Consider the following 55,483-nt stretch of genomic DNA (forward strand, 5'->3'; position numbering starts at 1 on the left):
AACCCACGCCCGAAGTCTACGAGCAGGGCAAGGGCATGGACGCCCACAACCAGGCAATGCGGGAGATCCGCTCGCGCAAGGAGGCGAGTTACGACCCCCACGAGCCGACCCGCGTCTGGCTCGACGAGGACAACACCCCCGACGGTGTCAAACAGAGTCTAACGATCATCCTCAACACTGGCGGTTGTCGCTGGGCCCGCGCCGGCGGCTGTACGATGTGTGGCTACGTCGCCGAGAGCGTCGACGGCGGCAGCGTCTCCCACGAGGCACTGATGGACCAGATCGACGTCTGTCTCGCACACGAGACAGAACACGGCGACGAGCCGGCGGATCTGATCAAGATCTACACCTCCGGATCGTTCCTCGACGAACGCGAGGTCGGCGCAGAGACTCGAAAAGCGATCGGTGAGACCTTCGCGGATCGGGAGCGCATCGTCCTCGAGTCCCTCCCCGACTTCGTCGACCGCGAGAAGATCGGCGACTTCACCCGCCACGGTATCGACACTGACATCGCGATCGGCCTCGAGACGGCCACGGACCGCGTGCGCCACGACTGCGTGAACAAGTACTTCGACTTCGCGGATTTCGAAGACGCCTGCGCGGAGGCCGTCGCGGCCGACGAGGCTTCGGGTGACGCCGAATCCGAAGCCAGTGGCGCAACGGCTGGCATCAAGGCCTACCTCCTGATGAAGCCGCCGTTCCTCACGGAATCCGAAGCCGTCGAAGACATGATCTCCTCCATCGAACGCTGCGCCGACGTCAAGGGCTGTCACACCGTCTCGATGAACCCGTGTAACGTCCAGCGCTACACGATGGTCGACGAACTCTACTTCAACGACGGCTACCGCCCGCCGTGGCTCTGGTCGGTCGCCCACGTACTCGAGGAAACAGCCGATATCGACGCCATCGTCGTCTCGGACCCCGTTGGGCACGGTTCCGACCGCGGCCCGCACAACTGCCAGGAGTGTGACGACCTCGTCCAGAAGGCAATCAAGGACTTCGGCCTCCGACAGGACCCGACCGTCTTCGAGCAGGTCTCCTGTGAGTGTGAGGCGACGTGGGAGGTCGTCATGGAACGCGAACGGAGTTTCAACCAGCCATTGACGCGGTGACGAAGGGGGGTGTTCGACGGAGTAGGCGGTACCACAGCCGGCTATTCGACATGCAAGTAGCGAAACAGTTACGGCGAACTACTGTCTGGTCTCGACAGTGACCACGACAGAACGATACCGTTCTCACCTGAAGACGTCGGTGGCGGCCACCGTCGGCTGTCTCGCCGTCGTCGCGGTCGTGACCACGGTTACGGGCAGGGGCCTCACGTTCGTCGCCGACGCGTTGTTCGTCCTCGCGATGGGGTGTTTTGGGATTACCGTCGTCTTGACCCGGCCGTCCGTCTCGCGGCGGCGGACGATTCAACGAGCGGAAGCGGCCGATGAGTCCACTGGCGACGACCGTGAACCCGACGACGGACGGTCGCGAGCGCGGGATCCGAACGCCCAGTTTCACGCGGGCATCCGACTGGGACTCGTCGCGACGACGTTACTCTGCGTGTCGTTGTTCGTTCAGTACGCACCCCTTCGGTGAACCGCGCTGGCGAACTGTGGCTTCGCCGACCGACTCGCCCCCGAGAGACAAGGTGTGTATTTTGAGAGAGGTGTACTGCGAATGCACGATACAGATAGTGAACGAACAGTATCGTTCACCAATGGATGATTTAGCACTGAGTGTAACTATACTTGTAAAGCTACATTCGTGGAAAGTGTTATGTAATACCACACCAATTGTTGCTCGTGCGATCCGAAAGCAAGTTAACAGGTAACAAGCGGCGAACAGTGCTGAAGTCGATAGCGGCTGGTGGTGTTGCGTTTCTAGCGGGTTGTGTCGGGGACTCTCCAGAGGACTCAGACACGAAGCACTGGATCGGTGCCCAGGGAAGCGAAGCTCCGAACTACAACGTGTTCCGCATCACGGACACGACGTCCGGAGACCGGGTCACTCGCGTCATGGACCCGGCGTACGTGTTCGACGAGAACGACGAGTTCGTGCCTCGATTGATTCGGGACTACGAGGTCAACGACGACTACACCGAGTGGACGTTCACGCTCACCGAGCACGGCGAGTGGTCCGATCCCTACGGAGCGATGACCGCCGAGGACTGGGTATACTCGATCACCGAGATCCTCCAAGGTGAAGACAACTGGGCCAACGCCTCGATGGCCGACGACTGGCGAATGTCCGTCGACGAGGTCCCGGACGGGTTCGAAGCGGCCGACGAAGACGGCGAGCAGGCCTGGTTCAACGTCGAGGAGACCGGCGAATTCGAGTTCACGGTCGAGATGCCGCTGCCATTCCCCGGTTTCCTCGAGGAACCGATTCTCTGGGGCTTCCAGGAGGTCATCCCCAAGGACCTCGCCGAGGAGTTCGTCGAGGACCAGGACGGCGACGCGATGAACGAAGACGACGAGATTCAGGAACTGTCCTACACCGGAAACCTCGGTGCGTTCACCGTCGAGGTGCTCGAGATCGAAGCGCGAATGAATGCCACTCGCAACGACGACTACTACCTGCGAAACTACGACGGCTTCGAGGACGCTCCTTTCATCGAAGAGTGGACGTACCAGGTTATGAGCGAGGAGTCGACCCGACTGTCGGCCCTCCAGTCGGGCGAGATCACCCACTCCGGCGTTCCGCCACGTCGCGCCGAGGAGTTCGATGACGACATAGACGACGTCAACATCTTCGAGAACCCGACAGTCTACTGCCAGAGCATGTTCTACAACATGCGTGACGACGGCTGGGAGGGCCTCCAGGTCCCGGAAGTGCGTCAGGCGCTCACGATGGCCGTCGACCGGGAGGAACTCGTCGAGGAAGTCCAGTACGGGTACGCAACGGTTGCTCACACGCTTTCGCCGGAGTACTCCGATTTCTACGACAACTCCGAGGTCGTCGAGTGGGACTACGACCCGGACGCTGCCCGCCAACAACTCGAGGACAATCTCCCTAGCCCGTACGGCTACTCCGACGGCCGTGTCGTCGACGGCGACGGTGAAGAAGTCGTCCTCAACTTCGTCTTCAGCGACTCCGCGGACGACACCGAACTCACCGCTCGAATCATTCAAGAAGAGATGGACGAAATCGGTCTCGAGGTTGAACTCGACGAGGTTCCGTGGAACACGATGCTGGACGACTACCTGTACAAGGAACCCGGCGAAGCCCAGGAATGGGACTTCATGTCAGGTATCGGCCGAAACGCGTATCCCCGCGCACCCGAGGCGACGGAGGGCTTCTGGCGGCCCGGCGAGTCAGCCAACGGCTACGGCTACGACGACCCACACGGCGTCGCCGATATGCTCTCCGACGCCGCAAGGATGGCGGACGCCGACGAGCGACAGAGCCAACTCGCGGAGGTGTTTGGCATCCTCAGCGAGGACCAGCCGTGGAACTTCCTCTACTTCCCCGAGGATATCGAAGGCTACCGAGACCACGTCGAACCGAGCGAAGACTCGAGCATCGCCTGGGAGTACGACATCAACCGATGGGAGATCGAACAAGAGCAGTAACGCGGGGATCGTCTCGTTCGGTTTGAACGACCACTCTCCCCGACAACGGGGATTTCCGACATAGACATTGATATGCATTCACACGACAAATGAAAGCGTACATCGCAAAGCGCCTCGCGTGGACCGTTTTCGCGACCTGGGTCACGCTGACGATCACGTTCCTGCTTATCGACTTCTCGCCGATCTCGGCCGCTGGTGCCGAGTTCGTCGACCAGCAGGTCCAGTCAGGGATGGACGCGGACGAAGCGAGGGAACTGTACGAAGACCAACTCGGCCACGGCGACACCGTCTGGGAGCGATACACCAACTTCATGATCGGGCTGGTGACGTTCGACTGGGGGCTGTCGACGACGTACAACCAGCCGGTGACCGACGTCATCATGGGCTCTTGGATCTACTCGTTCCAGTTCGTCCTCCCGGCGACGATCATCTCGGTCGTCCTCGGATTCGCGATCGGCCTGTACTCGGCCACCCACCAGTACACGAAAGAAGACTACGCGGCGACGCTGTTCGCGTTCACGGGCGTCAGCCTACCGAACTTCTGGTTCGCGATCATGCTGATCCTGGTCGGCGGCGTCTACCTCGACTGGTTCCCCATATACTACACGACGAACGTTCCCGGGATTCTCTCCTGGGAGAACGCCCATCAGTTGATACTTCCGGTGATCGTCCTCTCGACGTCGGCGATCGCCAGCGAGATGCGCTACGCTCGGGCAGAGTCGCTCGAGTACGTCCACGCGGAGTTCGTCAAGACGGCGCGGGCGAAGGGACTCTCGGAGAACGAGGTGACCGTCAGACACATCTTCCGACCGGCGATGGTGCCGCTGATCACGATCCTCGTCGGCGACATCCTCGGCTTGCTGTTCGCCGGGGCGTACGTCATCGAGTACATCTTCCAGATACCCGGACTCGGTTTGATCAGCTACAACGCGATTATTCAGCAGGACACACCGCTCGTGCTGGCGACAGTGTTGATTCCGGTGTTTATCGCCATCATCGGCAACCTCGTACAGGATATCTGTTATACCATGCTCGATCCACGAATCGAATTCGGTGATCGCTAGTGAGTTCAGACACGCAGACGGATGCCGTTCACGACGACGTCAGCTTCGAGGACATCGACTGGGACGAGTACGGCGGCGGCGTCACGTTGACCCGGGCCCGAATCGCGGCCCTGCTTACGATGGGCGCCATCGTCGTCGGCTGGGTTCTGGACTATCTGTTTGGCCACCACCGACAGCCCCTCGTCGAGTACGATCTGGGGCCGATCGAATTTGCCCCGAATCCGGGGAACGTCGAGTGGTTGTTCGCACTCACCATCGCGGTGTTGTTCTTCTATGGAATCGTCCCCCTGTACCAGAACCCGCGGATGACGAGACACTACTGGACGGAGTTCAAGAAGAACAAAGCCGCCGTCTTGAGCCTGTTCTTCCTCGCGTTCGTCTTCCTGGTCGCGGTGTTCGGCCCGTTCGTGTTCGGACGCCCTGATATCGACGTCACGAACGCCTACGAGCCGCCGGTGTTCTATCAGTACGTCCCGGGCTGGGAGGGTGGCACGTGGGCTCACCCGTTCGGAACCATGCAGTCGGGAGAAGACATCCTGCAGGTCGTCGTCATCGGCGCTCGCGTGAGCATGATGGTCGGCCTCATCGGCTGTCTGATGATCATCGCGCTCGCGAGCGCCGTCGGAACGACGGCCGCCTACTTCGGCGGACTGGTCGACGAGGTGCTGATGCGGTTCGTCGACATCATGCTCACGTTCCCGACGTTCTTCCTCATCCTGTTCGTCGTCTACCTCTACGGCGGCGACCTGTTCACGATCATCGTGATCCTCGGACTGACGACGTGGACGGCAACCTCGAGAATCGTCCGCTCGGAAGCGCTCCAGCGCAACGAGGAGGCGTACATCGACGCGGCGAAGAACGTCGGTGCGAGCGAGCGCTGGATCATCACGCGCCACCTCGTGCCGAACGTCTCGAACACGATCATCACCGCGGCGACGCTCGTCATCCCGTCGCTAATCCTTTACGAGGCGGTGTTGGCGTTCCTCGGCTTCGGCGATCCGAACGTCTGGTCGTGGGGGCGGGCGATCTCCGTCGGTCGGGGCGACCTCCAGAATGCCTGGTGGGTCTCGACGATCCCCGGCGTGTTCTTGTTCCTGACGGTACTGGCGTTCAACTTCCTCGGCGACGCGTTGCGAGACGCGCTCGACCCTCGACACCAATAACGATGACCGACGAACCACTACTGTCCATCCAAGACGTACAAACCTACTTCCACACCGACGACGGTCTCGTCAGAGCGGTCGACGGCGTTAGCTTCGATGTCGACCGCGGCGAGACCGTCTGCGTCGTCGGTGAGAGCGGGTCTGGAAAGTCCGTGACGTGCGAAACGGTGACGCAACTGATCCCGATGCCGCCCGGCGAGATCGCCGGCGGCGAGGTGTACTTCGACGGCGTAGACATGACCGCGCTCCCCGACGACGAGTTGCGCGAACTGCGCGGCGGCCGGATCGGTCACGTCTTCCAGAACCCACAGGGGGCGCTCAACCCCGTCTACACCGTCGGCTACCAGATTCGGGAGGCGATCGACGCCCACCACGACGTCTCGAAGGCGGAGGCTCGCCAGCGGGCGGTCGACCTCCTCGAGGCCGTCGGCATCCCCGAGGCCGCGACTCGCGTCGACGACTACCCCCACGAGTTCTCCGGCGGGATGAAACAGCGCGTCGTGATCGCGATGGCGCTGGTCTGCGAGCCGGATCTGCTGATCGCCGACGAGCCGACGACGGCACTCGACGTGACGATCGAAGCCCAGATCCTCGACCTCTTTCGCGACCTCCAAGACGAGTACGACATGGGCATCGTGTTCGTGACCCACGACCTCGGCGTCGTCGCCGAGATCGCCGACACGGTCGTCGTCATGTATGCGGGGAAAGTGATGGAATCCGGGTCGGTCGAGGACATCTTCGAGAATCCGGCTCACCCCTACACGAAGGCACTACTCGAGTGTCTCCCCGGCCAGTCGAATCTGGAGCCGATTCCCGGGAGCCTCCCAAGCACGACCGATCCGCCGGATGGCTGTCGGTTCCACGACCGGTGTGAGTACGCCACCGAGGAGTGTCGTGTCGGCGAGCAACCGCCGCTGTACGAGATTGGCGACGAACACCAGGTGTCCTGTATCCACTGGCGCGACGATATCGACGAACTCCCCGATCCGGCGGAGGTCCACGATGCGACCGTCAGCTTGGAAGGTGAACTATGAGCCCCGGTCGAGCCCTGCTCGAGGTCGACGGCCTCAAGAAACACTTCCCGATGACTCGAGGTGTGATGAAAGAAGAGATCGGCCGGGTACGGGCCGTCGACGGGATCTCCTTCGAGGTCGAGGCGGGCGAGACGTTCGGTATCGTCGGCGAATCCGGCTGTGGCAAGTCGACGGCAGCCCGATCTATCCTTCGTCTCGACGATCCGACGGACGGCGCCGTTCGGTTCGACGGCCGCGACATTACCGAGTACGGCCGAACGGAGCTCAAGCGCTTCCGTCGGGAAGCGCAGATGATCTTCCAGGACCCCGACTCGAGTTTCGATCCGCGTATGAGCATCGGCGAGTCGATCGCCGAACCGCTGATCGTCCACGGGATGACAGACCGCGAGCTTCGCCGGTCAATCATCGAGAAACTCCTCGTCCGCGTCGGGTTGCAGGCAGACGACATCGACCGGTACCCACACGAGTTCTCCGGCGGGCAGAAACAGCGAATCGGGCTCGCTCGAGCGCTCGTGTTGAATCCGCGGCTGCTCGTCGCGGACGAACCGGTCAGCGCGCTCGACGTCTCGATTCAGGCGGAGATCCTCAAGCTTATGGAGGACCTGCAGGCGGAATTCGGTCTGAGCATCCTGCTCATCAGCCACAATCTCGGCGTCGTTCGACACATCTGCGATCGCGTCGGAGTCATGTACCTCGGGGAACTCGTGGAGGTCGGGCCCACAGAAGATCTCTTCTCGAACCCGGAGCATCCCTACACGCGTGCGCTCATCTCGGCGATTCCCTCGACTGACCTCTCGGAGCGGGGAGAACGGGTTCGACTCAAGGGGTCCGTCCCCGATCCCGCGAATCCACCACGCGGCTGTCGGTTCCACACCCGCTGTCCCGAGGTCGTCCCTCCGGACGAGTACGACGTCGACCAGTCGACCTGGCGATCCCTGCTCGACTTCAAACAACGGGTCGAAGACGGGATGGAGATCGACGGGCTCTACGAATTCCTCTATCCCGAAGAACCACTCGACGAGAACGAGGTTCCCGAGGAACTACCCGTCGATGCGGTCGAGAATGCGCTCCGGTCGGAGTACGAACTCGATGCCCGAATCGAGGACGCCGAGGCCGAGTCAGTCTTCGAACGCACGGCCGAACGGCTCGCGGCCGGCGACGGCGAGGCGGCACGCGAGTTGCTCGACGAGGAGTTTACAACAGTCTGTCAACGGTCGAAGCCAAAACTCCGCACGGAGCAGAACGGTCACCGAGTCGCCTGCCACCTCGTCGGCGAGTCGACGGCCCGCGAGGAACTGGCGGCGGAGACGACGGGAACGACCGACTGAACGAGCCGACCACCGCGAGTGACGGTCGACGATGCTTGTTTCGAACGTTTTCAGTCGACGGCAATGGTCGTGACCGTTCCGACGACTCACGGAGATCACCCGTCCCACGGCGTCGCTCACGTCGGATCCGACGGAGACGAGACGTGTTTCAGATTCCGTGTACCCTCACCTTTGGACTCATCCTCGTCGACGAACCGTCACGCCAGTACTGTTTGAGCCAACGCAGAAACGGAGTGGTCCCGGGAACCGCCACGAGTCGCCACCAAATTCGCCGAGAACTCCCGATAGCGTGCTACTACGCACCAGGTTCGACCGCCTCGAATCCGCGAAGGACACCCTGTCCATCGGTCCGTCCGACGTCGGGCAACGTCGCACGTTCCGGGTGGGGCATCAACACGGCGACCGTCTCTCGATCACCGAGAATGCCCGCGACGTTGTGCTTCGAGCCGTTCGGATTCGCGTCCGCACTCGGCTCGCCGTTCTCGTCGCAGTACCGAAAGAGCACGCGGCCGTCGTCCTCGAGCGCCTCGAGTCGTTCCTCGCTGATCTCGTAGCGACCCTCTCCGTGAGCGATCGGAATCTCGATGACGTCGCCCTCCTCGTAGGCTGCCGTCCACGGCGTATCCGCGCGCTCGACGCGGAGGAAGACGTGTTCACACTGGAAGCGAGCGCGCTCGTTCGTCGTAAACGCGCCGTCGGTGAGTCCGGACTCACAGCCGACTTGTGCGCCGTTACAGACGCCGAGGACGGGCGTGCCGTCGGCCGCCGCTTCGCGCACCTCGTCCATAATGGGCGAACGCGCCGCCATCGCACCCGCGCGCAAGTAATCGCCGTAGGAGAACCCACCCGGCAGGACGATGCCCGACGTGTTCTCCGGAAGCCCATCTTCGTGCCAGACGATGTCGGCCTCGATGTCGAGGTGAGAGAGCGCGCGCTCGGCGTCTCGGTCGCAGTTCGAGCCGCCAAAGCGGATGATCGAAACGGTCATCTACCGCTCGTCGACCTCCACGTCGTAGTCGTGGATGGTCGGGTTCGCGAGCAGGCGTTTCGCCATCTCGCTCGCGCGCTCGCTCGCGTTCTCGGGCGATTCGGCCTCGAGGTCGATCTCGAAGCGATCCGCCGAACGGAGATCCTCGAGGTCGAAATCGAGCCGCTCGAGGGCTTGCTTGGTGGTCTCGGCCTCGGGGTCGAGGACGCCGTGTTTGAGTCGGACGGTCACCGTCGCGGTGTAGGCGCTCATCACGTGAAACCCCGTAACCGTGCTCAAAAACGCTTTCGGGTTTGCTCGGTGATACACGAACGTGGATACTGTCGCCGTGGGCGACTGTTGGCTGCCTCGAGTCCGCCCTCAAACTAACTGCCGAAGGAACGACGAGAGGCGGTAGCCCAGTGACTGATTTCTGTACCCCGTCCAGCCGCGGATGCCACCAGCGAGCGTGAGCGCGTCGTAGCCTTCCGACTCGAGGAGGTCGGTCGCCTTCGTCGCGACGACGCCGGCTTTACAGACCGTGACGACGGGCCGGTCGTCCGGGATCTCCGAAAGCGAGTCGCGAAGGGCGGCCTCGTCGCCGCGTCGCAAATCGTCGTACACGGGGACGTTGTGGCTTCCGTCGATGGACCCGCGCTCGTAGGCATCGCTCGGACGGATATCGAGAACGGACGGCGGGTCGTCGCTCGAGAGTCGCTCCTCGAGTTCCGAGGGACTGATCTTGCTCATGAGTCACACTTGTGAGCACACAGCCAAAACAGTGCGGATAGCGCATAACTCGCCGGCTGGAAACGGGAGTCGATGTGGAGACGCGCGAGACCCGAGTTAGTCGGCCGGGATAGCCTGGTTTCTGACCGCGGCGATCGCAGGTGCCAGCCGATCCGCCGCTCGACGCGCGCCAGCGATGTTGCCCGCCAGCGGGCCGACGGTACCCGCCGCCAGGGCACCAGTGACGAATAGTGACGAGGGCTGGCCGTCGGTTCGAGTCCACGCCAGCGTCTCGTCGTCGAGAACTGGCATCCCTCGATGCCCTCGCTCGAGGGCGAGTTCGTCGGCCACGCGGTCGACGAACGGGTGCTCGAAGACGGGGTCGAATCCGGTCGCCAACACGGCACGATCGGCGGAGAGACAGCCGCCGTCTGCGAGAAAGAGCCGGACGCGGCCGTCGCAGTCGACCGCGCGAGCCGAGCGAACGTCGCCGCGTCGGACCGAGAGCGACTCGTCCTCGCGGGCCGTCTCGAGGCGCTCGAACAGCGTGGGCGGAATCGTCCCATCGTTTCGCGCCTCGCTGACGGTCTCGAGTCGCTCGCGCGATCCCGGCGGGTGTCGGTGGAGGTGTCGGCCGATGTGGTTCCAGTTGATCCAGCGCGGGTCGGCTTCGATCGCTGCGGTCTCGAGTTCGTGTCGTGGACAGAGCGTGACCGATTCCCTGGGGGCGAGACAGGTCGCGAGTTGGGCCGCGGTGATTCCGCCGCCGACGACGACGGTCTCGTCGACGGATCGCTCCGGATCGAAATCGCTCCAAACGTGCGTGATCGAGTCGACGCCCTCGGCCCACTCGGGTTCGCGATAGCGGCCGCCGTGACCGATCGCCAGTACGCAAGAGCGGGTTCGGATTCGGCCATTGAGCCCTGAACCCGCCGCTCGGTCTTCGGCCGTCGTCTCGAGAACGAGGTGCCCATCGCCTCGGTTCGACCGGCGAATTGAGTCGACGGTCGCTCGCCGGTGGAGCGACGAGAGATTCGCGCGTTCGATCACGTAGTCTGCGTAATCCAGGAACAACGACAGCGTCGGTCGACGCGGATAACCCGGCGTCGGCCGGAGTTCGTCCTCGCGGTCGTGGCCTTCGGCGAAGCTCTCGAGGCCGAACGGCTCGGTGCCGACGTGGTGGACGAACGTCGATCGGAGTTCGTCCATGTCGCAAGCTGCTGCCTTCCGGCGAAACGACGCGAGCAGCCGTTCGTTCGGGTCGACGATCAGGAGATCCTCGCGCTCGAGGTCGGTCTCCTCGAGGACCTGTTGACAGCAGTAGGTACCGTGGATGCCACCGCCGACAATGACGCACTCGTACATGGACGCCCGGTACGCCGCGTTATTACTTTAGTTCTTTGTGTTGTTAACTACTGGTATTTGTGAACCCCGAATTCACAGACTGGGCGCTGCGTTCAGTGTGAACCCTCGAGCGATTTCGCGTTTGGTACGCCTGTGGCGAACTCGAGCGGTCCGCCGAGTGACCCACCGACGGCAGAGTTAGAACACCAATTGGCCGCCCCAGGCGATGGCGAGTGCGAATCCGACCGCGGCGGCGGCCTGCCGGGCGAGCATCGTCGCGACGAATCGGATCGAGACCTCCCGTGCGATCGTAATAGCGGTGACGAGACAGGGAAGCAAGACCCCGGCGAGGTAGACGGCGACCAGCACCTCGAGCGCCGAGAGCGAGGCGACCCCCGTCGTGTCCGCGGTGAGCAGCGCGATGCCGTCCTTGCGGATCGCCGCGAAGACGACCGGCAACGCGGTCTCGGCGGGCAGTCCAAACACGGCCATCGCCGGCTCGAGAACGGTCCCGAATCGCTCGAGCGCGCCGACGTACTCTAAGAGCGCGGCGACGACGCAGATTCCCGCGAAGACGGGGAGTGCCGTCGTGAGGAAACTCGCGAGCGACCGACGCGCCTCGCGCCAGATCGCACGAGGTCGGGGCCACTCGAGAAACGTTCGGCGGCTGACGGCGAGATCGGTCGTTCGGGCCTCGAGTGGCGCAATCAGGCGAACGTAGAGGAGCGTCGTCGCGACGAGAATTGCGAGATAGGGGCCGACGAGCCAGGGCATGCCGACGGCGGCGAAGACGGCGAGGGTGGCGGGGAACTGGTAGGAACACGCCGACCCGAACGAGATGGCCGAGATCGTCGTACAGCGCGTGCAGTCCGAGCAGCCGCGGGTACTCGTCACCGCTGGGACGTTACAACCGAATCCCATGACGACTCGAACGAGGTCTCGCCCGGTGAGTCCAATCCGGCGCATAACCGGGTGAAGCGCCGTCGTGACGCGCATCGTCAGCCCACTCGCCGAGTACGCACCCATGAACAGGGCGAAGATGAGCATGGTCGGCAGCGCCCAGACGAACAGGAACGGCCCCATCGCGAGCAGGCCGTACTCACCGCCCAGCACGGCCGCGAGCGGTCCCGGCAGTGACGTCGCGTACGCGATTGGTCCCTCGAGTGCGCTGTCGACGAGCGGGTCGAGTTCTCCAGCGACGGTGTTCGCGAACCAGACGGCGACCAGCGCGGGCAATACGAGGACGAGTGCACCCGCCATCGGGCCGAGGTACGGACGGTCGAAGACCCGTTTTCGTGGGTCGATTTCCCAGTCCGCCCGGACAGCAGTCTCGGCGGGGAACTCACCCGCGTGCTCGAGCGCGGTGATCACGTCGCGACCGTCCGCAGTCCGCCCCGACCCGTCCGTCGTTCCCACACCGCCTCCCGCTCGGACCCCACCGTCCGCCGCGACGCGGCCGAGACGTCGCGCATCGACGGGCATCACGGGAACGCCGAGGTCGGCCTCGAGGGACGCGACGACACCGCTGGCCTCGTCGATCGACTCGACTTTGTCCCAGTGAGTGACGACTACTGCACCCACCCGTCCCTGCACGAGCGGAAGCAAGTCGGCGAGATCCCGGTCGAGATCCGTCGCGGGGACGACGAGAACGACCGTCGCCGCACACTCGAGGGCGGCGAGCGCGTCTCGAGTCGTTTTCGTGTCCGCGTCGAGGGTGATTCCGGGCGTATCGACCACCTCGAGGGAGTCACTTCGATGGCCGTCGCGGCCGGAGCCGCGTCCGTCAACCCAGCCGCGAGCGCCGACTTCCCGACGCTCTCTTTGCCGATCAGGACGACGCGGTCGCGATTCGTTCCAGTCATTCAGCGTCGCTCCTCGTCGTTCTCGGGACCTGTCGTCCTCAGCGACCCTCGTTTCACTCGAGCGGTACAGGCTGTCTCTTGGATCATTCGTGACCGCATCTCAAACGCACACTTAATAATTCTACTGCTATAGATAATAACTACTATTAGTACAGAGTCAATATTGTTAATCGAATGCCCGATAACTCGATTCCCGTCACGGTACTATCCGGGATACTCGGTGCGGGGAAAACGACCGTTCTGAACCACGTCCTCCGCGAGAGCGGCGAGAGAGAGCTCGCCGTTCTCGTCAACGACATGGGTGAGGTGAACGTGGACGCCGAACTCGTCGCCGAGTCTTCGGATATCGCGGACGAAGACGAAGAGCTCGTCGAACTTTCGAACGGCTGTATCTGCTGTGAACTCCGCGGCGACTTACTCGACGCCATCGGCGAACTCACTCGAGCGCGCGAGTTCGACGCCATCGTCGTCGAGTCGACCGGCGTCGCCGAGCCCCTTCCCGTCGCCCAGACGCTGACGCTCGGATTCGATCAGGCCGACCTCGATCCGACCGAGTTCTACGAGGAGACCGGCATCGAGCCACTCGAGGGCTGTCACCTCGATACGGCCGTCACAGTCGTCGACGCCCACCAGTTCCAGACGGCGATGGAATCAGACGAACTGCTCGACGACGACGGGACCGAGAAGCACCTCGGCGACCTCGTCGTCGAACAGGTCGAGTTCTGTGACGTCCTCCTCCTGAACAAGTGCGACCTCGTCGACGACGACACGCTCGCGGAAATCGAAGCGACGCTCGAGGTGCTCCAGCCGCGCGCCGGAATCGTTCGCACCGAACACGGCCGCGTAGACCCGACACACCTCGTCGACACTGGCCGGTTCGACTTCGACGCCGCCAGCCAGTCTGCGGGCTGGATCCGCGAACTCGAGGAGCCCCACGCGTCGGCCGAGGAAGAACACGGCGTCACCTCGTTCGTCTTCGAGGCGCGCCGGCCGTTTCATCCCGAGCGTTTCGCCGACCTCCTCGATAGATTCCCCGACGCAGTCGTTCGAGCGAAAGGTCACTTCTGGATCGCGAGTGGCGGGGACGAACGGAGCGAGTCCTCGAGTGAGCGAACGAGGGCTGCGGGGTCCGAGCAACGCGAGGACCCCGGTGAAGAGAGCGGTGCAACCGCGAACGCGGAACGGATCGTGAGCCGCGAGGACGAGGCGTTTACGTTCAACGTGGCCGGGCAGTCGATCCGCGTCGGCCCCGGCGGGCGATGGGTCGATTCACTCCCGGCCGAGGAGCGTCGCGAGCACCTTGAGGAGAATTCCGAACTCGAGGCCCACTGGCACGAGCGCTGGGGTGATCGCAATACACGACTCGTCGTCATCGGCACCGAGATGGATCACGACTCGCTTCGAGCCGACCTCCGTGCGTGTCTGGCTACCGACGACGAACTGGCGTCCGACTCGACGTTCGAGGATCGGTTCCCGACGTTCGAGCCACCAGAAGCCGATCTCGAGGCCGAAACCGAAGCAGACACCGATGGCAGCGAGATGGCGGACCGACCCGAGAACGACGACCAGCGTGAGCACGCACACGACCGCACGGAGGAACTCGGCATTGCAGACTGACTCACTCCCACGATGACCGACGGAAACACCGACGGCGAAACCGAGCCAGACGCCAGCTCCAACAGTACCGGTAGTACTGATAGTACCAATAGGACCGAGAGGATGCACTCGAGGACGGCTTCCGAGCCAACGTCGCCGGATGGCGACGTGTCGCCGTGTTATCAGGCGTACGTCGAGCGAAACGAAACGCGTCCCGACACCTGTACCATCTACTCGTCGGTGACGGCCGCCACGCTCGAGGAGACGTGGATCCGGGCAACCGGTTCGGCGTTCGTCTCTCGAGACGAAATTCGATAGCCGGGGACGTATCGAACACAGAACAGCCAACGCGACGAACCCTACAGCCAACCCAACGAACCCTACAGCCAACCCAACGAACTCAGCAGCCAACCCAACGAATCCACGATGTCAACGCCATTCCAGACCGCCGTCAAATCAGCTGTCCACCACACCACCCGCCGTGAGGCCATCGATAGGCTGGCCGAACGGGACGAACACAGAAATCTCGCGTTGCTCGTCCAGATGGGCGGCCTTCGCGGGGAGTTTCGCCGTCAGGCACTCGAGTGCCTGAACGATCGGAACGCGAGTAACGAACTCGAGGAACTGGCCGAGGATACGACGCTCGAGCCGTCGTTGCAGCGTCGAGCGGCGGACCTCGTCTGAGCACATTCAAGACGCCGGCGATGTACCGGCCGTCCTTTTTAAGAGTGTCTGTCATAGACACGCACGATGTCCTATAACTGCTCGAACTGCGACGAATCGTTCCGATCCGCTGCCGGTGTGACCCAGCACGTCGCACTGCACCACAACACCTGCGCCGTCTGCGACGACTCGTTCACCGAAACCGACGAGCTTCGCGAGCACATACACACGACGCACTAACAGTCGGCCGACGGTCACCCCTCGCCGACTTCGCTGTTTCCGTCACTTTCGCGCCTTCGCAGCCGTCGCTGTCGTCGCTACTGTCGTAACGTCTTCGGCGAGTGTGAAATCCGGGTCAACAGTCGCGGTTTCGGTCCGCTCGAGACTCGAGGCTCCTAGCAGTCACAGTACGACGGTTCACAGCACTCGAGGTCCTCGATGAACATCCGTTTCTCGCGATAGGCATCGAGTGGAGTCGTGTCGACCTCGAGTCGGTCACCAATGGCCTCGGCGACGACGGCGAAGCGCTGGCGGAACTTGTAGATGAAACAAAACTGCTGGCCCTCGTGAGCGACCTGCGGGCCGACGAGGAACAGGCCGGACGTCGCAGTCGATTCATCCTGGTCGGTGAGTTCGGGGAATCCGTGTTCGTCGACCTCGAACAGGTCGTCGACGAGCGTGAGACCCCCCTCGAACCCTGTCGAGAGAACCGGTGGCGTGCGCGAGTGAATCCGATCCCCGTCGTCGGTGACCACCGCGTAGCCAGCGCGCTCGACGGTCGAACCGGGCGTCTCAGGTCCGTCAGACGGGTCAGTTCGCGTCCCGACCCTCGCTTGACTCGAGAAATCCGTACCCGTTTCCTCGCGTTCGATTCGCTCGACGCGAGCGTCGGTGACGAGGGTTATCGGCTGCTCGGCGTCGAGTGCGGCCTCGAGTCGGTCCGTCGTTCGCGGGGAGAGAACCTCACTGGGGTCGGGGCTGCGATACTGCCACGGGCCGTCGGGATCTACGACGGTGACGGAGAGGCCGGCATCCGCCAACCCGAGTGCAGCGTCGATACCACTCTCTGCGCCGCCGACGATCACGACATCGTCAGCAGTCGGGGCGCTGACACCAGCGCCGTCGGCCGCAAGCGACGTCGCTTCGGGTTGGGAGGACACGGACGGCGTCGACTCCGTCACAGTCCGGTCGCTTTCGTCCGGCGAACCGCCCTCGCCCGGCCACTGATCAGCGTGGGCCGTCCACGAATCGATCGTCGACACGTGAATCGCATCGGACGCGCCGGGGATCGGCCCACTCGAGGGATACTGGTACTGTCCCGCTGCCCAGACGACGGACGCAGCCTCGAGTCGACCCTCGCTCGTCTCGAGGGTGAACCCGTCCGCGGCTGTCGCGTCGTCTCCGTCCGATGACTCCGACGATCCGGCGTCGGGGACGACGGCCTCGACGTCGACCCCCGTCTCGATCGGGAGTTCGTGAAACTCGGCGACGGCCTCGAGGTACTCGGCGTACTGGTCGCCGGTCGGGTGCTCGCTGTCGAGGGCGAGCGCCGGCGAGGTATCGAGCGTGATCGCGTTCAAATCACGAACGCCGAACGCGTTGGCCGGAAACGACGGCGTCAACAGCTCCATTTCCGCGGGCCACTGTCGAAACGAGGCACCGATACACTCGCGCTCGAGGACGACGTATTCGACGTCGAGTCGCTCGAGTGCGACTGCCGTACCGATGCCTGCGGGTCCAGCACCGACGATCGCGACGTCGAGTGTGCGTGAAAGCGTCATTCGGTACTCGCACTAGCCGACGCGTTATTAATAAATCTATTCTAGTTATTACTAATAATTCGTAGAAGTGGACCACATCATGGTATCGTTCTATTCTCAGACTCGTCCACAGAAAGCAGGACTTTTGACCACACGTCGACTGAATCACGTAGTGATGACTACATATCCGCTCGATCGGAGGTGGCTGCGATGACGACCGATGTCACTGAAATCACCGTCATTGGAGACGACGACACCGGGCTCATCGCTCGCGTGACCAGCCTCCTCTTCGAGCGCGGCATCAACATCGAAGACCTCGATCAGGCCGTTCGCGACGGCGTCTTTCGAATGTATCTGGCCGTCGACACCGAGGAGATGGTCTGTACGAAGGAGACGCTCCGGGCGGACCTCCACGACCTCGGCGACGACCTCGGACTCGACGTGCAAGTTCGCTTCCCCGCCGACCGCGACCACCAGCGAATCGCCGTCCTCGTCACGAAAGAGAGCCACTGTCTCGAGGCGATGTTCGAGGCGTGGGCCAACGACGAACTGGGGGCAGATATCGGCGTCGTCATCGGCAACCACGACGACCTCCAGCCACTCGCCGAACATTACGACGTGCCGTTTCACGACATCGGCGACGACGGCGGCCAACAGAACGAGGACGAACTCCTCGAGTTGCTCGCCGACTACGACGTCGATCTGATCGTCCTCGCCCGGTACATGCGGATCCTCAGCCCCAACGTCGTCTTTCGCTACGAGGATCGCATCATCAACATCCACCCGTCGCTGCTGCCAGCCTTCCCCGGCGCGGAAGCCTACCGGCAGGCCGTCGAAGAGGGCGTCCGCGTGGCCGGCGTCACCGCTCACTACGTGACCACCGACCTCGATCAGGGCCCGATCATCTCCCAGCGCGCGTTCGACGTGCCCGACGACGCCGACTTGGAGGTGATGAAAAACCGAGGGCAGCCACTCGAGGCGGATGCCCTCCTCGAGGCCGTCAAACTCCACCTCAACGGCGACGTCTCGGTCCACCGCGGCCGAACCTCTGTCAGAGAGAACGGCACCGAGTACCAACTCGGCCTCCCCGAAGAACTCGAGGAGTTCACGCCGGATCGACCGGTCGACGGTATCGGCAGCGCCGTCGCGAACAACCAATAACAGGAGAGAGTAGCGCGGTTTCTACATTTGGGAGTGTCGTCGAACTCGCGTTCAGGACAGACAGAGACCGTATTGCACCTGCTCGATCATCCAACACGCGGTGGCGCGTGCTGTCGACTGGCCGAACAACGGTGAGGTCAGTCGACGACAGCACGCGAGGGATGAGTGAGCGAACGCAGTGAGGGAGCGAATCGGCTGGGGAGGACGTGGAACTCCCTCGTGTCCACGATAGCAGGTAGTCTTACTCCAGCCATTCTCTCTGCGAATGCCACACCCAACTCGCACGTGTCGTTGCCGAGCCTATCTTTTCAAGATAAGCCGATCATTTCAATATTGACCGAGAGGGGTCGTGTTGCCAATTGAAAGCCACGTTACCAACTGAAAGCCACGTTACCAACTGAAAGTACACCGAGTGGCTCCGCGAATGACGGCCACAGTCGATACATTTCGTCGGACGAAACAGATTCGTCTTGAGTGTATCCAGTCACTGATTCGCGACAGTGAGAGTAGCCGACTGGGTCTGATACCTACGCCGTCCACTCCTCGAGGCACGTCTCGCTACAAAAGTGTCGATACACCGCCTCACCGTCCTCGAGCGCGGGGACGACCCGTTGGTCGACAGCCGATGTAATCGGGTCACGACACGCCAGACACTCGAGTGAATCTTCGTCCGTCGAATCAGCCATAGAGATTGATGGGACAAAACCAAGTTTAACGGATCTGTTCCGGCAGATACAGCCATCGACGACAGACCAGCGTCTGTGGACGTCACTCGGACGGTTTACTCGAGACGTGATTTGTCGCCCTCTGTCTCGGAGCGCGTTCGGTAGGTGGGGAGGTGGGTAGATTGGTGGTCGAAACGGCCTCGAGTGTGAGGCGTCAATCCCTCCTGCTCGAGGCGTACTCGCCCACCGTCGAGCAAGAGGGGTCGAAATCAGAGGTGGGGAGTTACGGCTCACTGATGGCCTCGAGTGTGGAGTGTGCCGGTAAGTTGAGCAGCAGGCTTATCGCCGTTACCGACGAAGATTGCTATGGTATGTCACAGCAAGAAGTGCAACAGGAACTCGCGGTCGATCAGTACACGCTGGGACTCGTCGGTCCGGACCAGGAGTGGGCGGGGACCGTCGCGGACGGTGGCACGATCCGAACGTACACGCCGCCTGGGTGTTGGGGTCCGATGATTACACCCGACTTCCGCGGCGGCCACGAGGTGACACGGCCGATTCGGGTCGAAGGCGCGAGCGTCGGCGACGCCGTCGCGTTGCACATTCGCGACGTCGAGGTGACGAGCATGGCGACCAGCACGGGGTCGATGGCCGAACGCGAGGAGGCCTTCGGCGACGATCCGTTCGTCGACCACCGCTGTCCCGAGTGTGGAACGACGTGGCCCGAGTCGGTCGTCGAGGGGACCGGCGAGGATGCCATCAAGTGCGCAGAGTGCGGCGCGAACGCCTCCTCCTTCGGCTTCGAGTACGGCTACACCGTCGCGTTCGACGACGACCACACGGTCGGTATCACGCTCGACGAAGACAGCGCACACGAACTCGCCACAGACGCTGCTGAAGTGATGGATATCCCCGAAAACTCCCGACAGCACCCGATCTTGCTGTACGAACCCGGCGAGATGCCCGGCACGCTCGGTCGGCTCCGACCGTTCATCGGCAACGTCGGAACGACGCCACCGGTCACGATACCCGACTCGCACAACGCGGGCGACTTCGGCCAGTTCCTCGTCGGTGCCGACCACGACTACGGGATCGAAACTGCAGCCGACCTCGAGGATCGGACCGACGGCCACATGGACGTGCCACAGGTCCGTGCGGGTGCGACGCTCATCTGTCCCGTCGCGGTCGACGGCGCGGGCGTCTACGTCGGCGACCTCCACGCGAATCAGGGCGACGGCGAACTCTCCTTGCACACGACCGACGTGAGCGGTACCGTCACGATGGACGTCGAAGTCATCGAGGGCCTCGAACTCGACGGTCCCGTCCTCCTACCCAACGAGGAGGACCTCCCCTTCATCAGCCAACCGTACAGCGACGACGAGCGCGAGGCCGGCCAAAACCTCGCCGAGCAACACGGCGTCGAACTCGAGGAGGACATGGGCCCAATCCAGGTTATCGGCTCCGGGGCGACGGTCAACGACGCGACTCAGAACGCGTTCGACCGCGCGACTGGCCTCCTCGAGATGAGCGAGGGCGAGGTCCGCTCGCGGTGTACGTTCACCGGCGGGGTCCAGATCGGACGGCTGCCGGGCGTCGTGCAACTCGATCTCCTCGCGCCGATGGACGTCCTCGAGGATCGCGGAATCGCCCACCTCGTCCGCAAACAGTACGGACTGTAGGCGAACGGCGGAGCGAGGGAGGGCGACCCGGCTCTCGTTTTCGACGTGGCACCTGCGACCGGAAAGACGTAGTAGGCGGCCGCTCGAGCCACCAGTATGGGAACGATGGACGACGACGAACTCTGCGTCACCGAGTGTACTCGCTGTCCGGCGCTCGTGGACTCTCGCACGCAGATCGTCAACGGAACCGGTCCCGAAGACGCCGATTTGCTGTTCGTCGGTGAGGGGCCCGGCGCGAACGAAGACGAGCAGGGCGAACCGTTCGTCGGCCGCAGCGGAACGGTCCTCGACGACGGCCTCAGGAACGTCGGCCTCGCACGCGGAGACGTCCGCATCACGAACTGCGTGCGCTGTCGGCCGCCGGAGAATCGCGACCCCTCGACGGACGAACTCGAGAACTGTCGTGGCTACCTCGAGCACGAAATCGACCTCCTCGATCCCGACGTGATCGTCACGCTCGGGAAGGTGCCGAGCGAGCACCTTCTCGGACGCTCTGTCGCGGTGACGAAGGAAGCGGGCTCGCTCGAGGAGGTGCGAATCGAGGGGACGCCCCGTCGCGTATTACTCTGTGTCCACCCCGCGGCCACGCTGTACGACCGAAGTCAGGAGGAGACGTTCGCGAATGCACTCGACCGGGCGGCGGATCTCGCGGACGTGGACGGCAGCGAGGGCGGGCAGTCTCGACTCGACGGCTTCTGAGCGCGCGACTGTGAGGGGCGGATCGGCACTCGAGACGTGAGGCAGACAGGCACTCGAGACGCGAGTCCACAATCGCCCGAACAGCAATACACTTGAACGCGCCCCACCCAACGTCGGTATGAACGCTGTTTCGGCTTCTCACGACCAATCGCTCGCATCGGTCGTCATCGTCGACTACGGACTGGGGAACCTCCGAAGCGTCACGCGCGGCCTCGAGCGCGCGGGTGCCGACATCGAGATCACGGACGATCCGGACGCTTTCGCCGACGCCGATGGTGTCGTCCTGCCGGGCGTCGGGGCCTTCCGCGAGGGTGTCGAGAACGCCGACCCACTTCGAGCGGATTTACTCGAGGTCGCAGAGAGCGATACGCCGCTCTTTGGCATCTGTCTCGGCATGCAGATGCTCCTGACGACCAGCGAGGAAGGAGAGAACGACGGTGAATCCGCCGTGCGAGGCCTCGATCTGATTCCGGGGACGAACGTTCGATTCGCCGAGGGCCAGAAGGTCCCCCACATGGGCTGGAACGAACTGACCGTCGAGCGCGAGCATCCGCTCGTCGAGGGAGTCGATGGGAACTACGCCTACTTCGTCCACTCCTACTACGCGGCACCTGACGACGATCACGCATCAGTCGCGACGACCGACTACGAGCGCGAGTTCCCCTCGATCGTCGCCAACGAGGACGGCACCGTCTTTGGCACCCAGTTCCATCCGGAGAAGAGCGGCGAGACTGGCCTCCAGATTCTGCGGAATTTCGTCGAAATCTGCGCTGAGGAGTAACCGTCCCGCGAACGACCACGGGGAGTGAGCGGTTTTTTGGTCCAGGTTTTTGCGCGACGGGTGAGCGAACGCAGTGAGCGAACTCGAGCGGAAAAAGGTGGCTGTCGGAACTTCGTCGAGATTTGCGCTGAGGAGTGAGCGGCTTTTTGGTCTCTTCGCGAACGGAGTGAGCGAAGGTCAGCGAGAGCATCGCTCTCGTCAGACAGGTTTTCGCGCGACGGGTGAGCAGAGCGCGGTTCGAAGCGAACGGAGTGAGGGAGAAACGCACCAGCGAGCTCGAGTGGAAAAGGTGGGTGTGTGAGACGAGACTCCGTGTTCTACGGTCCCGTTGAAATATCTGCCTGTCGATAAAAGTTGGCTGCCGAATACAGAGGGTAAAAACAGCAGCTATAAAAACGAGCCTACAATTGTGTCCCCACGATTAACAGCAGTAGGACGCAAATGAACGAGGGGAGGTGACAGAATCATGAAAAAGAACGTAGGCGGTATAGACCGTCTCGGGCGAATCGTCATCGGCGGTATTCTAGCCATCGCAGGCATAGCCGCTCTTGGTGGGTTCTGGGCTATTGGTGCCGTTATCGGCGTTGTGGCATTCGTCCTTGGGATCGTTCTCCTCGTGACAGGAACGACCCAAAAGTGTCCTATCAACGAGATGGTCGGAATGGATACCACCGAGCACGTAGAGAAGAGGGAGTGAACGACCCCTTTGATCGTTTATTTCGCGTAGTCGGCATACGCGTTGTATCTTGCACGTCACGCTCAACCTATTCAGAAGCTGGCAGAAAGTGCGTGCGAGATACAGAGGATGGATGCAGCATCGAACTTGCGTGAACACCGACCCCAGCAGTAGCGTCCCAGACATCGTAGAGCCCGTTCCTTCCGTAAATCACGAAGTCGGCGAGCCATCTTCGAGGATTCGTTCGACCGTACGACTCCCTCCAACAGTGGAGGGCTTATTTGGCCAGGGCGCATGAACGAGGCAATGAGTTCGACACCGTTGACAGACACCCTCCAAGAAACACTCGCAATCTTCGAGGAAGGCGGGGAACCTCGGACGACGACCGAGGTCGCAGAACAGTTCGACCTCGGCCGGCGGAGCGCCTACGAGCGACTGGAACGGCTCGTCGACCACGACCAACTCGAAACCAAGAAGGTCGGAGGCAACGGGCGCGTCTGGTGGCAGCCAGCGACGGACGGAGATGCGACTACACGAGATGCAGTAGATAGCGACCTCGGCGAGGTCTTCGATCGAATTTCGGACAGTTTCTACGCCCTCGACGAAGAGCTCCGCTTTCGCTATCTGAACGACACCGCAGTAGACCTGTTTGGACTGGATGAGACCGCCATTGGATCGGATATTCGTAACGGAAATCTCACGGAGACGTTCGAGAACGCGCTGTGTGAAGCTCTCGAAACGAAAGAGCTCGTGACCTTCGAAGACTACTATCCTCCGTGGGACAAGTGGTTCCACAACGCCATCTATCCCTCAGAATCAGGCCTGTCGGTCTTCACCCGCGACATTACCGAACGGAAGCGACGCGAACAGGAACTGGCCCGCTACGAAACGGTCGTCGAAACGAGTCCGATCGGCATCACGATCGTCGGCAGCGACGGCGAGATGCGATTCGCGAACAACCGTGCCGAGGAAATATACGGTCGGAGCAAAGACCAGGTCAACACCCTCAGCTTCGACGATTCCGAATGGAAGGAAATCGACGCTGACGGCGAACCGCTCACGCGCGACGAGAACCCCTTTCCGCGGATCATGGAGTCCGAGGAACCGCTGTTCGATCAGATCAGCGGCGTGTCACGGCCGGACGGAGAGCGCATCTGGATTTCCGTCAACGGGGCGCCGGTCTACAACGATCGCGGAGAGATCGAGAGCGTCGTGTTCAGTATCGAAGACATCACTGAACGAAGGGAACAACAACGCACTCTCGAGGAGTCCGAACGTCGTTACCGGACGCTCGTCGAGAACTTCCCGAACGGGATCGTCACTCAGTTCGACGAGGAGCTTCGGTACACGCTCGCCGAGGGTCAGGCGTTCGACTACCTCCCCCACTCGCCGGACGACGTCGAAGGAAACCACCTCCACGAGGTTTGGGCCGACGACGTAGCCGAAACGATCGAACCCGTGTATCGGGTCGCACTTGAAGGCGAGAAGCAGTCGATAGAGGGCAGGTCCGAGGGGCGCGAGTGGATCCTTCATGTCGTACCCCTATCAGACCAAGATGGCGAGATCCACGGGGGAATGACGATAGCACTAGACATCACCGAGCGCAAAGAACGCGAACGAGCGCTCGAGGAGTCCGAACGCCGTTACCGGACGCTCGTCGAAAACTTCCCAAACGGTGCAGTCGGCCTCTTCGACGATGACCTGCGGTACACGGCCATCGGCGGGGAGTTCCTGGACGTGGTCGGTGTCGCCCCGGAAGATCGGATTGGAAACAGCGTCTACGACATTTACGCGGACGATATCGTCGAAGAGATCGAACCATACTTCGAGGCCGCGCTGGAGGGCGAGGCGAACTCGTTCGAGCTCGAGTATCTCGATCGAAACCTGTTCGTCTATAGCGTGCCCGTCAGAAACGCCGACGACGAAGTCTACGCAGGGATGATCGTCGTGCAAGACGTTACCGAACGACGGAAGTACCAACGCAAACTCGAGGCGTCGAACGAACGCCTCGAACAGTTCGCCTACGCGGTCTCACACGATCTTCAGGAGCCACTGCGGATGGTGACGAGCTATCTCCAGTTGCTTGACCAACGGTACGGTGATGCGCTCGAGGATGACGGCGAGGAGTTCCTCGAGTTCGCCGTCGACGGCGCCGAGCGGATGCGAGAGATGATCGAGGGCTTGCTCGAGTACTCGCGAGTCGAAACGCGAGGGGAGCCGTTCGAACCGGTCGATCTCGACGCGATCCTCGATGAGGTTCGGGACGATCTCCAACTTCGGATCGACGAGACGGACGCCGAGATTTCGGCCGACGACCTGCCGACGGTGGTCGGTGACCCCAGCCAGTTGCGCCAGGTGTTCCAGAACCTGCTGGACAACGCGATTGAATACAGCGGCGACGAGCCGCCCCGGGTCGACATCACCGCCGAACGTGCCGATAGTCGGTGGCGCATTACAGTCCACGACCACGGGATCGGGATCGATTCTGACAATCAGGATCGCGTGTTCGAGGTGTTCCAGCGGCTCCACACGAGCGACGAACACCCGGGAACCGGCATTGGCCTGGCCCTCTGTCAACGGATCGTGGAACGTCACGACGGTGAACTATGGGTCGAGTCCGAACCGGGCGAAGGATCGACGTTCTCGTTCACGCTTCCTGTCTCGTAACCCATCGATCGTTCGTTCAGCTGTTCCGACCGACCTCGATTTCTTCACTATGTGGTCTCGACGCATGCCGCTTTCGCGCCGTGTATCTTGCAGAGACTCCACGAACTACCCGTGTTGAGCCACATTGACATCGGTTTCTTGTCCTGATTGGTTAGATCGTCTCGTCTGGCCATACCTTAGCCGCATATGCATTTCCGCAGTCGAGACATTCAGCGATTCTCCGTTCGTCGTCTAATTGAGCATGCTTTGTAGGATATTCGCCCTTTACTCAGGAGAATTTCCAAAATCCATCACTTGTCAAATGATTCAATAGAGCAGATCTGCGGAACGTCGTCGAGAGCTGCACTGACAATGACCGCGACGTACCTCTACAACAGTTCGCGAACCTCTGAGTACCACATATCGTGGTAATCGACGTGACCGACCCGGCGAGCGATCGCGACGGCGAGGACGTGCCAACACTGTTCGGTCGGATCATCGTCGTCTAAATTGTACTCGCTATCTTTGCAAGTACAGCCCTCGGCTTCGACGATGTACTCGTCTTCGTAGCCGACGACGATCGTAAAGTCCTGGTAGGCCTTCACCCGACCCTCGCCGACAGCTTCGATCGCACGGACCCCCCGGTCGTCGTGCACGCCGGTAATCTGCTCGACGAGTTCCGGCGTGAGTTCGCCCGCTTCCTCGAGGGCGGCCTGCCACTGTTCGACTGGGTTAGCCTCCGGCACGACCGGAACTGTGTTCGCAACTGTAAAATCGGTTCGGTTGTCCATCGTCGATGTCGAGCGAGACCACACCGTTTTTCGCCCGCTACCCTCGAGAGAGTGTATGCGCGTCACCGAGGGTGGGGTCGAACTCGAGGTCCCCGGCGAACAGACCGAAGGCGTCGAGGAGTCGGTGTTCTACAACCCCCGACAGGAGTTGAACCGAGATCTAACGATCGCGACGCTGCGTGCGTTTCGCGAGCGCGAGGATCGCGCCGACTCGTACCTCGACGCGATGGCGGCGAGTGGCATTCGCGGGGTTCGGGCGGCCGACGACGGCTGGGACGTGACCTGCTGTGACGTCGAACCCGACGCTGTCGACCTCGCTCGAGCCAATCTCGAGCGAAACGGCCTCGAGGACGCCTGCGTCGAACACCGAAACGTCACCGCCCTCATGCACGAGTCGATGTTTGACGTGATCGACCTCGATCCCTACGGGACGCCGATGCCCTTCGCTGACGCTGCCTTTTCTCGGTGTCGGGATCTGGTTTGTGTGACCGCGACCGACACCGCGCCGCTGTGTGGAGCACACTTCAATAGCGGCGTGCGTTCCTACAGCGCCGTCCCACAGAACACGGACTACCACCCCGAGATGGGCGTGCGAATCCTCCTCTCCGCGCTCGCTCGCAGCGCCGCCCGCTTCGACGTCGGCGTCGAGCCAATCCTCACCCACGCGACCAGTCACTACGTGCGAACCTACCTCGAGTTAGATCGCAAGCCAACCGCGGCCGACGCCGCACTCGAGCACCTGGGATACGTCTCGAGTTGTGAGGACTGTCTCTACCGGGAGGCCGAACACGGCCTAATCGCGAACCCACTCGAGACCTGTCCGAACTGCGGGGGCGAACGGCTTCTCGTCGCCGGGCCGATCTGGCTCGGCCCGTATCGCGACCGCGAGTTCGTCGCCGACGTTCGCGAGCGAATTCCCGACGCGTTCGGAACCGCCGAGAAGGGCCGTGAACTCTGTGTAATGCTCGAGGAGGAACTCGACGAGCCGACCCACTACGATCAGCACAAGTTGTGTAAGAACTGGGGGCTGCCCGCGAACGCGATGGACGACTTCCTCGCTGACCTCCGAAAAGCCGGATACGAGGCGTCACCAGCGCACTACGGGGGGACGACGTTCAAGACGGACGCGAGCGTCGGCAAAATGTTCGACGCGACGAGCGACTCGCTCGAGTAAGTACGTTCGCGCTGGTCAGTGGCCGATGGTGCGAGCCAACGCCGGTTCGCCCCAGAGTATGCCACAGAACGACATACGTCGCTGGCCCTCGTAGGGGGTCAGTAGTGCTCGATCGCAACCAGCTCCTCGAGGTCGCACGCGAACTAATCAGCGTCGCTCGTCACCAACAGCTGACGCTGCTCGCGGCCGCCGTCGCCTTCTATGGCTTCATTTCGCTCGTGCCGATGTTGCTACTCGGGTTGGGGATCGCCGCCTCGATCGGCGGCGAAGCGCTCGCCTCCCAGCTGACGGCTGCGGCGAGTGACATCCTCACGCCCTCAGCACAGGAACTCCTCGCGGAGACGGTGCTCGACGAGACGAACCGCCAGAGTGCCACCGTCTTCGGCGCGCTCGGATTGTTGTGGGGTGCCAGTCGCGTCCTGCGCGGTCTCGATCGAGCGTTCTCACAGATTTACGGCACCGCCGCCTCGAAGTCGTTCGTCGACACCGCCTGGGACGCGATGATCGTCTTCCTCGCGATCGCGTTCGGGCTGACGATCGTCGGCGGCCTCGAGTATCTCTTCCGCGTGCTCCCCGTTTTCGGGACGAGCGTCGTCGGTCCCCTGTTCATCGTCCTCGGACTGGTCGTCACGTTCTTACCGCTGTACGTCATCTTCCCGGACTCGAACGTCAGCCTATGGGAGGCGCTGCCGGGGACGGTAGTCGCCGCAATCGGCTGGTTCGCACTGAGTCGAACGTTCTCCGTCTATACCGAGTTGACGGGTGGATACGCCCTCTACGGCGCGATTGGTGTCGTCTTCCTCGTGCTCATCTGGCTGTACGTCGGAGCGATCATCCTCGTCTTCGGTGCGGTGCTCAACGCGGTCCTCGCCGACCGTGAAGCGGATCGGCAGCTACAAAGTCCCGGCCGACGACAGGTTTCCATAGAAGCGATGACCGACGACGCCACGGGTGCCGACGAGGGGACGACGGAGGAGGAGGCAGCCACGGCCACGCAGCCGTCAGAAACCGACTCGAGTCCCCGACAGCGCGCTCGGACTCGAGATCGATCCGACGATCCCGAAGCCCTTCGAGAGGAGATCGAACGGCTTCGCGACCGAGTCGACTCGTTCGAGGATAACGTCGAGCGCCGAACCGTCGAAAAGGACTCGCTCGAGGGTGATCTCAAACGCTACGTTCGCCGAAAACTCCGTCGCGGCCACGCCCACGACTGGGGACCGTACCTCGTCTTGTTGTACGGCACGGCGATGTCCATCGCGGCGTTTTACTTCCTTTCGGGCGGCTGGGCCGTCCTCGCGATGTTCGTCGTCTGGACCTCGACGCTCGGCGTCTACGCGCTGATGGTCCTGTTCGGCTTTGGAATCTCCATCCTCGGACTCCCCGGGCGCCTCCGCGATGCGATCGGCGACCGACGCTCCTGAGCACCCACGAGACCGGCTGTTATCCACCGTTCACCCGACTCGAGACATCCACGAGCCCTTACTGCGTCGTGACGACGCGCTGGCGCAGGAAGCGTCGAACACGATCCGTGTACGTCGCCGGTCGGTGGAGATTGCAGATGTGACCGACGCCTGCGAGCACCTCAAGCCGGGCGTCCTGGGCCGCGCCGGCGTGCGCTCGTTCTCCTCGTCGCATGATTTTGTCGTGCTCGCCGTTTAGCACGAGCGTCGGGCCGGGATACGTCGAGAGTTTCGCGCGAAAATCTTCGCCGGCGATCTCCGGACCGGCGTTGCCGAACTGTCTTGGATAGATCCCCGCCTCGATAATCGCCGCTTCGACGTCTGTCGGGAGGTCCCGATTTCGAACCCACCGCTCCCCTAGTCGCTGGACGGCGCGTTCCCCGACGTCCGGGTTCGTCGCGAGACGAGCCAGCGTTCCAACCCCTCGAGTAAGCGTCTCCATTCCGCCGACGGGGTTCGCGCTCGAGCCGGTCAAAACCAGTCCGTCGACGTCGTCGGGGTAGCGATAGGCGTACTCCGTGGCGACGTACCCGCCGAGCGAGAGGCCGACCACCACCGCGCTGCCGTCCGTTTCCGCCTCGATCACGTGCTCGAGGACGGCGATTGCCGGGTTCATCCGAAACGGTTCGTTCGCGCGGTCACCGTGACCGGGGAGATCGAACGCGACCGTGTGATAATCGTCTGCGAGCCCGCGAACCTGCGGGAGCCAGAGTTTTCGCGTGAACATCGCGCCGTGAACGAAGACGACCGACTGGTGCTCGTCCGAGCCGGCGTCGTCGACGGCGCTGTGTCCACTGTCGGCGTCTCGTCGTGACATACCCCCTCTAATCACGACCAACGGTGTAATTTCCGGGCCGGAACACGCAACACGGATCGGCCGAAGGGGTGGAGGGCGACCGTGTACTTCGTCCAATAAGGAGGCGCGCTCGTCCGCGTTGTGTCCCTACCGTGGCAGTCACTACGCCGTTACGCTTCGTCGGGCGAGCCCCCGCCGTCGAGGGCGGGAGTAACGGTATCGTCGGTCGACGGTAACTCGCCTTCGAGTCGGATGGCATCGTCGGTAACCTCGCGGACGGCATCGCTTTGCAGGCCGTGGCTTTGCTCGACGATGCCGTCCCAACCGATCGACGAGGTGGTCGACTCGAGTGAATCGGTAGCCGGCCTGACGTACGCGATATCGCGGTCGACCGAGGTGACGACGGCGACGCGTTCCCCCGCGGCGTTTTCGACGGGTTTCCCGACGTCGTTCGGCGTAAGACGAGCGCTCATAGCGAAGACTACTCGGACGCCGGGCAAGCCGATGGTGCCTGCAAGCGGCAAGTCGACTCGAGTGGACACCTCAGGGATCCGAGCGATTCCGGGGCTCTTCGGGACCAGGAGTCGACTGATCAGTGGCTCGCACCTCACCGTCCGACGCGTCGTCTGCCGTCTCACCGGTTCGGTCGCGGTCGCTCGGCCGAAACCCCTCTTCGAGGTGAACGCGGGTGTCAGACGTCTCTCGAACGTCGCTCTCCTCGAGCGTGAACGGTTCGCCGAGGTCACCCCACCCGAATCGGGCCTTGATGGTGTCGAGTGCGTCGGGCGCTGGCTCGACGCGAACCGTTCCTCCCTCGAGCGAGTCGACGGTTCCGATCACCCGGCCGTCGGCCCGTTCGACGAGTTTGCCGACGTCTTCGTCTGTCAACGATGCACACATGATCGGTGGTTCACCGTCGGGGAAAAAGCAGATACTGCCTGCAAGAGCCACGACCGATCGATTACTCGAGGAGACGAACGAGCCGCGGCCAGCGTCCACGACCAGCGTATTACTCGAGGACGCGAATGCTCGAGCCGAAGTACTTCGAAAGGACAGAAGAGACGTCGTCGGCGTTGAACGCCTCAAGGTCGCCCGCGATTTCGTCTTTGAACGCCTCGAAATACGCCTCGTCGACCTGCAGTTCCCGAAACGAGACGGATTCAACCGGTTCGCCGAGCCACTCCTCGAGGAGGGTCCGACCGTACGCCTCATCGTTCACCTCGCCGCGCCACAGCGTCTCTCGGAAGAATTTCCAGCCGTCGGTGCCCGGTTCGGCGGCATCGAAGAAGACGGTCACCGTCGGTTCGGCGGTCGACGGCTCGAGGTGAACGTCGGGGCGCTCGGACTCGAGGTGGAGTCGGGCGCGAAAGACGTACTGGGCCTCCATCGCCTCAGGCGTTTCGCTCGGATTCGATGAGTTCGGCCATGTCGATATCCTCGTCGGTAATGCCCCCTTCCTCGTGGGAGGTCAGTCGAATTTCGACTTCCTCGTAGCGGATGATGGTTTCGGGGTGGTGAAACTGCGCTTCGGCGATTTCGCCGACCATCTGGGCGAAGTTGACGCCGCGGAGGTAGTCGTCGAACTCGTACGTTCGAACGATTTCGTCTCCCTCACGCGTCCACTCGTCGGGCAGCTGCGCCTCGATTTCGTCGTCGGAAAGCAGGTCGGCCATACGCACTCGAACGGAATCCATCCAAATAATGATTGCGTGTCGACGGATCGCGCGAATCGTGTTCACCGACAGGGACTTACCATCGAGACGGCTATGGAGAGATGTTCGTATGTGTGACCGGTCTGGAACGTGTTCAGATACTGACACCTGCCAGCTCGTGCTCAGAAACGAGCGCACCGGGATCGAGACCACCGAATACTACTGTAAGGCACACCTCGTCCTCCGGATCTGGGAAGTCGACGCCGACGACGATCTCGAGGTCGTCGACGCGACGAAGCTCTGGCACTAACGCTCGAGTGGTGGTCACACAAAAACTGGCTGGTTACTCGAAAGCCAGCTACTCTCTCGGAAAACTTCCTCATTACGTGCCAATCGTTCACACACCGTGACGAGTCCGTTCCGCGTTAATCGTCGTCCGTGGCCTCGAGTCCGGATTCGGTCGCGACCGTCTCGGTCGGCAACGGTGGCGCGATCGGGCCGTCGTCGCCGCCGAACTCCGGATCGAACAACTGGAGTGCGGTGTTGATCGTGCTCCAGTCGTCTTCTGCAGCGGCTTCGCGGAGGCTCTTGGTTGGCGGCGCGAGCAGTTGATTGACTAACGCGTCGGCCATCGACTCGACGATTTCTCGCTGAGCGGGTGAAAACTCCTCGCCCTCGAGTCGCGAGAGCGCCGTCTCGAGTTCGCGCTGTTTCATTCGCTCGGCGGATTCGTACATCGCGGCGATGACCTCGTCCGCGCGAGCACGTTTGTACTGCTCACAGAGCAACTCGAACTCGGCATCGACCATCGATTCGACCTCGAGAGCCGCGTCGGCGCGTTGCTCGCGGGTGGCGGCCGTAATCGACTCGAGGTCGTCCAGATCGTAGACGCTCACCGACGGGAGGTCGTCGGCTGCCGGCGCGACGTCTCGAGGTTGGCCGAGGTCGACGACGACTCGCGTCGAATCGTCTCCGGCAGTCGAACAACTGTCCGCGCTCTCGGCGGAGCCGCCGGATTCGAAGTGCGTCTCCTCGAGTACCGGTTCGGCGCTCCCGGTAGCCGTGACGACGACGGCGACGTCGCTTGCGAGGGACTCGAGTGCCGACAGCGACGTCGCACTGGCCGTTGCCTCGAGTTCGCTCGCGAGGTGTTCGGCGTGGTCGACCGTTCGGTTGGCGACCACGACCTCCGAGACGCCCGCGTCTGCGAGGTTTCGAGCCGCGAGTTGCCCCATCTCGCCGGCCCCGACGACGAGCGCGCGAACGCCCTCGAGCGAGCGTTCCTGTGCGGCGAGTTGGGTCGCCGCCGAGCCCAGCGAGACGATTCCCTCGTTGATTTCGGTCTCGGTTCGCGCTCGTTCGCCGACGTGGATAGCCTTCGTGACGGCAGCCTCGAGCATTTCGCCGATGCCGCCGGCGCTCTGGGCGTCCTCGTAGGCTGTTCGAACCTGGCCGAGAATCTGGTCTTCGCCGAGAACGACCGACTCGAGGCCGGCCGCGACGGAGAGGAGGTGTCGAAGGCTCTCGTCGTGGTCCGTGACGACCACGCTGTCGTCGTCGACATCGTCGAAAAACTGGGAGACGGCGACACGACCGACGGCGGCGTCACTGGCGACGACGTACGCTTCGACTCGGTTACACGTCGAGAGGACGTACGCCTCTTCGATCGCTGGGACGGAGCGCAGGTCCGTCACGCCGTGTCGTTGACTCTCGGGGCTCGCGGCGGCGAGGTCGTCGACACTCCCGCTTTCGTGGGTGACGCGTGCACCGGTTACGACGCCGGACGGGATCACGATCGATCACCCTCAGTAGGCAGTTCTTCGCTCAGCACGTCCTCAATCACTTGCCCACAGTTAGGAGCACCCGTACGTAAAGCTGTCCAAACGCCAGGACGTTCGACGACGTCGGTGACGATCTCCCGACGGCGTTCGGGCGACACGTCTCGCGATTTGAGTTCCCCCCTGAGTTCGCCACAGAGTCGAGCCATCTCGCCCGCTCCCTCGAGCGTCTCTTCGAGTTCCCGTCGGAGATGTTTGCTCACGGCGGGTGCCGTCCCGCCGGTCGCGATCGAGACGACGACCGGGTCTTCCCGAACGGTTGCAGGCACGACGACGCTTCCCGCGTCGCGTTCCCCCGAGCGATCCGCGCGGTTGAGCAAGATACTGCGGGTTCGAGTCGCTCGTTCGATCGCGTCGTTGATCGCCTCGTCGCTCGTCGCGGCGACGACCAGTGCGGGGTCGACGCGCTCGAGCCAGTCGTCGATCTCGGCTGGCTCGGGTGCGGCCCGAACCAGGGACGCGCCGCCGAAGGACTCGTCGGTGAACTCGGGGCTCACGACGACGACGTCGGCCTCTCGAGCGAATCTGCGGGCCTTTCGTGCGCCGACCGAGCCGCCGCCGAAGACGAGAACGCGAGCACTCGAGAAATCGTGCAGCAGTGGAATCATCCGTGCCCACCGTTTTTCGACTCGGGTCCGCGGAGCGGACCACTCGCGCAAAAACTCTGTCCGGCGAGAGCAGCGCTCTCGCTGACCTTCGCTCGCGCCGCTCGCGAAGAGACCAAAAAACGCCGCTCGCTCCCTGCGGTCGCTCGCGGACAAATCATGTTTGCAGTTCGTCACCTCCCGTTGTGTTCGCGTCCGCTCGCTCCGCGAGCCGAATACCCGTTTTCTTCAATATTTGCGTCGAAAACAACGAATCCCAGTCGTCATCGTCGACGTCCCAGTACTCGGCCATCGTATCGCGAACCTGCTCGATGCGCCGGTCGCTTTCGGCCTCGCTGCGGCCGTGTGTCATCGCGAAGAAGTTGTACGGCCAGACGCCCTCGTGGCGCGGCCGTTCGTAGCAGTGCGTGACGAACGGCAGCGAGGCAACTTCGGGGCCGACCTCGCTCACGAGTTCGTCGGGGACGTTCCAGACGGTCATCCCGTTTTCCGTGTAGCCGAGCGCGTAGTGATTCGGGACGACGCCGATGCGTCGAATCTTGCCCTCTCGATCGAAGCGTTTCGTGGTCTCGAGTACCCACTCGCGGTCCTGGTCGATCGCGTCGGCCACGTCTGCGTATGGGGTCTCGGTAAGGGGCAGTCCGCCCTGAACCTCGAGGACGAGGTCGCGTTCGGCGGGAGTCAACGTGGACGCGTCCGTCGGGGTTACGTCGGGACCGAGGGCCGAGCAGTCGATGCCCGGTGTGGTCGACTCGCTCGAGTTCGAGTTCGAGTCCGAGGGGCCGAGCGGCCCGTCGACGTAGAATTTGGCTTCGACGCGAAACTCCTGTTGTTTGGGCAGGTTGTACGTCTCCTGGCCGGTTTCGGTCTCGATCTGCTCGAGGACCGCCTCGACCCGTTGGGCTTTGGCAACGCTCACGACGAACCAGACGTTCAGGTACGGATGCTCGCGTTCGTAGTTGTGTGCGACCTCGCGGTGGTCGTTGACGGTCTCGACGACCTCGTCGAAACGCTCGTCGGGGGCGTGCATGGCGACCAGTGTCGCCGCACCGCCGATCTCCTGTGCGTTGACGAGCGGGCCGAAACGAGAGAGTACGCCGCGCTCGTCTAGGTCACGAATCGTCTCGAGCAGCGCCGTCGCGTCGATGTCAATCCCCCGGTCGCGCATGGCTGTTGCTGCGGGTTCGAAGGGACGTTCTGTGACGGGAAAGCCGCCCTGAAAGGCGTTGACGACCGCCCGTTCGCGTTCGGTGAGGTCGACGTCCGAAGTCATACCTCTGCTCGGTACTGCTCGCTGATAAACAATCCGTCCTTTAGTCGCCGCGAACGCCCGTGACGTCGAAGCCGAGGTCGCGGATGTCGTCGAGAATCGCCTCGTGATCGGCGCTCGCTCGGTAGTAGATCACGATGTCGAAACTCCCCTCTCGCAGGAGTTGCTGGCACTCCCAGACGAATTCCTCGTCCTCGAGTGTCAGCCCCTGGTGCTGGTTCGAGGAAAAATCGGTATCGTCGTTGCCCGAGTAGACGTAACAGTCGGTCGGGTCGTGGCCCGAGTGAGTAGCGATAACGTCGCCGACGTCGATTGTCGCCTGCATCATCTGGACGTCCGCTTGCCCGTCGTAGTCGGTGTGGACGATCGCACCGTTGAGGTCGATTTCGCCCGGCTCGAGCAACGCCTTGGTCCGCCGATAGAGGTCGTCGTCGATGGTGTCTGCCATTGTTCACCGCGAAGCACGCCGAACTGATAGCCGTCACGATTTCCCCCGTTCGTAACGCCCCTTTCGTTCTCATGGTGTCGTATACCACACAAGACACATAGGGATCGCTGACCTTTTGTTCGCCAATGAAGCGCTGGCTCCGGCAACGCGTCGATGCAGTCTACGAGGAGGTGCTCTCGAGAGAGGTTTCCGGCGCGCCGACGCACGTTGCAGTTATTCAAGACGGGAACAGACGGTACGCCCGTCGGAAGGGTGACGACGCGACCGACGGCCACCGCGAAGGCGTCCAGACGACCGAACAGGTCCTCGAGTGGTGTCAGGAAATCGGCGTCGAGGAACTCACGCTGTACACGTTCTCGACGGAGAACTTCGACCGCCCGGAAGAAGAAAACGAGGCGCTGTTCGACCTGCTCTGTGAGAAACTCCGCGAGTTCGCCGACGCCGATAGGGTTCACGACAACGGCGTCCAGATTCGCGCCCTCGGCGAGGTCGAACGCCTCCCCGAACGCGTCCGCGACGCCGTCGAGTACGCCGAACGCCGGACCCGAAGCTACGACCAGTTCGTTCTCAACATCGCCCTCGCCTACGGCGGCCGGTCACAACTGCTCGAGGCGGTTCAGGGCGTCGCGACGGACGTCGAGCGCGAGGGGCTCGAGCCCGGAGAGATCACCGTCGAGACGATCGAAAACCGACTCTACGACCGCCCGGTTCGCGACGTCGACTTGATCATCCGAACGGGCGGGGACGAACGGACCTCGAACTTCCTGCCGTGGCACGCCAACGGAAACGAAGCGGCGGTCTTCTTCTGTGCACCCTACTGGCCGGAGTTCTCCAAGGCGGACTTCCTCCGCGGAATTCGGACCTACGAGCACCGCGAGGAGTCCTGGCGACGAACCCGCGCACGGCGAGCCATCGCCCTCCTCGGAGCCGTCAGCGATCCCGAACTCGTCGAAGCGAAATCGGTCGTCGAACGATTCCGCGACTCACTGCCCTCCGGCGAGCAACCTGATCCAGAAGAGTTCGAGACGGCCGAGAACGCCCACGCCGACGGACTCGACTCGAGCGGGCAGGCCGCGGACTGAGGGGCTGTTGTGGTTCTTTATCGGTGGTCGCTGCCTCCGGAGGAGATTATCGGAAACCGTTACAACACCCGTTTGAGGCGCCTCAGACGACAGTTTCGCAGTAGTCTCATGCTCGACGTGACAGCATTGTTCCACAAGAGCTATAGTTGTCATTCGTGCATCAGTAACCATGTCACCGTCCCACATTCGTATCGACATCGACAGATTTGCACGGGTGGCCGATCTGTCCGTCGAGACGGCGTACTCCATCCTCGCAACCGGTCGGACACGGATCAGCATCTATCTCCTCTCGAGGGCCGAGCCGACACTCACACTCGAGTCTCTCGCGTCGGGAATGACGCGTCTCGACGGAGTCTCACTGGAGCGTGCACGCGTGTCACTCGTCCACGAGATACTGCCAAAACTCGAGGATTATGGCGTTCTCGGCTACGAATTACAGGGCGAGGAGTTGTCCGTCGACGGGCCGATCGTCGGACTCGAGGACCCACTCGGTGTGGTAGTGGAAACCGTCGAGACGCCGGTGCGCACAGGGGTAGATCGGTAACCGACGTTCCTTATCGACCGAACCGTCGAGAGCGATTGCAGTACTCTCGAACGGCACGCAAGAAGTCTCGTTTGCGGAGATCGCGCCAGTTGACGTCGGTGAAGTACAGCTCCGAGTACACCGATTGCCAGATCATGAAATCGGAGAGTCGCTCGGCACCGGTTTTGACGACGAGGTCGGGTTCGGAGGGAAAGATCAGATGTTCTTCGACCTGCTCGTCGTCGATCTCGTCGGGCTCGAGTTCGCCGTCTTCGACCCGCGTCGCGAGCGTCCTGACGGCGCTGGTGAACTCGTGTTTTCCCCCGAGACCGATCCCGATCCGAATCGGCGCGTCGGCGCGCGTCCGGTCGTCCGGTCCGCGAACGGCAACCGGTTGCGGTGCCTCGATCGTCTCGAGTTCTCGTCGTAACGCCGGAACGGCAGCCGTGTCGAGAACGCTCACGTACACCGTTACCTGCGAGGCGTACTCGAACGCCCAGCCGAAACAGTCGGTCAGCGTCTCGTACGCTCCGCGCTCGAGTAGATCCCGTTCGGTGAGGACGAGGGCGATGTGGTCCGGCGGCTCACCCTCGTGGCGGCGAATGCGAAGCGACAGATACTGTTCGTACACTCCCACAGCGAGAGCGTTTCCCGCCCGTTCCTATACCGGTTACGGGTTTTCACGCCACGGGAACGCGAAACCGAACGGACCGTTCGGTCGTGCACACTCGAGGACGGTGCCCGGTTCGTAACTCACTGAGGCTGGCGAAAACACGGGTGTGAGCGGGTTCGGAACGGTTCACGAACCTTCAAGTAATCGCCACAGAAAGGACTCGATATCGTGACAGCAGCCGTTCGGCGGGCAGGTGCGTTTGCACTCCTTTGTACGCTCGCCCTCGCCGTCCCGGTCGGCGGCCCGTGGGTTGGCGCTGCGATCGCAGCCACGGTCATTCTGGGTGCGTTTGCCGTCACCAACGGACCGCTCTTCGACCTCCTCGCGTACCCCGGCGATTACGAGGACGGGCGGCTGTACGGACTCATCACCTTCGTTCTCGCGGCCGTGACGCTCGGACTCATCTCGGTTACGACGTCGATGTCGGTCGCCATCTTCGTCGCCACCGTGTTGCTCATCGGCTACGGCAACGTCGCGGAACAGCTTACCCGGCGACGAATCGATCACACCATCGTCCCCGTGGCGGTCTTCTGTTTGGTCGCCACCGGTGGAGCCGTCACAGGACAGGCCGTTACGTACGCGTTCACTGCCGAAAGCGGCGCTCAGGAAACGATCAGTTCGAGCGTTCCGACGATGCTCTTTCTCGGCGCCAGTGGCGCGCTCCTCGCCGCCCTGTTACGCGACATCTTCCTCGCACGCGACGACCCGATCGTCATGCTCTCGGTCGGCCTCCTGGGCTGGCTACTCGCCGAACTCGAGCCAGCACTCTCGCTGACGGGCGGCGAAATCGTCCTCGCACTCGCAATCACTGCAGCCTTCGGCTACGCCTCCTACGCCCTCGAGACGGCCTCCATCGCGGGGATGCTTACCGGCGTGTTGCTCGGATTGCTGACGATCGTCCTCGGTGGATACGGCTGGTTCGTCGTCTTGATCTCCTTTTTCGCGATCGGCGGCCTCTCCTCGAAGTTCCGGTACGAAGAGAAAGCGGAAATGGGCGTCGCCGAAGCGAACGACGGCGCACGCGGCAGCGGGAACGTCCTCGGGAACGCAGCGGTCGCGATCATCGCCGTCCTCGGCTACGCCGCCAGTTCGGCCTCGCTCGTACCCGGCGACCCCGAACCGACGCTGTTTCTGTTCGCCTTCGCCGGCTCCGTGGCGACGGCCATGAGCGACACCCTCTCGAGTGAGATCGGCAGTGTCTTCGAGACGCCCCGACTGATCACGACCCTCGAGCCCGTCGAACCGGGCACCGACGGCGGCGTCACCTGGCAGGGTGAAGTCGCCGGTATCGCCGGTGCAGTGGTCGTCGCCGGCATCTCCTACCTCCTCTTTCCCGAGGTCACCGTCGTCGGTGCCGTCATCATCGTCACGGCCGGCATCGTCGGGATGACCGTCGACAGTCTGCTGGGAGCGACGCTCGAGGGGACGGTGCTTGGCAATCAGGGTGTAAACTTCCTCGCGACGCTCTCTGGAGCGATAATCTGTGCACTCCTCGTCGTCTCGTTCGCTGTCTTCGGCTGAGGAGAACAACAGAGAAATTCAGTCAGTTCGGCTCGTCTGCCGTCGAATCGAACTCCGTACTCGACCACCACTGGGAGTACGCAGCCGCGTTCGTCGCGGCGAACACGACGAGTATCCAGAGTCCGAGCAAGGCGAGTGCGGCCGTCGGTGGCGGGGACATCTCGAGCGAATCGTACGCCGGCACGGGTATCAACACGTCGGTCCGAGCATCTTCAAGAAGTCCGGAAGAAACCGAGAGCTGAAGGGTTACTCCGTCTCGGGTGGCTCCGCGGCGATGTCGTCGATTGCGTGTATCTGTACGCCCGTCGGCCGCTTGGTGAACTGACCGAGCGACTGGGCGACGATCCGTTCGACGCCGCGGTCAGCCGCCAGGTCGAGCACTCGCTGGTCGAGGATATCGTCGAGAACGACCGTCGTCGGAGCCGACTCGAGTCCCTCGAGTTCGTCGTAGACCTCCCCGGCGGGCGCTTCGTCGATCGGCTCACCGTCGGCGTCGAGGAATCGGACGGTGTCGGTCTCCGCTCGGATGACCGCCGTCGCGTGCTCGTAAACGGTCCGAGGTGACTCGGAATCGTCCTCGAGTGCCTGCGGTGGCGTCGCATCGCGAGATGTGGGGGGCGAATCGACCGCGTCGGCGTCCGTGTCCGTGTCCTCGAGTGCATCCGAACGTGTTGACGAGCGCGTCGTCGTCGCGTCGTCAGTGGGGGTGGAAATCGCGGGCGCGTCTGAGACGTCTCGAGTCGTCGGCGTCGATCCCGTCGCGTTCGGGGGCGAGTTGCGCTCAGCCTCCGTCGGTGCCGGTGCGGGGGTCGAACTGCCGTCCGTCGCAGCAACCGCCTCCCGCGGTTCGTTTACCCCCGAGACGACGTCGTAGGGTGCTTTGTTTCGCAGCGAGGCGAACAATTGGTGGTGATCGAGCTCCTCGACGGAGGTGCCCGACGGCGCGAACGCCACGTAGTCGATGTCGCCGACCTGCGCGAGTTCTTCGAAGATGAGGTCGCCACCGCGGTCGCCGTCGAGAAACGCCGTCACCGTCCGGTGGTGTGAGAGTTCGGCCACGGCGTCGGGAACGTTGGTCCCCTCGACTGCGATGGCGTTTTTGACGCCGTACTTGAGCAAGGTGAGCACGTCCGAGCGGCCTTCGACCACGATTATCGCGTCGCTGTCGGTCACTCGCGGCCCGGCGGGAAGGCCCTCGTACTCGGTGATGTCCTCGACGCGAACGTGTTGGCGGACTTCCGAGAGTATCTCCTCGGAGCTCATCACGGAGTCGTCGAATCCCGTCTGCAGGAGTTCCTTCGCTCGATCGACGACCTCCTTGCGTTTGGCCGCGCGAACGTCTTCGATCTCCGTGACCTCGAGGTCGGCGTGACACGGGCCGACGCGATTGGTCGTCTCGAGTGAGGCTGCGAGCGTCGCGGTTTCGACCTTGTCGAGGCTGGTCGCGATAGTCAGATGGCCGTGTGACTGGCCGGCGGTGCTCGATATTTTGACGTCGATGCGCCCAACTTTCCCCGATTGCCGGAGGTCGCGGAGGTCGAGATCGTCGCCGAGCAAGCCTTCCGTCTGGCCGAAGATGGCCCCGACGACGTCGCTTCGCTCGACGACCCCGTCTGCCGTAACGTCAGCGTGGATGAGGTATTTCGAGGTGTCTTCCATGGTATCTCCCCTCGGATGCGATACCGCAGACACGGTACCACAAGCGGTTACCTAGATTTTGGGCCGTGACGGGGAAATAGCTGTTGACCTGTACATCATCACTATCGTCACGAGAGCGTGAGCAAAACGCTACACGAAAGGAGTACGAGGCCACTCAGTACGCTGGCCGAACCCAGTACCAGTACGCCGTCACGGCGAGCAAGACGACCGACCCGCCGAGGAAAAAGAGTAGACCCGGGGGCACCGTCGTGAACAGTACCTCTGCGACCTCCGCCATTCCGTCCCCTGTTCCCTCGAGTGAACCGTCACCGGTTGTCGATTCCCCACCTGCGCCGTCACCGTCTGCACCGTCGCCATCAGTGCTGTCCTCGCCGGACGCTTCGTCGTCGGAGTCCGCATCCTGCGCGCCGAAATCGTCGTCTGTTTCGTCGTCGGCACTCGAGTCGTCCGTTCCATCGGCGTCGGCTCCGTCGACATCGTCCCCCTCGGTATCGGCTCCATCACCGCCAGTCTCGTCTGTGTCGTCGGTGCCGTCAGCGTCGTCAGTTCCAGCCGGTGCACCAGCACCGCCAGCAGAACCGTCGGCGGCCGATTCGGCCCAGTTGGTCAGTCCGAGTTGGACCAGCAGACTCCCTCCGGCGAGGACGGTGAGACCGCCGACGAACCTCGAGAGGGCTTCGCGCAGCCGATTCGCGGCAGATTCGTCGCTCGTGACGATCAACGGCCCGTCCGTCGTCGCGTAGACGCTCATCTCGTTCCCTCGCGAGGAGTACCAGGTGTCGACGACCTCGACCAATCCCGCCTCCTCGAGGTTCTCGAGGTGATAGCGGACGTTCTGTATCGAGGAATCGATCGCGTCGGCGACGTCACTCGGTGTCCCCGGTTCGTCGTCTAACCGTGCGTAGATCCGCCGCGCCGTCGTCGACGAGAGCGCGCTAAACACGGCGTCGGCGTCGTCGCCCTCAAGGTCGACGACGCGCGGTTGGCCCTCGGATTCTGTGGGCTCAGAACGGAACGGAAACAGCCGGGCCATATCAGTTCGAGTGATATTCGCCTGCCGACCCCTATACACTTTCTCCTCCCTGAAAGAGCGATTTCACCTTGGGGAAAGTGCAGGACAGCATGCACTCGAGCGCCCGATAGGAAAATTTCTTCAATCGATCGTGTTGAAGGGAAACAATTACCAACGTCGACTCCAACCACGGCATATGCGTCGACTCGAAGTCTGGGGGTGGACCGTCGTCGCGGTCGTTCTCTGCGGACTCGCGATTCCGTGGTTCCTCTGGGGTGACGGTACCGTTGTCTGGGGAATACCGCTGTGGCTCTGGTGGCACGTCGGCTGGATGGGGGTTGCATCGGTCGTTTTCTGGGTGTTTACCCAACGAGCCTGGGGAATCGGCATCGAATCGAACTCGGCGACGACGGACTCGAGCGACGAGGGCAACTCGACTCGAGCCTCGGAGATGGGAGGTGACAGCCAGTGACGCTGACGGTCCAGCTCAGTATCATCGTCGGCTACCTGATTCTCGCGTTAGTCGTCGGATTGGTCGCCTACCGGCTGACCGACCGAACGGCGGAGGACTTCTACCTGGCGAGTCGAACCTTTGGAACGATCGTCTTGCTCTTCACGACGTTTGCGACGCTTCTCTCGGCGTTTACGTTCTTCGCCGGGCCGAACGTCGCCTATCAGGAAGGCCCCGAGTGGGTCCTCGTCATGGGCCTGATGGACGGCATCATCTTCGCCATCCTCTGGTACGTCATCGGCTACAAACAGTGGCTGCTCGGCCAGCGCCACGACTACGTCACCCTCTGTGAGATGCTCGGCGACCGCTTCGCCTCGAGACGGCTTCGCGGCCTCGTCGCGGGCATCAGCCTGCTCTGGCTCTTTCCGTACGTCATGCTCCAGCAGGTGGGCGCAGGCACGGCCCTCGAGGCCCTGACCGAGGGAGCCGTCCCCTACGCCGTCGGTGCAGGGCTCATTACGGCGTTCATGATCCTCTACGTCGTCGTCGCCGGCATGCGCGGCATCGCCTGGACCGACACCTTACAGGGGGCGTTCATGCTCTTCGCGACGTGGATCGCCCTGCTCTGGGTGCTCGCCGTCGTCGGCGGTCCGAGTGCGGCGACGTCGGCACTCGAGGCCGAAGCGGCTCACCACCTCGCCCTCGGGAGCGACTTCTACACGGTTCAGTGGATGCTCTCGACGGCGATCACGATCGGCTTCGGCGTCGCGATGTTCCCGCAGGTGAACCAGCGATTCTTCGCCGCGGGTTCGCGAACGGTGCTCAAACGGTCGTTCGCGCTGTGGCCGATCCTCTGTGTCCTCCTGTTCGTCCCCTCGTTCATGCTCGGTGCGTGGGCTCGCGGACTCGACGTGACGATTCCGGAGGGCGAGAACGTGTTACCGGTCGTGCTCGCGGAGTACACGCCCGTCTGGTTCGCCGCGCTGGTTATCGCCGGGGCGATGGCTGCGATGATGTCGTCGTCGGACTCGATGTTGCTGTCGGGCTCGTCGTACTTTACGCGGGATCTCTACCGACCGTTCGTCGAGGCGGACCTCTCCGAACACCGCGAAGATTACCTCGCTCGAGTCGGCGTCGTGATCTTCGCTACGGCAGCGTTCGTCGCCAGCCTCTGGAACCCCGCGACGCTCTTCGAACTCGGCGACGCGGCATTCAGCGGCTTCGCCCAACTCGCCCTCCCCGTGATGGTCGCCCTCTACTGGCGACGGACGACTCGAGCCGGCATCACCGCCGGAATCGTCCTCAGTCAGGCGTTCTACCTCTCGAGTCTCTTCGTCGCCGTCGTTCCGCGCGTTTACGCCGGCTGGACGGCCGGCCTCGTCGGGATGGGTCTCGGACTCGTCGCCACCGTCGGCGTCTCACTGCTGACGTCGCCCGCACCCGACGAACAACAGTCGCTCTACTTCGACGAACTGGGTGCTGACTGAAGCGAAGTCGTTTCGTCCCTGCGGACGTCCGTTTCCGATTCGTCCCTCCCACACCACCGTCCGCATCGATTTCCGCCGACATCGCTACTTAGTAGCTCCTCGCCGTCTACCCGCACATGGATCTCGATCTCGACGGTAACAGCGCACTGGTGACGGCCTCCTCGAGCGGTCTCGGCTTCGCGAGCGCCCAGGCACTGGCCACAGCGGGTGCGAACGTGATGCTCTGTGGCCGCGACGAACAGCGACTCGAGGAGGCTCGCGAGAAAATCGCCGAAGCAGCAGACGGTGAGATTCGGGCCACACCGACCGACATCACCGATCCGGACGACGTCACCCACCTCGTTGCCGAGACGGTCGACGCCTTCGGCGGCCTCGATCACCTCGTCACGAGCGCCGGCGGGCCGCCGAGTACGACCTTCCTCGAGACCGACGAACAAGACTGGTATCAGACCTACGACCTGCTCGTGATGAGCGTCGTCTGGACCATCGAGGAGTCCCGCGAGCACCTCCTCGACTCCGACTACGGCACGATCACCTGCATCACCTCGAGAACGGTTCGAGAGGTGGCTGACGGCCTCCTTCTGTCGAACTCGGTTCGCCGGAGCGTGAGCGGACTGGTCAAGACGATTTCCCGGGAGTTCGCCCCGGAGATCCGCGCGAACGCCGTCCTCCCGGGGACGATCGAGACCGCACGCATCGAGGAACTCGTCGAAGCGAACGTCGAACGCGGCGTCTACGACGACTACGAGGACGGACTCGCCGCCCTCGCAGACGAGATCCCGATGGATCGACTGGGCGAGCCTCGGGAGTTAGGCGATATCGTCGCCGTCCTCTCGAGTCCGCGCTCGAGTTTCGTCACCGGCGTCGAGGTGCCGATCGACGGCGGATTGATGCGAAGTTAGGCGCGAATCGTAACGCTCTCTTATCACCCCAATCTGGCAGTACTCGTGTACCGATCGGCACAGCTCGCGGGATACTTCGCGTTGCTCCTGACGGCTGGTGCCTTACTCGTCGGCTCGCTGGTCGACCCCCTCGAGATGCCCGCCGGAACGACCGGCGTGCAGGTCGGACTCGTGGTGACGGCCGCTGTCGCCGGACTCGTCGAGCACCGACGCTCGCTCGGCGCGTTCGAGTCGGATCAGCCGGGCTTCGATCGCTCGGACGCAGTCGATGGGGTCGCCGTCGTCGTCGGGGCCCTCGCAACCTACGCGCTGAGCGTCTACGCTGGATTCGGGCCGGTGCTCGCCTCCGCGCTGGTCGGGCTACTCGCCGGCCTCGTCGTCTCCGAGGTCGGCGCGCCGGTCTACTGTGGCTCGTTCGTCGGGATGGCCTCACCCGGCGTCTTTGGCTCCCTCGAGTACGTTGCCCTCGCCGGCATCGTCTCGGGACTCGCGTTCGCGGCGACTTCGGAATCGTTCGGCGGCGTCGGGGGCAAACTCGGCACGCTCGCGCTGTTCGGCTGTCTCACGGCGGGCGCGCTCGTCGGTCTCGAGTACGCCGATCCCGGCGCGCCCGAGTGGGAGTTCCTCTCCCTGATCGCACCTGTCGCAGCCGCCAGCGCAGTCGCCACCGTCGTCCTGAGCGTCCGCCTCGAGTGGGGTGGGGTCGTCGGCTCCGGCGTCGTCGGCGTGGTCGCCGGAATCGCCTTTCCGCTCGCGTTTCCGGCCCTCGGTTCGACACTCGCCGCCGTCGCCTTCTGTGCCTCCTTCGTCGGCATGTCGAGCGTCGATCGGCTGGCCGACGAGTGGCAGGTCGCCGTCGCCGGGGCCCTCTCCGGACTGGTCTTTCTGGCCGTGACGCCCGTCTTCGAGGGGGCTGGCGGCAAACTCGGCACGATCGCGTTCGTCTCCTGTATCGCCATCCTCGGGGCGCTCGAGGTGCACGAGGCTGCCGTCGAGTACGTGCATTGAGAACGAGGGAGAACAGTTAGTCGGCCGAAATCTGGCAGGTTCCGTCGTAGGAGACGTCTTCGACTGACTCGATTTCCGGTTCGTCGCCACACACTGGACAGGTCGGGTTCGAGCGCACGTCGACCGTCTCGAAGCCCATGTCCATGGCATCGTACATGAGGAGGCGGCCCTCGAGCACCTCGCCCTTCCCGAGGACGTACTTGACGACCTCGGTGGCCTGAATGCACCCGACGGTACCGGGAAGGACGCCGAGGACGCCCGTGGTCGCACAGTCGGGGACGGTGCCAGGTTCGGGCGCTTCGGGGAAGATACAGCGGTAACACGGTGGAGAGTCCGGAGACCGATCGGCGTCGGTCCCGTCGCTCGAGTCGTCCCCGACGCTTGACTCGGCCCCGCGTTCGTTCGTGAACGTCGTCACCTGTCCCTCGAAGCGGTAGATCGCGCCGTGAGAGAGTGGCGTCTCGGTGAGGACGCAGTGGTCGTTGAGCAGGTACCGCGTCGCGAAGTTGTCGCTGGCGTCGAGGACCACGTCGTACGCTGCGACGAGGTCGGCGACGTTCTCGGCGGTGATCCGCGTCTCGTGGGTGTCGACATCAATGTCGGGGTTCAACGCGTCGACGTAGTCGGCCGCGCTCTCGACTTTCGGCCGGCCGACGTCGGCGTCGCCGTGGACGATCTGGCGCTGGAGGTTCGAGCGTTCGACGACGTCGTCGTCGACGATGCCGAGCCGACCGATTCCAGCCGCCGCGAGGTACTGAATCGCAGGCGAACCGAGGCCCCCAGCGCCGACGACGAGCACCGAGGCGTCGAGCAGTCGCTGTTGGCCCTCGGGCCCAATCTCGTCCATGATGACGTGTCTCGAGTAGCGATCGAGTTGGGTCGCATCGAGGCGAAGGTCGCTCATACCCGTCAGTTCGGCCGAGAGGGGGAAAAGTCCGCTGGTCGGGTGGTGATTTTGAGTGTCTCGAGCAACCGAGACTGGGTCAGAACCGATGGTCAACGGTTTGATCCGTTATGAACCGGGGTTTGATGGATACCACTCGAGGCAGAGATGTGGGTGGACCACACGGTTTATTAGTGTGGGAGTTATTGACACACCTATGGCAACCTCACCCAGTGGAGCCGGTGACGACGTCATCGATCAATACCTTGCCGACCGCGGTCACGCGGTAGAACAAGTCGGGTGGGAACAGGACTATAACAAGAAGCAGTGCCCTGATTGTGGCGGACTCCACGATACGTCCGCACGAAGTTGTACCGTCTGTGGGTGGGAGCCGACGGTGTAATCCCCGCTCCCGTCTTCCCACCCGGAACCGAACTGATCGCCTGCCGTTTCGTTTCGAACCGTCGACATTCACAGAGAGCAACTGCATCGTCGGGGGCGGACGGATCCACATTTTTTGATCAACCGTCCCTCGTTGCAGTCGTCCAGAGTCGACTCACAGATCCGCTCGTACGTCGTGGGACGGACGGACAGCCGCTCGAACCACGGAAACAGTGTCGGCAAGCGGTTGACACCCGTGATTATCCGACGGGAGTAACCGATAATATTTCTAATGTTGTTCGATACAATTATATTCTCTCCATCACCAACATTTCGCTGAGAACGACTATGCCGGAGTGCCAGAACTGTGGGACGTTCGTCACGGATGCATACGCTCGCGTGTTCACACCGCGTGGCGTCGACAACCCTCGAGTCTGTCCCGACTGCCAGGACAAGATCCGAGACGGTGCCGAAATTCGGAACGCACGTTCGACGCGAAATCAGTAGAGCCCGCGAAACAGTGTCCCGCCGCGGTCCCCGGAATCGAATCGACATTTTTCTCGAGGAAAACCCACGTGACTTATGGGTGTCGCGCCCCTGAACAGCTACAATGGCTACCACGGAGACGAAGGTGACCCGGTTGTTCGGTGGTCCGGGCAGCGGGAAGACGACTGCCCTGCTTGACCACGTCGAAGAGATCCTCGAACAGGATGACGTGACGTTCCGGGATATCCTCGTCGTCTCGTACACTCGTGCGGCTGCACAAGAGGTTCGTGAGCGACTGGCTGAGCGACTCGACGAGAGTCCGCGTGCCCTGCAAGGAAACGTCTGTACAATGCACGCGAAGGCCTACGAACTGCTCGATCTCTCTCGAAACGACGTCATCGGTGAGTCCGACAAAGAAGAGTTCTGTGAGGAGTACGGCATCGAGTACGAAGACGAGTACAGTGGTGCCGGTCGCCGAACCGCTCGCTCGACGACGATCGGAAACAAGATCATCGCGACGAGTCAGTGGCTCCAGCGGACCAGCCGCGACGTCGCCGACTGGTACGATGTCCCCTTCCAATGGGACGAAGAGGAGGTTCGACTCCCGCCCGAGATCGACTCGAACGCCCAGGAGGGCAACAAGTACACGCCAACGTGGCCCTCCGACGACGACCGAATCGACGTTCCCGAAGCGATTCGCGGCTGGCGCTCCTACAAAGGCGAACACGGCAAGATCGGCTTCGCGGACATGCTCGAGCGCGTCGAACAACGCTCGCTCCTCCCGAGCGTCGACTACCTCGTGATCGACGAGTTTCAGGACATCACGACGATGCAGTACGACGTCTACGAGGAGTGGAAACCACACATGGATCAGGTCCTCATCGCCGGCGACGACGATCAGGTCGTCTACTCCTGGCAGGGAGCCGATCCGGCACTCTTACTCGACGAGGAAGTCGACGACGACGTTATTCTGCCAAACTCTTACCGGCTTCCATCGAACGTCCTCAACGCTGTCAACAAGGAGATTCGTCACATCGACAAGCGCCAAGACAAGGACCTCAAGCCGCGCAAAGAGGGCGGTGCCGTCGAAGCCCGGCGTAACGCCTCCATGCTCGACGTCGTCCGAATGGTCCGCCGAACGCTCGTCGAAGACGATAGCACCATCATGATCCTGTTCCGGGCGCGCTATCAGATGTTCCAGTTCATCGACGAGTTCATCACCGAAGGCGTCCCCTTCACCTCGCTGACCGACCAGCGAATGTGGACCGACCGACTCACCCAGTACGTCCGCGCCGTCGAAGCGCTCGAGGAAGGTGAAGACGTTACCGGCCTGCAGGCACGACGCCTCGCCGACATGCTCCAGGAATCCGCGTTCGGAACGAACGAACGCGACGGACTCTTCGACGAAATCGACGAGCGCCAAGAAGAGACCGGCATCGAAGACCTCGAGGAACTCATGATTCCGGCCGACGTAATTGAGGAGTACGCCCCGTTCATGCCCGGCCCGGCCTCGGCGTCTGACATGGTCCGGAAAGTGACGAACTTCCAGAAGAAAAGCATCAAATCCTACTTCGGAATCGGCGAGTACACCGGTATGGCGACCGACCGCGTCCGCGTCGGCACCATTCACTCCGCGAAGGGTCGTGAGGCCGACCACGTCATCGTCGGCACCGACCTCACCGAGAAGGTCGTCGAGCAGATGGTCGCGACCGTCGACGACCCCGAAGCTATTCCCGGTTGTGAGGAGTTCACCAAAACGACCTCGCCCGTTCCCGTCCTCACCGACAACGAACGCCGCGTCTTCTACGTCGGTATGTCCCGGGCTCGAGAACGTCTCGTCATGCTCGAGAACCTCGTCGACGGCGCTCCAACGCTACCGATCGACGTCTTGCTCCACAACGAACTCCGAGAGGAGCCACTCGAGGAGATCATCGAAGCGGCCCAAGAGCCCCAGGAAGCAGACGCCAATAGCGAGGAACTCGAAGCCGAAGCACCGTGACGTCAGCGCCGTCACCCACCACTGGTGAAACCGCTGTGGACTCGCTCGAGGCGGCACTCAACGAGGAACTCGAGGTGCACGAGGCGGTCGCGTTCGTGATCGCAGGCACCCGTTTGGATCCGACGATTCAATACTGTGAGTTAGCACTCGAAGAATCGGCGACGGTCGACGAGGCAGACGACCCCACTCGAATCACTGGAGGAGACCACGGGCCCCAGCCCGTCGGACGAAGCCGCGAGCGTTTCGCACTCGCCTTCGACGGCGACGCGTGGTACGCGGAACGCTCGGCGAGTGCCTCGAGTCACCCAGCCAATGCGCTCGCAATGAAACTCGCCGACTCGAGTGGCCCGGGGACGGTGCTCGCCCCCCGACACATCCCACACGACAGCGCGCTCTACCTCGAGGAGGCCGGCTTCGAATTAGCCTCGTCGGCTGTCGTGAGTCGGATTCGAGCGACGAAGACGGAGCGAGAAGTGGACCGAATCGCGAGTGCGCAGGCGGCCGCGACCGCTGGCGTCCGTCGTGGCGGGACAGCCCTCTCGAGTGCGGCGATCGACGACGAAACGCTCGTTCTCGAAGGAGAGCCGCTGACGCCGGCGCGACTCCGGAGGCTAGTCGACGAGGGAATCGTCTCGGCGGGTGGCTTTCCCGAGGCAAACACGGTCGTCAATCCGGACCCCGAGCACAACCCGTCGACGCTCGAGGAGCAAGCAGGACCCTCCTCGGCGGCCGATCCGCTTCGGGCCGGCGAACCGATCGTCGTCCAAACAGCCCCACGCGGGCCCGGAGACTATCACGGCGGGCTGACTCGAACGTTCGTCGTCGACGGCGACGGCGGGCGAGAACGCCGGGCTCACGTCGGCGTCACCCAGTCCTTTCGCTCCGCAGCGGCTATGTTGACCGCCGATTCGGAGTCGGTGACCGCCGTCGAAGCCGACCTCGAGGCCGAGGTGCGCGCGTTCGGTTTCGAAGAGTCCGATGCCGTTCAGACTCGCGTCTCCGGCGTGGGTCTCGAGCCAGTCGAGCCACCGCTCGAGGGTGGCGACCAGATCGAACCCCGAAGCGTCGTGCGACTCGAGTCGGCCGTCCGCATCGACGACGGGTCGTGGCTCCGAATCGCCGACGTGCTCGTCAAACCGGACGGCGAGCAACGGGCGGCGTATCTCGAGGGACCGTCCCGGTCGCTCGAGCCTGCAGCGATGGGAGACCGTTAGGAACGCTTGTCGCTCGATTCTGCCGTCGTTTCGCTCGAGTCGTTCTGTTCGTCGTCAGCGTCTTTTGGGATCGCACCGGCGGCTCGTTTGGCGAGGAGGCCGGGAACGTCGGAGGGCAACGTCACTCGCTGCTGGACGATGACGAGCGTGACGGCGAGGACGATCAACGTCGCACCGACGAGATGATTTCCGCGGACGAGAAGGAACTCGAGTCCGGCGAGTGCGGCGGGGAGCGCGAGAACGAGCGTCCCTGCCAACTTGATCGTATCGATGATACCGGCCATGAAGCGGGGATACCGCAGGTGTGGACAAAAGGACGGCGACTGTCGCTCGCGAGTTGCGGACGACTGACGACGTTCGGGGGACGACGCGGCGAATTCCGATGACGAACGTGGAACGCATCACGGTGTCGGAACGGATTTATTCGTCCGAGGGCACGTTCGAGTATGTTCACGGGAATCGTCGAGGAAACCGGCGAGATCGTCACGCGTGTCCAAAGTGAGGATGGGCTTCGATTGCGGATCGAAGCCGACGAGGTCGCGACGGGACTCGAACACGGCCAGAGTATCAGCGTCAGCGGCGTCTGTCTCACGGTCGAACGCTTCGAGGACAGGGCGTGGTTCGAAGTCTTCCTCGCCACCGAAACCGTCGAGCGAACGTATCTCGGGGAGCTTTCTGAAGGCGACGTCGTCAACCTCGAGCGAGCGATGCCGGCCGACGGCCGCTTCGACGGGCATGTCGTCCAGGGTCACGTCGACGCCGTTGCGACGGTCTCGAACGTCGAATCCGTGGACGAAGACTGGTTCTTCGAATTCGACCTCCCCGCGGGTTACGGCCGCTACGTCGTCGAAAAAGGGTCAATCACGCTCGACGGCATCAGCCTCACCGTCGCCGATCTGGATACGGAAAACGGCCGCGTCACGGTCGCAATTATTCCAACCACCTACGCCCTCACGACGCTCTCCGAGAAATCCCCCGGTGATCCGATCCACCTCGAGGTAGACGTACTCTCGAAGTACGTCGAACGGCTGCTCGAGGCGCGGTTCGAGGACTGATATGGTTCAGCGTATTCAGGGGAGGAACTGTGAATTCGTGTCTCTTCACTACGGTGGAATGGTCGTGTGTCGCGTTTATTGACTGGGAGCTATCGAACAGATAATTTCGACGTAGCCGTCGGGATCGGTCGGTTTTTCTTTCACCAAATCCGCCTTCGTCGAGGGACAATGGTCGGCCTCCACCTTCGCTTTCGAGCCGGTTAGTATCACTACCGGAATATGAGAATAATCAGTCTTGATAGCGGTCAACACTTCTCTCCCAGTCGTTCGTCGGAGGTTCCAATCGAGAAACACGAGGTCGGGTTCGGGTGTATCCGAGTACTCTCCTCGCTGGTAAATAAAATCTACACTTGCCGCGCTCGTCGAGACACTATGGACAGTCACGTCGAGCGAGGAACCGTCGACCGTCTCCTCGACGAAGCGAATGTCAGCCGGGTTGTCTTCCACTAACAGGATGTCGTTTACTTCGCTCGATGAGTTGGGGTGGGTCGATGTATCCACGGTTTGCTCCCTCAGAACACGTCTGAGTGAGTTCCGTTAGGACGGGAAACACCGTCAGTGCTATTTTTGGCTATACAACACTCGTTATACGGTTTACTGATTTGAGTCCGCCGTGGCAGGAAGGTTGCTTCCGAGTATGTGTTTCATCCCCCGGCGGAGCCGAGACCCGACGGCTTGCTGTGAGATGCCGAGTTCGTCGCCGAGTTCTTCCATCGTCACCTCACGCGGAGATTCGAAGTACCCACGATCGTATGCGAGTATCAGTGCGTCTTGTTGCGTCTCAGTGAGTGCTGCCTCTGTTTCGGTCTCAACCGGCGTCAGTGCGTGCAGTTCCGTCAGCGTAACCGGGATCTCCACCTCCCGACAGCGCGTGTGAAAGGTCCCAACATCGCTTCGAGTGTCCCCGCGAATGTCGAACGTCCACTGTTGATTCGTGCCGGTCGCCTCGATGAGTGGGATGTCCGTCTCGATAAGCACGCTCAGCACGTCGTCGTACTCGAGCGACCACTCGACGCGCAGGAGATACTCGTCGTCGACGGAATCGACGAGTTTGATTTGCTTCACACCCGGGTGGTCAGAAAACGCTCCCTCGATGTCTTCAATTTCCGTTCCTCGAACCCAGAAGTAGGGAATAACCACGTCACGCGACGGGATCAGACGCTCGAGTTCGACCGTCACGTCCGGTAGTTGTGCGAACACGGTTCCGAGGGGAAACTGGTCGGATGGAACGGTGAAGGTCGCCTCAGTAGCCATTACTCGAACGATGTCACGCTGGGGTAAAAACCTCTCATTGAACGGGAAAGCGGGCCGAACGACTCCATCAATCCACTCTCGATAGCTCTCGACTCGCTGACTACGTCGCTCCAGTTGTCGATCCGCTCGGTTCAGTCTCGAGTGGAAACTAACGACCTCGTCCTGCTGGTTCGTAGTCGCAGGACGGTCCTGGATACTCTGGGGGTGACGTCCGACGATCAGTACTCCCGACTCGAGTTACGTGTTCACATCCTCCCAACTCTCCTCGCCGAAGAAGTTCCTGAGCGCGGCGATGACGGCCGCGTACGTCACGAACGCGAGAGCGATGAATCCGAAGACGATCAGTAAGAGGATCGTTCCCATACTCCGAACACGTCGAGAAAATAATATAATTTTTTGGTTCGACTGACTCGAGAAACTGCCGCTCCCTACCGCTTTTTCAGGACCTCCGGTGGCAATCGACAGCCACAGGGAGCGACCTGTGCGGCGGACGGTTCGAGGAGTGCGACAACCATCACCGACTCGTGGCACTTCGGGCAGTGCGTCCAGCGTTTCATGCCGTTCGCGTCGCGATAGCTGTAGGCATCGTACTTGTGTCGCGAGCCGTCCGTGCTGTCAGCCTCGTCGTTCCCGCTGGAGTTGTCGTCGCTCACGTCGACCACTCCAACACTCGAGGGCGGGTTGGTTGGGGCTCCATCAGTTGCGACAGGACCGCTTCTCGAGGAGTGTGATTCGGTTGCTGTTCGGGACGTTTATATCGTCGTGGGAGTAATGTAATCATGGCTTTTCGAAGCCTTGCGGCTTGGAAGCCACGTCTCGGGTGTCCTATCACCCGGGGCAGTTTAGACGTACGCCCCCGCAGCTTGCTGGAGCGCGGCTTCCGTTCTAAATGTTGTCGTATTGTGACTTATATCTACTGTTGTATCTGTGAAATCGACTCGGGAGGCGGACGAACGGCCGAGCGAACGGAACGAACGGAACGAACGCGACTGAGCGAACACGGTCGAAAAAGACAGCGAACAGAGCGAACGGGCCGCGTGATTAGACGCCCGGCACGCCGAACGCGTCGATCTGAATCCCGGGGGCCGCGTTCACGAGGAAGAGGATCAACAGCGCGGACAGCCACGCGGTGAGGCCGATAAGCGCGGCGTTCATCCAGCCGCCGGGGTAGCGCCAGTTGATGACCCAGATCCAGGCCACGAGCGCGATAAGCGGCCCGATCAGCGGAATCCAGGCCACGAGCGCCCACGCGATCGCGCCCACGAGCGCCGTCACGACCGCGTGTGAGTAATCGTCGACACCGGCGATCACCGATGCGCCGAAGTAGATCGCGAGTCCGCCGACGAGCAATGCGACGACGAACGCGACGAGTGATCCGATGAGTGCAACCATCACAACATCGTAGACGTCCACTCGGGAAATAAACTTCGTTGCAGTCGGTAATCGAAACGGTTCCTCGAGCGCGGGAGTCTTCCTTCTCAGCGCTGTGGCGGATCGAACTCCGTCAGTTCTGGCTCGGGAATGTCACCGGTATCGTCTCTGACAGTTCGGGAGGTCCGGCGATAACGAACGATCTTCCGGTAGAGGTAGTAGCCGACCGCGAGGTCGAAGACGATCACGTAGCCGACGAATGCAAGGCCGTAGGGCACTGCGTAGAGCGTCGCGACCAGTTCGGGGACGATGCCGACCGTGACGTTGTACGTCCCGTGGACGAACGCGGCGATGAGCAGTCCCTTCACGACGAGCGGGCCCGCGTTGTCGGGGTTGAACTTCGCCAGTCCGAGGTAGTAGCCCGCGATCGCGGAGTAGATGACGTGGCCGGGGCCGACGAGCGCGCGAACCGTCGCGATACCACTCGCCGCGGTGATCGTCCCGACGTCGGCCGCGGCGACCTCACCGGAGATGTAGATTGCGTTCTCGATGGCGGCGAAGCCGAGACCAGCGACCGCGCCGTAGACGGCTCCGTCGATCACCGCGTCGAACGTGTCGCTGCGATACGCGAAAAAGCGCACTGCGAGGAGTTTGACGGTCTCTTCGACCGGACCGACGATGAGGTAGAAAAAGAGCACCGTGCCGATCAGGGGAATTGACTGCAACACGGGTCCGACCGCCGAGTTCACGACGGCCGCGAACGTCGCGAACAGGACGGCGAGGACGAACGTGGCGACGAGGAGGCTCAGGGGCTCGTTCGACGTGATGTCCGTGTACCAGATGAACGCCGCGAGGAGGCCTGCGGGAACGACCGAGAGTCCGAAGAAGACGGCGAGCGACGGGTCCTCGAGCACCAAAACGGCTGGCTGAACGAGTAAGAGGAGCGTGATCGCGAGTGCGACGACGAGGAGAACCGTCTGGTAGCCGTAATTGAGGATATCGAAGACGGTACACGAAAATCGATCGAGTCGCGAACGAGGTTCCCATGTCGAGACGTCGTAGAGGTCCCTCGAGTGCTCGTCGGCTCGCTCGATCGGGTCCTGCTGTCGAT

At 62.5% G+C, this 55,483-nt stretch carries 60 protein-coding genes and 1 pseudogene (2 of these 61 running past the window's edge); 32 read left to right on the forward strand and 29 right to left on the reverse strand.

Going from position 1 to position 55,483, the window contains the following annotated elements:
• From BLW62_RS04725 to BLW62_RS04755, 7 genes are all read left to right on the forward strand, one after another.
• Window positions 1-1,112, forward strand: the 3' portion of a protein-coding gene (locus tag BLW62_RS04725; RefSeq protein WP_090505643.1) for an archaeosine biosynthesis radical SAM protein RaSEA. Its footprint begins 7 nt before the window's first position; the window shows 1,112 of its 1,119 coding nt (coding positions 8-1,119); its start codon lies off the left edge, out of view; its stop codon occupies window positions 1,110-1,112.
• 97 nt (window positions 1,113-1,209) lie between these two features.
• Window positions 1,210-1,584 (forward strand): hypothetical protein, encoded by a 375-nt coding sequence (locus BLW62_RS04730; protein ID WP_090505645.1) that lies wholly within the window; start codon window positions 1,210-1,212, stop codon window positions 1,582-1,584.
• A 419-nt stretch (window positions 1,585-2,003) separates the two neighbouring features.
• A complete protein-coding gene (locus BLW62_RS04735) occupies window positions 2,004-3,560 on the forward strand; it encodes an ABC transporter substrate-binding protein (protein ID WP_139305374.1) in 1,557 nt (518 codons plus the stop codon).
• A gap of 89 nt (window positions 3,561-3,649) precedes the next feature.
• Entirely contained in the window at window positions 3,650-4,624 is a 975-nt protein-coding gene (locus BLW62_RS04740; protein WP_090505649.1) for an ABC transporter permease, read from the forward strand.
• The gene (locus BLW62_RS04745) at window positions 4,624-5,787 is read left to right on the forward strand and encodes an ABC transporter permease (protein ID WP_090505652.1); all 1,164 of its coding nucleotides are present in this window, start codon (window positions 4,624-4,626) and stop codon (window positions 5,785-5,787) included. Before BLW62_RS04740 ends, BLW62_RS04745 begins: the two co-directional genes overlap by 1 nt.
• Before the next feature lie 2 nt (window positions 5,788-5,789).
• Window positions 5,790-6,821, forward strand: a complete 1,032-nt coding sequence (locus tag BLW62_RS04750; protein ID WP_090505654.1) for an ABC transporter ATP-binding protein — start codon at window positions 5,790-5,792, stop codon at window positions 6,819-6,821.
• A complete protein-coding gene (locus BLW62_RS04755; protein ID WP_090505656.1) occupies window positions 6,818-8,149 on the forward strand; it encodes an ABC transporter ATP-binding protein in 1,332 nt (443 codons plus the stop codon). The genes BLW62_RS04750 and BLW62_RS04755 overlap by 4 nt, the downstream gene beginning before the upstream one ends.
• Before the next feature lie 295 nt (window positions 8,150-8,444).
• Here BLW62_RS04755 and purQ read toward each other — a convergent pair whose 3' ends face one another.
• From purQ to BLW62_RS04780, 5 genes and pseudogenes are all read right to left on the reverse strand, one after another.
• Window positions 8,445-9,137 (reverse strand): phosphoribosylformylglycinamidine synthase I, encoded by a 693-nt coding sequence (gene purQ, locus BLW62_RS04760; RefSeq protein ID WP_090505658.1) that lies wholly within the window; start codon window positions 9,135-9,137, stop codon window positions 8,445-8,447.
• Window positions 9,138-9,389 (reverse strand): phosphoribosylformylglycinamidine synthase subunit PurS, encoded by a 252-nt coding sequence (purS, locus tag BLW62_RS04765; protein WP_076579546.1) that lies wholly within the window; start codon window positions 9,387-9,389, stop codon window positions 9,138-9,140. It abuts the gene before it with no gap.
• Window positions 9,390-9,497: 108 nt separating this feature from the next.
• Window positions 9,498-9,866, reverse strand: coding sequence for a rhodanese-like domain-containing protein (locus BLW62_RS04770; RefSeq protein WP_090505660.1), 369 nt, complete (start codon window positions 9,864-9,866; stop codon window positions 9,498-9,500).
• 96 nt (window positions 9,867-9,962) lie between these two features.
• Window positions 9,963-11,210: an FAD/NAD(P)-binding protein gene (locus BLW62_RS04775; protein ID WP_090505662.1), complete on the reverse strand. Its 1,248-nt coding sequence runs from the start codon at window positions 11,208-11,210 to the stop codon at window positions 9,963-9,965.
• 177 nt (window positions 11,211-11,387) lie between these two features.
• A pseudogene (locus BLW62_RS04780) lies at window positions 11,388-13,051 on the reverse strand (nucleoside recognition domain-containing protein).
• 174 nt (window positions 13,052-13,225) lie between these two features.
• On the opposite strand from BLW62_RS04780, the gene BLW62_RS04785 reads away from it, so the two are divergent.
• From BLW62_RS04785 to BLW62_RS18270, 4 genes are all read left to right on the forward strand, one after another.
• Window positions 13,226-14,668: a GTP-binding protein gene (locus BLW62_RS04785; RefSeq protein ID WP_090505664.1), complete on the forward strand. Its 1,443-nt coding sequence runs from the start codon at window positions 13,226-13,228 to the stop codon at window positions 14,666-14,668.
• A 102-nt stretch (window positions 14,669-14,770) separates the two neighbouring features.
• Window positions 14,771-14,965, forward strand: coding sequence for a DUF7511 domain-containing protein (locus BLW62_RS04790; RefSeq protein ID WP_245726663.1), 195 nt, complete (start codon window positions 14,771-14,773; stop codon window positions 14,963-14,965).
• 108 nt (window positions 14,966-15,073) lie between these two features.
• The gene (locus tag BLW62_RS04795) at window positions 15,074-15,331 is read left to right on the forward strand and encodes a hypothetical protein (RefSeq protein WP_090505668.1); all 258 of its coding nucleotides are present in this window, start codon (window positions 15,074-15,076) and stop codon (window positions 15,329-15,331) included.
• Between the two features lie 66 nt (window positions 15,332-15,397).
• Window positions 15,398-15,550: a C2H2-type zinc finger protein gene (locus BLW62_RS18270; protein WP_076579561.1), complete on the forward strand. Its 153-nt coding sequence runs from the start codon at window positions 15,398-15,400 to the stop codon at window positions 15,548-15,550.
• A 155-nt stretch (window positions 15,551-15,705) separates the two neighbouring features.
• Here BLW62_RS18270 and BLW62_RS04800 read toward each other — a convergent pair whose 3' ends face one another.
• Entirely contained in the window at window positions 15,706-17,091 is a 1,386-nt protein-coding gene (locus tag BLW62_RS04800) for an NAD(P)/FAD-dependent oxidoreductase (RefSeq protein ID WP_090505669.1), read from the reverse strand.
• A 189-nt stretch (window positions 17,092-17,280) separates the two neighbouring features.
• Here BLW62_RS04800 and BLW62_RS04805 point away from each other — a divergent pair, with 189 nt between their 5' ends.
• Entirely contained in the window at window positions 17,281-18,231 is a 951-nt protein-coding gene (locus BLW62_RS04805; protein WP_090505671.1) for a formyltetrahydrofolate deformylase, read from the forward strand.
• Between the two features lie 527 nt (window positions 18,232-18,758).
• On the opposite strand, the gene BLW62_RS18525 is transcribed toward BLW62_RS04805, so the two are convergent.
• On the reverse strand, window positions 18,759-18,917 hold the full coding sequence (locus BLW62_RS18525) for a DUF7576 family protein (RefSeq protein WP_175459679.1): 159 nt from the start codon (window positions 18,915-18,917) through the stop codon (window positions 18,759-18,761).
• A 350-nt stretch (window positions 18,918-19,267) separates the two neighbouring features.
• Here BLW62_RS18525 and BLW62_RS04810 point away from each other — a divergent pair, with 350 nt between their 5' ends.
• The 5 genes from BLW62_RS04810 (at window position 19,268) to BLW62_RS04830 (ending at window position 25,398) form a co-directional block, all read left to right on the forward strand.
• Window positions 19,268-20,575, forward strand: a complete 1,308-nt coding sequence (locus BLW62_RS04810) for an acetamidase/formamidase family protein (RefSeq protein ID WP_090505673.1) — start codon at window positions 19,268-19,270, stop codon at window positions 20,573-20,575.
• 96 nt (window positions 20,576-20,671) lie between these two features.
• Window positions 20,672-21,274, forward strand: coding sequence for a uracil-DNA glycosylase (locus BLW62_RS04815; RefSeq protein ID WP_090505675.1), 603 nt, complete (start codon window positions 20,672-20,674; stop codon window positions 21,272-21,274).
• Between the two features lie 118 nt (window positions 21,275-21,392).
• Entirely contained in the window at window positions 21,393-22,055 is a 663-nt protein-coding gene (gene hisH / locus BLW62_RS04820) for an imidazole glycerol phosphate synthase subunit HisH (RefSeq protein ID WP_090505677.1), read from the forward strand.
• 466 nt (window positions 22,056-22,521) lie between these two features.
• On the forward strand, window positions 22,522-22,752 hold the full coding sequence (locus BLW62_RS04825) for a YgaP family membrane protein (RefSeq protein WP_090505678.1): 231 nt from the start codon (window positions 22,522-22,524) through the stop codon (window positions 22,750-22,752).
• Window positions 22,753-23,037: 285 nt separating this feature from the next.
• Window positions 23,038-25,398, forward strand: coding sequence for a PAS domain-containing protein (locus BLW62_RS04830; protein WP_090505680.1), 2,361 nt, complete (start codon window positions 23,038-23,040; stop codon window positions 25,396-25,398).
• A 368-nt stretch (window positions 25,399-25,766) separates the two neighbouring features.
• Here BLW62_RS04830 and BLW62_RS04835 read toward each other — a convergent pair whose 3' ends face one another.
• Window positions 25,767-26,123, reverse strand: coding sequence for a hypothetical protein (locus BLW62_RS04835; RefSeq protein ID WP_090506422.1), 357 nt, complete (start codon window positions 26,121-26,123; stop codon window positions 25,767-25,769).
• 100 nt (window positions 26,124-26,223) lie between these two features.
• Here BLW62_RS04835 and BLW62_RS04840 point away from each other — a divergent pair, with 100 nt between their 5' ends.
• On the forward strand, window positions 26,224-27,342 hold the full coding sequence (locus tag BLW62_RS04840; RefSeq protein WP_090505682.1) for a tRNA (guanine(26)-N(2))-dimethyltransferase: 1,119 nt from the start codon (window positions 26,224-26,226) through the stop codon (window positions 27,340-27,342).
• A 104-nt stretch (window positions 27,343-27,446) separates the two neighbouring features.
• Window positions 27,447-28,763, forward strand: coding sequence for a YihY/virulence factor BrkB family protein (locus BLW62_RS04845; RefSeq protein WP_090505684.1), 1,317 nt, complete (start codon window positions 27,447-27,449; stop codon window positions 28,761-28,763).
• A 58-nt stretch (window positions 28,764-28,821) separates the two neighbouring features.
• Here the strand turns inward: BLW62_RS04845 and BLW62_RS04850 are convergent, their stop codons facing one another.
• The 5 genes from BLW62_RS04850 to BLW62_RS04870 all read right to left on the reverse strand — a co-directional run bounded on the left by BLW62_RS04850 (window position 28,822) and on the right by BLW62_RS04870 (window position 31,271).
• The gene (locus BLW62_RS04850) at window positions 28,822-29,619 is read right to left on the reverse strand and encodes an alpha/beta fold hydrolase (protein WP_090505686.1); all 798 of its coding nucleotides are present in this window, start codon (window positions 29,617-29,619) and stop codon (window positions 28,822-28,824) included.
• Between the two features lie 149 nt (window positions 29,620-29,768).
• Window positions 29,769-30,071, reverse strand: a complete 303-nt coding sequence (locus BLW62_RS04855; protein ID WP_090505687.1) for a hypothetical protein — start codon at window positions 30,069-30,071, stop codon at window positions 29,769-29,771.
• A gap of 70 nt (window positions 30,072-30,141) precedes the next feature.
• Window positions 30,142-30,597 carry a hypothetical protein gene (locus BLW62_RS04860; RefSeq protein WP_090505690.1) on the reverse strand — a complete coding sequence of 152 codons (456 nt, stop codon included), beginning with the start codon at window positions 30,595-30,597 and terminating at the stop codon, window positions 30,142-30,144.
• A gap of 10 nt (window positions 30,598-30,607) precedes the next feature.
• A complete protein-coding gene (lwrS, locus tag BLW62_RS04865) occupies window positions 30,608-30,985 on the reverse strand; it encodes an LWR-salt protein (protein ID WP_090505692.1) in 378 nt (125 codons plus the stop codon).
• A 4-nt stretch (window positions 30,986-30,989) separates the two neighbouring features.
• Entirely contained in the window at window positions 30,990-31,271 is a 282-nt protein-coding gene (locus tag BLW62_RS04870) for a 4a-hydroxytetrahydrobiopterin dehydratase (RefSeq protein ID WP_090506423.1), read from the reverse strand.
• 109 nt (window positions 31,272-31,380) lie between these two features.
• On the opposite strand from BLW62_RS04870, the gene BLW62_RS04875 reads away from it, so the two are divergent.
• A complete protein-coding gene (locus tag BLW62_RS04875) occupies window positions 31,381-31,560 on the forward strand; it encodes a hypothetical protein (RefSeq protein ID WP_090505694.1) in 180 nt (59 codons plus the stop codon).
• Between the two features lie 115 nt (window positions 31,561-31,675).
• Here the strand turns inward: BLW62_RS04875 and hemA are convergent, their stop codons facing one another.
• The 4 genes from hemA to BLW62_RS04895 all read right to left on the reverse strand — a co-directional run bounded on the left by hemA (window position 31,676) and on the right by BLW62_RS04895 (window position 35,411).
• A complete protein-coding gene (gene hemA, locus BLW62_RS04880; protein WP_090505696.1) occupies window positions 31,676-33,043 on the reverse strand; it encodes a glutamyl-tRNA reductase in 1,368 nt (455 codons plus the stop codon).
• Window positions 33,040-33,696: a precorrin-2 dehydrogenase/sirohydrochlorin ferrochelatase family protein gene (locus BLW62_RS04885; RefSeq protein ID WP_090505698.1), complete on the reverse strand. Its 657-nt coding sequence runs from the start codon at window positions 33,694-33,696 to the stop codon at window positions 33,040-33,042. Before BLW62_RS04885 ends, hemA begins: the two co-directional genes overlap by 4 nt.
• Before the next feature lie 154 nt (window positions 33,697-33,850).
• Window positions 33,851-34,966 (reverse strand): siroheme decarboxylase subunit beta, encoded by a 1,116-nt coding sequence (ahbB, locus tag BLW62_RS04890; RefSeq protein ID WP_090505700.1) that lies wholly within the window; start codon window positions 34,964-34,966, stop codon window positions 33,851-33,853.
• A gap of 40 nt (window positions 34,967-35,006) precedes the next feature.
• Window positions 35,007-35,411: a DUF5778 family protein gene (locus BLW62_RS04895; RefSeq protein WP_076579594.1), complete on the reverse strand. Its 405-nt coding sequence runs from the start codon at window positions 35,409-35,411 to the stop codon at window positions 35,007-35,009.
• Window positions 35,412-35,536: 125 nt separating this feature from the next.
• On the opposite strand from BLW62_RS04895, the gene uppS reads away from it, so the two are divergent.
• Window positions 35,537-36,493 (forward strand): polyprenyl diphosphate synthase, encoded by a 957-nt coding sequence (uppS, locus tag BLW62_RS04900; protein WP_090505702.1) that lies wholly within the window; start codon window positions 35,537-35,539, stop codon window positions 36,491-36,493.
• 169 nt (window positions 36,494-36,662) lie between these two features.
• On the forward strand, window positions 36,663-37,037 hold the full coding sequence (locus BLW62_RS04905) for a hypothetical protein (protein WP_139305375.1): 375 nt from the start codon (window positions 36,663-36,665) through the stop codon (window positions 37,035-37,037).
• Window positions 37,038-37,047: 10 nt separating this feature from the next.
• On the opposite strand, the gene BLW62_RS04910 is transcribed toward BLW62_RS04905, so the two are convergent.
• Window positions 37,048-37,653, reverse strand: coding sequence for an undecaprenyl diphosphate synthase family protein (locus BLW62_RS04910; protein ID WP_090505706.1), 606 nt, complete (start codon window positions 37,651-37,653; stop codon window positions 37,048-37,050).
• Window positions 37,654-37,857: 204 nt separating this feature from the next.
• Between BLW62_RS04910 and BLW62_RS04915 the strand changes: the two genes are divergently transcribed.
• Window positions 37,858-39,210, forward strand: a complete 1,353-nt coding sequence (locus tag BLW62_RS04915; protein ID WP_090505708.1) for a DUF92 domain-containing protein — start codon at window positions 37,858-37,860, stop codon at window positions 39,208-39,210.
• Window positions 39,211-39,232: 22 nt separating this feature from the next.
• Here BLW62_RS04915 and BLW62_RS18530 read toward each other — a convergent pair whose 3' ends face one another.
• From BLW62_RS18530 to BLW62_RS04925, 3 genes are all read right to left on the reverse strand, one after another.
• A complete protein-coding gene (locus BLW62_RS18530; RefSeq protein WP_175459644.1) occupies window positions 39,233-39,394 on the reverse strand; it encodes a hypothetical protein in 162 nt (53 codons plus the stop codon).
• Between the two features lie 62 nt (window positions 39,395-39,456).
• Window positions 39,457-40,869 (reverse strand): DNA primase DnaG, encoded by a 1,413-nt coding sequence (gene dnaG, locus BLW62_RS04920; protein ID WP_090505710.1) that lies wholly within the window; start codon window positions 40,867-40,869, stop codon window positions 39,457-39,459.
• Window positions 40,870-41,023: 154 nt separating this feature from the next.
• Entirely contained in the window at window positions 41,024-41,902 is an 879-nt protein-coding gene (locus BLW62_RS04925; RefSeq protein WP_090505712.1) for an ArsR/SmtB family transcription factor, read from the reverse strand.
• Window positions 41,903-42,077: 175 nt separating this feature from the next.
• On the opposite strand from BLW62_RS04925, the gene BLW62_RS04930 reads away from it, so the two are divergent.
• The 4 genes from BLW62_RS04930 (at window position 42,078) to BLW62_RS04945 (ending at window position 45,729) form a co-directional block, all read left to right on the forward strand.
• The gene (locus BLW62_RS04930) at window positions 42,078-42,353 is read left to right on the forward strand and encodes a DUF3311 domain-containing protein (protein WP_090505714.1); all 276 of its coding nucleotides are present in this window, start codon (window positions 42,078-42,080) and stop codon (window positions 42,351-42,353) included.
• Window positions 42,350-43,819 carry a sodium:solute symporter family protein gene (locus BLW62_RS04935; protein WP_090505716.1) on the forward strand — a complete coding sequence of 490 codons (1,470 nt, stop codon included), beginning with the start codon at window positions 42,350-42,352 and terminating at the stop codon, window positions 43,817-43,819. The genes BLW62_RS04930 and BLW62_RS04935 overlap by 4 nt, the downstream gene beginning before the upstream one ends.
• Before the next feature lie 116 nt (window positions 43,820-43,935).
• Entirely contained in the window at window positions 43,936-44,721 is a 786-nt protein-coding gene (locus BLW62_RS04940) for an SDR family oxidoreductase (protein WP_090505718.1), read from the forward strand.
• A 45-nt stretch (window positions 44,722-44,766) separates the two neighbouring features.
• Window positions 44,767-45,729, forward strand: a complete 963-nt coding sequence (locus BLW62_RS04945) for a hypothetical protein (RefSeq protein WP_090505720.1) — start codon at window positions 44,767-44,769, stop codon at window positions 45,727-45,729.
• 16 nt (window positions 45,730-45,745) lie between these two features.
• On the opposite strand, the gene ubaA is transcribed toward BLW62_RS04945, so the two are convergent.
• Window positions 45,746-46,633 (reverse strand): SAMP-activating enzyme E1, encoded by an 888-nt coding sequence (ubaA, locus tag BLW62_RS04950; RefSeq protein ID WP_090505721.1) that lies wholly within the window; start codon window positions 46,631-46,633, stop codon window positions 45,746-45,748.
• Window positions 46,634-46,829: 196 nt separating this feature from the next.
• Here ubaA and BLW62_RS04955 point away from each other — a divergent pair, with 196 nt between their 5' ends.
• From BLW62_RS04955 to BLW62_RS04965, 4 genes are all read left to right on the forward strand, one after another.
• Complete coding sequence (locus BLW62_RS04955) at window positions 46,830-47,015, forward strand: HVO_0416 family zinc finger protein (protein ID WP_076579618.1); 186 nt, start codon at window positions 46,830-46,832, stop codon at window positions 47,013-47,015.
• A 326-nt stretch (window positions 47,016-47,341) separates the two neighbouring features.
• Window positions 47,342-47,500, forward strand: coding sequence for a DUF7563 family protein (locus BLW62_RS18535; RefSeq protein ID WP_175459680.1), 159 nt, complete (start codon window positions 47,342-47,344; stop codon window positions 47,498-47,500).
• A gap of 103 nt (window positions 47,501-47,603) precedes the next feature.
• Complete coding sequence (locus BLW62_RS04960) at window positions 47,604-49,478, forward strand: UvrD-helicase domain-containing protein (RefSeq protein ID WP_090505723.1); 1,875 nt, start codon at window positions 47,604-47,606, stop codon at window positions 49,476-49,478.
• 35 nt (window positions 49,479-49,513) lie between these two features.
• Window positions 49,514-50,692 (forward strand): M24 family metallopeptidase, encoded by a 1,179-nt coding sequence (locus BLW62_RS04965; RefSeq protein ID WP_245726664.1) that lies wholly within the window; start codon window positions 49,514-49,516, stop codon window positions 50,690-50,692.
• On the opposite strand, the gene BLW62_RS04970 is transcribed toward BLW62_RS04965, so the two are convergent.
• Window positions 50,689-50,976 carry a DUF7533 family protein gene (locus BLW62_RS04970; RefSeq protein WP_090505725.1) on the reverse strand — a complete coding sequence of 96 codons (288 nt, stop codon included), beginning with the start codon at window positions 50,974-50,976 and terminating at the stop codon, window positions 50,689-50,691. The genes BLW62_RS04965 and BLW62_RS04970 overlap by 4 nt on opposite strands.
• A 162-nt stretch (window positions 50,977-51,138) precedes the next feature.
• On the opposite strand from BLW62_RS04970, the gene BLW62_RS04975 reads away from it, so the two are divergent.
• The gene (locus BLW62_RS04975; RefSeq protein ID WP_090505727.1) at window positions 51,139-51,747 is read left to right on the forward strand and encodes a riboflavin synthase; all 609 of its coding nucleotides are present in this window, start codon (window positions 51,139-51,141) and stop codon (window positions 51,745-51,747) included.
• 75 nt (window positions 51,748-51,822) lie between these two features.
• On the opposite strand, the gene BLW62_RS19205 is transcribed toward BLW62_RS04975, so the two are convergent.
• The 6 genes from BLW62_RS19205 to BLW62_RS05000 all read right to left on the reverse strand — a co-directional run.
• On the reverse strand, window positions 51,823-52,248 hold the full coding sequence (locus BLW62_RS19205) for a response regulator (RefSeq protein WP_175459681.1): 426 nt from the start codon (window positions 52,246-52,248) through the stop codon (window positions 51,823-51,825).
• 93 nt (window positions 52,249-52,341) lie between these two features.
• Window positions 52,342-53,001, reverse strand: a complete 660-nt coding sequence (locus tag BLW62_RS04985; protein ID WP_090505729.1) for a helix-turn-helix domain-containing protein — start codon at window positions 52,999-53,001, stop codon at window positions 52,342-52,344.
• Window positions 53,002-53,238: 237 nt separating this feature from the next.
• Window positions 53,239-53,364, reverse strand: a complete 126-nt coding sequence (locus BLW62_RS19090; protein ID WP_281246633.1) for a hypothetical protein — start codon at window positions 53,362-53,364, stop codon at window positions 53,239-53,241.
• 65 nt (window positions 53,365-53,429) lie between these two features.
• The gene (locus tag BLW62_RS04990) at window positions 53,430-53,654 is read right to left on the reverse strand and encodes a hypothetical protein (RefSeq protein ID WP_139305376.1); all 225 of its coding nucleotides are present in this window, start codon (window positions 53,652-53,654) and stop codon (window positions 53,430-53,432) included.
• A gap of 388 nt (window positions 53,655-54,042) precedes the next feature.
• Complete coding sequence (locus BLW62_RS04995) at window positions 54,043-54,393, reverse strand: hypothetical protein (RefSeq protein ID WP_090505733.1); 351 nt, start codon at window positions 54,391-54,393, stop codon at window positions 54,043-54,045.
• An 86-nt stretch (window positions 54,394-54,479) separates the two neighbouring features.
• Window positions 54,480-55,483, reverse strand: partial view of a PrsW family intramembrane metalloprotease gene (locus tag BLW62_RS05000; RefSeq protein ID WP_090505734.1) — the 3' portion only. It continues 4 nt past the right edge of the window; the window shows 1,004 of its 1,008 coding nt (coding positions 5-1,008); its start codon lies off the right edge, out of view — the gene reads right to left on this strand; the stop codon is at window positions 54,480-54,482.

The sequence above is a fragment of the Natronorubrum sediminis genome, assembly GCF_900108095.1.
Taxonomy (GTDB): domain Archaea; phylum Halobacteriota; class Halobacteria; order Halobacteriales; family Natrialbaceae; genus Natronorubrum; species Natronorubrum sediminis.

What these genes read in the sequence shown, in the direction of transcription:
- BLW62_RS04870 (WP_090506423.1), bottom strand. Translation starts at nt 31,271, where the DNA reads ATGGCCGACCTGCTTTCCGACGACGAAATCGAGGCGCAGCTGCCCGAC.
- hisH (WP_090505677.1), top strand. Translation starts at nt 21,393, where the DNA reads ATGAACGCTGTTTCGGCTTCTCACGACCAATCGCTCGCATCGGTCGTC.
- BLW62_RS04805 (WP_090505671.1), top strand. Translation starts at nt 17,281, where the DNA reads ATGACGACCGATGTCACTGAAATCACCGTCATTGGAGACGACGACACC.
- BLW62_RS04930 (WP_090505714.1), top strand. Translation starts at nt 42,078, where the DNA reads ATGCGTCGACTCGAAGTCTGGGGGTGGACCGTCGTCGCGGTCGTTCTC.
- BLW62_RS04830 (WP_090505680.1), top strand. Translation starts at nt 23,038, where the DNA reads ATGAGTTCGACACCGTTGACAGACACCCTCCAAGAAACACTCGCAATC.
- BLW62_RS04895 (WP_076579594.1), bottom strand. Translation starts at nt 35,411, where the DNA reads ATGGCAGACACCATCGACGACGACCTCTATCGGCGGACCAAGGCGTTG.
- BLW62_RS04970 (WP_090505725.1), bottom strand. Translation starts at nt 50,976, where the DNA reads ATGGCCGGTATCATCGATACGATCAAGTTGGCAGGGACGCTCGTTCTC.
- BLW62_RS04810 (WP_090505673.1), top strand. Translation starts at nt 19,268, where the DNA reads ATGTCACAGCAAGAAGTGCAACAGGAACTCGCGGTCGATCAGTACACG.
- BLW62_RS04995 (WP_090505733.1), bottom strand. Translation starts at nt 54,393, where the DNA reads ATGGTTGCACTCATCGGATCACTCGTCGCGTTCGTCGTCGCATTGCTC.
- BLW62_RS04855 (WP_090505687.1), bottom strand. Translation starts at nt 30,071, where the DNA reads ATGAGCGCTCGTCTTACGCCGAACGACGTCGGGAAACCCGTCGAAAAC.
- BLW62_RS04925 (WP_090505712.1), bottom strand. Translation starts at nt 41,902, where the DNA reads ATGGCCCGGCTGTTTCCGTTCCGTTCTGAGCCCACAGAATCCGAGGGC.
- BLW62_RS04775 (WP_090505662.1), bottom strand. Translation starts at nt 11,210, where the DNA reads ATGTACGAGTGCGTCATTGTCGGCGGTGGCATCCACGGTACCTACTGC.
- BLW62_RS04975 (WP_090505727.1), top strand. Translation starts at nt 51,139, where the DNA reads ATGTTCACGGGAATCGTCGAGGAAACCGGCGAGATCGTCACGCGTGTC.
- BLW62_RS04800 (WP_090505669.1), bottom strand. Translation starts at nt 17,091, where the DNA reads ATGACGCTTTCACGCACACTCGACGTCGCGATCGTCGGTGCTGGACCC.
- BLW62_RS04750 (WP_090505654.1), top strand. Translation starts at nt 5,790, where the DNA reads ATGACCGACGAACCACTACTGTCCATCCAAGACGTACAAACCTACTTC.
- BLW62_RS04985 (WP_090505729.1), bottom strand. Translation starts at nt 53,001, where the DNA reads ATGGCTACTGAGGCGACCTTCACCGTTCCATCCGACCAGTTTCCCCTC.
- purQ (WP_090505658.1), bottom strand. Translation starts at nt 9,137, where the DNA reads ATGACCGTTTCGATCATCCGCTTTGGCGGCTCGAACTGCGACCGAGAC.
- BLW62_RS04815 (WP_090505675.1), top strand. Translation starts at nt 20,672, where the DNA reads ATGGGAACGATGGACGACGACGAACTCTGCGTCACCGAGTGTACTCGC.
- BLW62_RS04940 (WP_090505718.1), top strand. Translation starts at nt 43,936, where the DNA reads ATGGATCTCGATCTCGACGGTAACAGCGCACTGGTGACGGCCTCCTCG.
- dnaG (WP_090505710.1), bottom strand. Translation starts at nt 40,869, where the DNA reads ATGGAAGACACCTCGAAATACCTCATCCACGCTGACGTTACGGCAGAC.
- BLW62_RS04885 (WP_090505698.1), bottom strand. Translation starts at nt 33,696, where the DNA reads ATGATTCCACTGCTGCACGATTTCTCGAGTGCTCGCGTTCTCGTCTTC.
- BLW62_RS04850 (WP_090505686.1), bottom strand. Translation starts at nt 29,619, where the DNA reads ATGTCACGACGAGACGCCGACAGTGGACACAGCGCCGTCGACGACGCC.
- BLW62_RS04790 (WP_245726663.1), top strand. Translation starts at nt 14,771, where the DNA reads ATGCACTCGAGGACGGCTTCCGAGCCAACGTCGCCGGATGGCGACGTG.
- BLW62_RS04785 (WP_090505664.1), top strand. Translation starts at nt 13,226, where the DNA reads ATGCCCGATAACTCGATTCCCGTCACGGTACTATCCGGGATACTCGGT.
- ubaA (WP_090505721.1), bottom strand. Translation starts at nt 46,633, where the DNA reads ATGAGCGACCTTCGCCTCGATGCGACCCAACTCGATCGCTACTCGAGA.
- BLW62_RS04840 (WP_090505682.1), top strand. Translation starts at nt 26,224, where the DNA reads ATGCGCGTCACCGAGGGTGGGGTCGAACTCGAGGTCCCCGGCGAACAG.
- lwrS (WP_090505692.1), bottom strand. Translation starts at nt 30,985, where the DNA reads ATGGAGGCCCAGTACGTCTTTCGCGCCCGACTCCACCTCGAGTCCGAG.
- BLW62_RS04735 (WP_139305374.1), top strand. Translation starts at nt 2,004, where the DNA reads ATGGACCCGGCGTACGTGTTCGACGAGAACGACGAGTTCGTGCCTCGA.
- BLW62_RS04960 (WP_090505723.1), top strand. Translation starts at nt 47,604, where the DNA reads ATGGCTACCACGGAGACGAAGGTGACCCGGTTGTTCGGTGGTCCGGGC.
- BLW62_RS18525 (WP_175459679.1), bottom strand. Translation starts at nt 18,917, where the DNA reads ATGGCTGATTCGACGGACGAAGATTCACTCGAGTGTCTGGCGTGTCGT.
- uppS (WP_090505702.1), top strand. Translation starts at nt 35,537, where the DNA reads ATGAAGCGCTGGCTCCGGCAACGCGTCGATGCAGTCTACGAGGAGGTG.
- BLW62_RS18535 (WP_175459680.1), top strand. Translation starts at nt 47,342, where the DNA reads ATGCCGGAGTGCCAGAACTGTGGGACGTTCGTCACGGATGCATACGCT.
- BLW62_RS04905 (WP_139305375.1), top strand. Translation starts at nt 36,663, where the DNA reads ATGTCACCGTCCCACATTCGTATCGACATCGACAGATTTGCACGGGTG.
- purS (WP_076579546.1), bottom strand. Translation starts at nt 9,389, where the DNA reads ATGAGCGCCTACACCGCGACGGTGACCGTCCGACTCAAACACGGCGTC.
- BLW62_RS04795 (WP_090505668.1), top strand. Translation starts at nt 15,074, where the DNA reads ATGTCAACGCCATTCCAGACCGCCGTCAAATCAGCTGTCCACCACACC.
- BLW62_RS04875 (WP_090505694.1), top strand. Translation starts at nt 31,381, where the DNA reads ATGTGTGACCGGTCTGGAACGTGTTCAGATACTGACACCTGCCAGCTC.
- BLW62_RS04825 (WP_090505678.1), top strand. Translation starts at nt 22,522, where the DNA reads ATGAAAAAGAACGTAGGCGGTATAGACCGTCTCGGGCGAATCGTCATC.
- BLW62_RS04755 (WP_090505656.1), top strand. Translation starts at nt 6,818, where the DNA reads ATGAGCCCCGGTCGAGCCCTGCTCGAGGTCGACGGCCTCAAGAAACAC.
- BLW62_RS04740 (WP_090505649.1), top strand. Translation starts at nt 3,650, where the DNA reads ATGAAAGCGTACATCGCAAAGCGCCTCGCGTGGACCGTTTTCGCGACC.
- BLW62_RS19090 (WP_281246633.1), bottom strand. Translation starts at nt 53,364, where the DNA reads ATGGGAACGATCCTCTTACTGATCGTCTTCGGATTCATCGCTCTCGCG.
- BLW62_RS04770 (WP_090505660.1), bottom strand. Translation starts at nt 9,866, where the DNA reads ATGAGCAAGATCAGTCCCTCGGAACTCGAGGAGCGACTCTCGAGCGAC.
- BLW62_RS18270 (WP_076579561.1), top strand. Translation starts at nt 15,398, where the DNA reads ATGTCCTATAACTGCTCGAACTGCGACGAATCGTTCCGATCCGCTGCC.
- BLW62_RS04955 (WP_076579618.1), top strand. Translation starts at nt 46,830, where the DNA reads ATGGCAACCTCACCCAGTGGAGCCGGTGACGACGTCATCGATCAATAC.
- ahbB (WP_090505700.1), bottom strand. Translation starts at nt 34,966, where the DNA reads ATGACTTCGGACGTCGACCTCACCGAACGCGAACGGGCGGTCGTCAAC.